This is a genomic window from Streptomyces sp. NPDC022910 (genome assembly GCF_055561075.1).
The window spans coordinates 113,324-170,822 of record NZ_JBVHHL010000007.1 but is presented as its reverse complement, the minus strand read 5'-3'; the positions used below and the strand labels follow the sequence as shown (position 1 = coordinate 170,822).

Sequence of the window (57,499 nt, the reverse complement as noted above, 5' to 3'; positions counted from 1 at the left end):
CGGCCGCGGATGGCAGGCTTGGGGCATGCGTCGATCGCTCGCGTTCCTTGCCGGGGCCCTTCTCATCGGTGCGCTCGCCGCGCCCGCCTCCGCCGTCGGCGGCGGCTTCACCATCAAGGACCCCCGCATCACCGAGTCCAGCGGGCTCGCCGCCTCGCGTCTCCACCCGGGGATCTACTGGACCCACAACGACAGCGACGACGGCCCGTACATCTACGCCGTGGACAGCCGCACGGGGAAGACGGTCGCCACCCTCACCCTCCGCGGCGTCGGCACGCCCCGTGACGTCGAGGCCATCTCCATCGGCCCGGGCAACGAGATCTATGTCGGCGACATCGGCGACAACCTCGGCGGCAGCTGGCCGTACGTGTGGATCTACAAGCTGCCCGAGCCCACGGTGCTGAAGGACCAGACGGTCCGTGCCACCCAGTACGTGGTGAAGTACTCGGACGGTCCCCGTGACGCCGAGTCCCTCGTGGTGCATCCCAAGACGGGTCGCGTCTACATCATCGACAAGAAGGAGGACGGCGGGCATCTGTACCAGGGCCCGGCCCGGCTGTCGGCCACCGGGACGAACGTCTTCCGGCCCATTGCCGCCGTCGACCTGTGGGCCACCGACGCCGCCTTCTCGCCCGACGGTGAGCAGCTCGCCGTTCGCGGCTACTTCGGCGGTATCGCGTATGACTGGAACGGCGGGCGGATCAAGCGGCAGGGCCGCCTCAACGTGCCGCTGCAGGGGCAGGGCGAGTCGGTCACCTACACCGTCGACGGGTCGAAGCTCATGTACGGCAGCGAAGGTACCGACAGCCCGGTGCAGGCCGAGAGCGTGCCCGGCTACAAGGGGGGCAGCAGCTCCAAGTCGCCCTCCGGGAAGGAGAGTGCACAGGCGGGGTCGGGCAACGGCTCGGCTCTGAAGGACGACTACAAGGTCGGCGCCCTGGCCCTCGCCGTCGGCCTGGCCCTCGTGTTCGGCGTCAAGCGCCTGCTGCGCCGCGGTCCGCGCTGACCGTCACGCACGCAAGAGGGGCGTCCGGGTGGGTACCGGAGCGCCCCTCAGTGACTCGGCAAGAAGGTCAGAGCTTCTCGATCACGTAGTCGATGCACTTCGTCAGCGCCTCGATGTCCGCCGGGTCGATCGCCGGGAACATCGCGACGCGCAGCTGGTTGCGGCCGAGCTTGCGGTACGGCTCGGTGTCGACGATGCCGTTGGCGCGCAGGACCTTGGCGACCGCCGACGCGTCGACCTCGTCGGAGAAGTCGATCGTGCCGATGACCTGGGAGCGCTTGGCCGGGTCCGCGACGAACGGGGTCGCGAACTTCACGTCCTCGGCCCAGCCGTAGAGCGTGCGCGACGAGGTGGCCGTGCGGCGCACCGACCAGTCCAGGCCGCCCTGCCCGTTGAGCCACTCCAGCTGCTCGTTGAGCAGGAACAGGGTGGCGAGGGCAGGGGTGTTGTAGGTCTGGTTCTTGCGGGAGTTGTCGATCGCCGTCGGGAGGCTGAAGAACTCCGGGACGTGGCGGCCGGAGGCGTGGATGCGCTCGGCGCGCTCGATCGCGGCCGGCGAGAAGACGCCGATCCACAGGCCGCCGTCGGAGGCGAAGGACTTCTGCGGGGCGAAGTAGTAGACGTCGGTCTCGGCGATGTCGACCGGGAGACCGCCGGCACCGGAGGTGGCGTCCACCAGGACCAGGGCACCCTCGTCGGCGCCCGCGACGCGCTTGATCGGCATCGCGACGCCCGTCGACGTCTCGTTGTGCGTGAAGGCGTAGACGTCGACGCCCGCCTCGGCCGCGGGCTCGGGGTGCGTGCCGGGGTCGGCGGCGATGACCGTCGGCTCGGCGAGCCACGGGGCGAGCTTCGCGGCCTTGGCGAACTTCGAGGAGAACTCGCCGAAGCTGAGGTGCTGCGACTTGTTCTCGATCAGCCCGTGGGTCGCGATGTCCCAGAACGCGGTGGAGCCGCCGTTGCCGAGGATGACCTCGTAGCCGTCGGGGAGCTGGAAGAGCTCGCGGATACCCTCGCGCACCTTGCCGACCAGGTTCTTGACCGGGGCCTGGCGGTGGGACGTGCCGAGCAGGGAGCTACCCGTGGCGGCGAGGGCGTCCAGCGCCTCCACCCGTACCTTGGAGGGACCCGCGCCGAAACGACCATCCGCGGGCTTGATGTCAGCAGGAATCTGGATATCAGCCACGAGCCGGAGGGTATCCCCTCGGTGAAACCGGACGGAAACGTGTCCGTTCGATGAGACGACGCCCTACGGCCCGTGGACTTGTGCGCAAATACGAGGGTCGGCCGGGGTCCGCGAAGGTCCGCGACCGGGGTCCGGGAAGAACCGCGGTGTCCTACGAGGTCAGCCGCACCGGCAGCGCGAAGAGGTCGTTCTGCGTCACCACCGGCTTGTTGCGCAGCTCGCTCGCTGGGACGGTCAGGTCCAGGGCCGGGAAACGGGCGTAGAGGGCCGGGAGCGCCACCGCCGCCTCCAGGCGGGACAGGGCCGCCCCCGGGCACACGTGCGGGCCGTGCCCGAAGGAGATGTGCCGGTTCTTTGTTTCCCGGGTGATGTCGAAGACGCCCGCCGACGGGCCGTGCGCCTTGTCGTCCCGGCCGATCGCCCCGTACGACACGATCAGCGCGTCACCCGTCGGGATCACCCGGTCGCCTACCGGGACGTCCTGGGTGGCGAACCGGATCAGGACGTGCGAGGTCGGGGTGGAGTAGCGCAGGGTCTCCTCGATCACCGCCGACCACGGTGCCTCCCCGTTCAGTACCAGCGCCCGCTGGTCGGGGTGCGTCGACAGATTGACCACCGCGTTGACGATCAGTGAGATCGTCGTCTCGTGGCCCGCCGCCACCATCAGCTGGAGCGTGGAGACGATCTCCTCGTCGGTGAGGTGGTCGCCGTCCTCGGAGGCCTGGATGAGGGCGGAGGTGAGGTCGTCGCCCGGGGCGGCGCGTTTCGCCGCGACCGTGTCGGCCATGATGCCGGCGAGCTCGGTGAGCGTCGCGATGACCTCCTCGGGCGGGGTCTGCGTCGAGAAGAACTTCTCGAACAGCTCCTTCAGACGTGGCAGACGGGACTCCTCGATGCCCATCAGGTCGGCGACGACGTACATCGGCAGCGGATACGCGAACTCCGCCTTGAGGTCGACCACGCCGCCGTCCGTGGGCAGCCGGTCCAGCAGCCCCTCCGTCAGCTTCGTGATCCTCTCCCGCATCTCCTCCACCCGCCGCGGCGTCAACGCCTGGGCGACGAGGGTCCGCAGCCGCCGGTGGTCGGCCCCGTCCACCGTGAGCATGGAACGGCCCGGGTTGGCGAGACCGATCAGCGGCCAGTCGGGCGCGATCTCGCCGCGCTGCCAGGCGCCCCACACGTTGATGTCCTTGACCAGGCGGGGATCCGTCAGCAACTGCTTGGCCTCGGCGTGGTGCGTGACCGCCCACACGGGAACGCCGCCGGGCAGTACCACGGCGGCGAGTGGTCCGGCCTCCCGCAACCGGGCGCTCTCGGCGTCCAGATCGGAGACGAAGGGGTCCAGTGCTATGGGACATCTCTCGGTAGAGGTCATGCGGAAGGGCTTCCAAGGGAGGGGGTGGGGGTAAACCTCACCGGCAGTGCCGTCAGCCCCCGCAGCCACGGGGAGGGACGGCGCGTCAACTCACCGGCCGGTACGGCCAGATCGATGTCCGGCAGCCGGTCGAGGACCACCTCGATGCCCGTCCGCGCGATCACCTCCGCCACCTCCTGCGCGGGGAACGGGCAGCGGTGCTCGCCGTGCCCGAAGGAGAAGTGCGCGTTGTTTCCGCCGGTCAGCGCGGAGCCGTCGGTGCGCACCTGGGGGTCGCTGTTGGCGCCTTGGAGGCCGAGCAGCAGCAAGTCCCCGGCGCGGATGTGACGACCGCCCAGGCGAGTGTCGCGGGAGGCCCAGCGGCCCGCGACGTTCTGCGTGGGCGTGTCCTCCCACAGCACCTCGTTCATGGCCTCGGCGACGCTGTTGCGGCCGCCGAAGAGGGAGGCGGCGAAACGGTCGTCGGTCAGCATCAGCCGCAGCGAGTTGCCGATCCAGTCCGCGGTCGGCTGGTGACCGGCGGCCATCATCACCATCAGGTCCTGGACGATCTCCTCGTCGGTGAATCCGCTCTTGTCGGCGAGCATCCGCGAGACCACGTCGTCGGCCGGGCCCGCCTTCCGGGCGGCCAGCAGCTCGGTCATGGAAGTGGCCAGATGGGTCTGGCCTGCGATCGCCCGTTCCCGGCCGTCGATCATGTCGTTGAGGGCGGTGACCAGAGCCGGGCCCTGCTCCTCCGCGAAGCCGTAGAGGATCGCGAGGACGCGCACGGGCAGCAGCATCGCGTAGTCCGCGACGAGGTCCGCCTCGCCCTTGCCGCACACGGTGTCGATCAGCTCGTCCGCGAACCGCTCGGCGTGGCCGCGCAGTTCGAACGGGTCGACGGCCTCCAGTGCCTCGCTGATCATCCCGGCGCGCTCGCGGTGGCGTTCGCCGACGGTGTAGAGGATCGACGGCTGCTTGCGGCCGATCATCGGCAGCAGCGGCCAGTCGTCGGGGATGTTCTCCCACTGGTTCCACAGGTCGGAGTCCCGGCTGAACAGCACCGGATCGCCGGTCACCTGGTGCAGCTCGCGGTAGCCGAGCACGAGCCACGCCGGTACGTCGCCGTCGAGCACGACGGGTGTCACGGCACCGTGGTCGCGCCGCATCTCCCGGTACAGCGCGGCGGGTTCGGTCTGGAACCGGGGCCCGCTCAGGGGCACGGGGGCGGGGGTCACACCAGCTCCTGTTGGGATATGGGGGCGTGGGCGGCGTGGTGGTGCCGCACGTGCTCGATCAGCGTGATCAAGACCTGCCTGCCGGACTCGCGGGAGCGTGCGTCGCAGTCGATCAGCGGGATGTGCGGGTCGAGGTCGAGGGCCGCGCGGACCTCGGTGGACGTGTGCCGGGGGCCGCCGAAGTCGTTGCAGGCGACGATGAAGGGCATGCCGTGGTGTTCCAGGCGGTCGATGGCGTACCACGAGTCGTCGATGCGCCGGGTGTCGACGAGGACGACCGCGCCCAGCGTGCCGGAGAAGAGCCGGTCCCACAGGAACCAGAACCGCTCCTGACCCGGCGCGCCGAACAGGTACAGCACGTTGCGGGCGTCGAGTGTGATGCGGCCGAAGTCGAAGGCGACGGTCGTCTCGGACTTCTCCCGGACCCCGCTCACGTCGTCGACCGCCTCGCCGGCCTCGGTCATCGTCTCCTCGGTGCTGAGCGGGCGGATCTCGCTCACCGAGCGGACCAGGGTCGTCTTGCCGACGCCGAGGCCGCCGACGACCACGATCTTCAGGCCGTTGTCGGCCCGGTCACCCAGCGGAGTGCGGGTGTCAGAGGTTGCGGAGTCCAACGAGCACCTGTTCCAGGACGTCGGGATCGGGAAGCGCGGTGGTACGGGGGTGGCGGGCGCTGACACGGCCCGCCGCGAGGAGATCGCAGAGCAGGATCCTCGTGATGCTCACCGGCAGCCGCAGTTCGGCGGCGATCTCCACGACCGCCGTCGGCCGTTCGCACATCCGCAGGATCGCGGCGTGCTCCGACTGCATGCCCGGTACCGGGTCGCATTCGGCGACCACGAGCGTCACCAGGTCGAACCGGGCCGCCGAGTGGGACCGGCTGCGCCCTCCCGTGAGGGTGTACAGCCGGTCGGGCGCGTCGTCCCTGCCGGGCCGGCTCATGACGTGCGCGGCTGCGCGGTCAGGTATTCGCCGAGCTGTTCCACGAGTTCGCTCATGTTGTGGCCGACGAGTCCCGCGTCCGCGTCCTCGGCGGTGAGCAGGGCGAGGTGGGCGCCCTCGCCCGCCTCCACGATGAACAGGACGCCGCCGTAGAACTCGGCCATCGCCGAGCGCACGCCGCCGCTGCCGTCGCCGAACTCCACGGACGCTCCGTGGGACAGCGACTGGATGCCGGCGGCGATCGCGGCCAGCTGGTCGGCCTGGTCGACGGACAGCTCCGGAGTGCGGCACAGCTTCAGCCCGTCCCGGGACAGCACGAGCGCGTGCCGGGCACCCGGGGTGCGCTCCAGCAGGCCCTCGATGAGCCAGGTGAGCTTCTCGTCGGCGGTCGTGGTGCCGGTCATGAAGTGGCGTTGCCTTCCGGGTGCGAGGGGGTGACGGCCGGTTCGAGTGCGGTGGCGGCCGGTGCGGGCTCGGATGCGGGTGTCTCTCGGACGAGAAGCTCGTGCGTGCTGTCGCGAGCCGGGGTGTCCCGTACCGGGCTGTCGGGCCCCGTCCGTGCCGCGCTCTCTCGTACGGTTTCGGGTTCCGCCGTCGTGCCCTGGACCTCGGCCTGGTCCGGCATCGTGCCCCGGACCGCCTGGCGGAAGCTGCTGAAGCGGGCGGCGCGGGCCTTGGCGTCGTCGGGGGTGCGCGGCTCGGGTTCGGCGCGGGCGGCGGCGTGGCCCCGGTCCCGCTCGGCCGCGGCGAGCGCGTGCCCCCGGCGGCGTCGGGGCAGGCCGCCGGTGCCGGTGTCGTCCGACCTCGGCGAGCGGTGCGTGGGCACCGGGTCGGGGTCGAGGTCCTCGGCGGCGCGGGCGGCGGCGTAGGACGGCCGGTGCTCGGGGGCGGCCGGCGCGGGAGCGGCCTCGGCGAGGGGGGCCGGGGCGGGCTCGGCGGGGAGCGGCGGCGCCGGCTGGGACAGGATGTCCTGAGGGATCAGCAGCAGAACGCCGGTGCCGCCGCGCGCCGACGGCCGGAAGGACACCTTCAGTCCGTGCTTGCGGGCGAGCCGGCCGACGACCGCGAGGCCGAGCCGGGTGCCGGTGAGCCCGCCCAGCTCGGCGTTGTCGCCCGATACCGCGCGCTCGGCGCGGCGCAGCTGCACGTCGCCCATGACCAGGCCGGCGTCCTCCACGGAGACGATGACCCCGGAGGGCACCTCTTCGACGTAGACGTGGACCTCGGCGGTCGGCGGCGAGAAGTTCGCGGCGTTGTCGAGGAGTTCGGCGAGCGCGTGCATCACGCCCTCGGCGGCGTGTCCGGCGACCGCGGCCTCGCTGGAGGAGTGGATGCGGACACGCTGGTAGCCGCTGATGCGGCCCATCGCGCCGCGCAGGATCGACTCCATGACGATGGGGCGCGCCCAGCGGCGGCCGGAGCGAGCGCCCGCGAGGACGGCGACGGAGTCGGCGAGCCGGCCCGTCTGTGCGGTGCGGTGGTCGAGGTGGAGGAGGTCGGCGAGGACGTCCTCGTCCGTGTGCCTGTCCTCCATCGCGCGCAGGTCGGCGAGCGTGCCGGTGGCCAGCGCCTGCATACGGCCGGCCACGTTGGCGGTGACGGAGACGGCGGCGTCCCGCGCGTTCGCGGCCTGGCGGAGGCGCCGGGCGAAGCGGGATTTCTCCTCCGTGAGCCGACTGAGGTCGGCCGTGAGCCGGTCGCGTTCACGGGCGAACTCGTCGGCGAGCGTGGCGCGTTCCCGGTCGAACTCCTCGGTGAGGCGGACGCGCTCTTGGGCGAACTCGTCGGTGAGCCGGGACCGCTCGCGCTCGAACTCATCGGTCAGCCGGACCCGTTCCTCGATGAAGCCGTCCGTCAGCCGCCCCCGCTCCTGGCTGAACTCCTCGGCGAGCCGGGCGCGTTCCTGGAGCAGTCGGCCCGCGTCCTGCGTCGCGGAGTCCAGGCGACGACGCGCCAGCGCCGCCGACCGGGTGCTGTGGGCGGCGAGAGCGACCGCCGCGCACAACAGCAGGGCCGCGGCGGCGCCGCCCCAGGCGAGCGGGACACGGACCGTCTGCGGCGCCGCCAGGACCGCCGCGGCGACGGCGAGGCCCGCCGCCAGGGCGGTGACCAGCGTGGCGGGTGCGACGGCGCGGAGGGTGGGTCGTTCGCCTGACGGTGTGGGGGCGGTCATGAATGGTGTCCTCGGTGGGCCTCGGTCATGTCCAGGGCGTGGGGGCGCGCGGGCCGGAGAGCGAGCAGCGACCCTTGATGCCAACTGGGCGTCACTATAGGAGAGTTCGTGATCGGAAAGGGCGGATTCTGGTCTGAGTTTCATCAGACGACCGTCATGGGGACGCTTTCGGCGCGCCTGGGACGGTCACTGTCAGTGGCCGGAGGCATCCTGGGGAGCATGAGGGAACCAGGTGAGCGGCGGCACGGGGCTGCGGGTGTGGACACCGCCGCGCTCGGTGCCGAGCTGCGCGCGGCGGTGCGCGGATCGGTCGGGTTCGATGCGACGGCGCGGGCGCTGCACACCATGGACGCGTCCAACTACCGACGGGTCCCGCTCGGGGTGGTGGCCCCCCGGGACGCGGACGACGTGGCCGCGGCGCTGAGCGTGTGCCGTGCGCACGGTGTGCCGGTGGTGGCCCGCGGCGGCGGCACGTCGATCGCCGGACAGGCGACGGGCACAGGCGTGGTGCTCGACTTCACCCGGCACATGAACAGGATCGTGTCGCTGGATCCGGACGCACGCACGGCGGTGGTGCAACCCGGGCTTGTCCTGGACCGACTTCAGGAGGCCGCCGCCCCGCACGGCCTGCGCTTCGGCCCGGACCCCTCCACGCACAGCCGCTGCACGCTGGGCGGAATGATCGGCAACAACGCGTGCGGCTCCCACTCGGTGGCCTGGGGCACCACGGCCGACAGCGTGCGCGAGCTGTCGGTGCTCACGGCGCGGGGCGACGCGCTGACGCTCGGCCGGGACTGGCGGGGCGCTCCCGAGGGTCTGCGCCTCCTCGTGGAAAGCGAGTTGGCGCTGCTGCGCACGGGATACCCGGTCCTCCCACGCCGCATCTCCGGGTATGCGCTGGACGCGCTGCTCCCGGAGAGGGGCGCGGACGTGGCGCGCTCCTTCTGCGGATCCGAGGGCACACTGGGCGTGCTGACCGAGGCGGTAGTGGACCTCGTGGAGGCACCCCGCGCGCGTGCGCTCGCCGTGCTGGCCTATCCGGACGAGAGCGCGGCGGCCCAGGCGGCGGCCGGAGTGCTGCCGCTCGAACCGCTGACGGTGGAGGGCATGGCCGCCGACCTCGTACCGCCGTCGGCGGGACTGCCGCGCGGCGGCGCCTGGCTGTTCGTGGAGGCGGGCGGTGCGAGCCCGGCGGAGGCACGCGCGCATGCCGAGGCGATCGTCCGGGCGGCGGATGTGACGGACGCCGTGGTGGTGACGGACCCGGGCGGACAGCGTGCGCTGTGGCGCCTGCGCGAGGACGCGAGCGGTGCGGCGACCCGGATGCCCGGGGGCACCTCCCGGACGGAGTCCGGGGGAGGAACCGAAGCATGGCCGGGCTGGGAGGACTGCGCGGTTCCGCCGGCCCGGCTCGGTGACTACCTCCGGGACTTCAGACGCCTGCTGGCCGACCACGGCCTGCACGGCACGCCGTACGGCCACTTCGGGGACGGCTGCATCCATGTGCGCATCGACTTCGACCTGCTGACACCGGCGGGCATCGCCCGTTTCCGCCGCTTCTCCGGGGAACTCGCGGAGCTGGTCGTCTCCCACGGCGGCTCGCTCTCCGGGGAGCACGGCGACGGCCAGGCGCGGGCGGAGCTGCTGCCGAAGATGTATGGACCGGACCTGGTCGCGGTTTTCGAGCGGGCCAAGGACGTATGGGACCCGGACGACCTGCTCAACCCGGGCATGCTGGTCCGGCCGGCCCGGCTGGACGAGAACCTCAGGTTCGCGGTGCTGCCCCGCAAGCCCGTCGAGGTCGCCTTCGGCTATCCGGCGGACGGCGGTGACTTCTCGGCGGCGGTGCGCCGCTGCGTGGGCGTCGCCAAGTGCCGCACCACGACGGTGTCCGGCGCGGGCGTGATGTGCCCCTCGTTCCGGGCGACCGGCGAGGAGGAGCACTCCACGCGCGGGCGGGCCCGGCTGCTGCACGAGATGCTGGCGGGTGAGGTGATCACCGACGGCTGGCGGTCGACGGAGGTCCGGGACGCCCTGGACCTGTGCCTGTCCTGCAAGGGCTGCCGCACGGACTGCCCCGTCGGCGTCGACATGGCCACGTACAAGGCCGAGTTTCTGCACCACCACTACGCGGGGCGGCGCAGACCGGCCGCGCACTACGCGATGGGCCTGCTGCCGGTGTGGCTGCGGGTGGTCGCCCGCACGCGCACCGCGCCGGTGGTCAACGCTCTGGCGTCCGTGCGGCCGTTGGCGGCGCTGGGCAAGCGGCTGGGCGGAATCGCGCCCGAGCGGGAGATTCCGCGCCTGGCGACGGAGACGTTCAGCCGGTGGTGGGGCAGACGGGCGCGGCGGAACGCCGAGGCGCGTGGCGGCCCACGCGTCGTCCTCTGGCCCGACACCTTCACGGAGCATCTGTCGCCGTCCGTGGGCAGGGCGGCCGTACGAGTGCTGGAGGCGGCGGGACTGAGGGTGGTCCTGCCGCCGACGGTGCGCAGGAAGACGGGGCCGGACGGCGACGCGCGGCAGACGGCGCGCCACGGCCGGGTCTGCTGCGGCCTGACCTACGTCTCCACGGGGTGGCTGGACCGCGCCCGCACCGTCATGCGCCGCACGCTCGATCTGATGGAACCGGTGCTGGCGGCCGGTTCCCCGGTGGTCGTCCTCGAGCCGAGCTGCGCGGCGGCGCTCCGCACCGACCTGCCGGAGCTGCTCCACGACGATCCGCGGGCGGCCCGCCTCGCCTCCGCGGTGATCACGTTCGCGGAGGCCCTGGAGCGCCTGGCCCCCGACTGGACTCCCCCCGTGGTGAACCGCCCGGCGGTGGGCCAGACCCACTGCCACCAGCACGCGGTCCTCGGCGACGCGGCCGACCGGCGGCTGCGCGCGGAGGCGGGCCTGCTGGGCGAGCCGGCCGGAGGCTGCTGCGGACTCGCGGGCGACTTCGGATTCACGAAGGGGCACTTCGAGGTGTCGAAGGCGTGCGCGGAGGACCGGCTGCTTCCGGCGGTGCGTTCGGCGCCGGACGGTGCGGTCGTCCTGGCGGACGGCTTCTCCTGCCGCATCCAGCTGGAACAGCTCGCGGGCCGCAGGGCTCGGCATCTGGCGGAGGTACTGGCGGAAGGGCTGGATGGGACCAAGAGGTGACGACCAACGCGGTGAACTCCGCGCAGACGACGTGGCGGCACCGGAGGTACTCGGAAGGATGGAGGGGCGGGGCCGAGCGGGCCCCTCGCCCCGGCCGGTGCCCGCGACCCCCGGTGCCCGGAGCCGACTCCGTTCCGGTCGCGTCCGTCTCGGCGTCAAAGTGTCACCCACCATCCCCAGGAGACCGCATGACCCTCCGCATCCGACCGATCTCCCGGGAAGAGCACTTGGCGTTCATCGCCTCGCGCCCGTCTGCCAGCCATATGCAGGTGCCTTCGTGGGGCGATGTGAAGCCGGACTGGCGGGCGGAGAGCCTGGGCTGGTTCGAGGAGGGCGGTCGGCGACCGGTCGGCGTGGGCCTGGCCCTGCTGCGCCCGCTGCCGATGCTCAAGCGGTATCTGGCGTATCTGCCCGAGGGCCCGGTGATCGACTGGTACGCGCCGGACCTCGACCGGTGGCTGGAGCCGCTGGTCGCGCATCTGAGGGGCATCGGCGCCTTCTCGGTGAAGGTGGGCCCGCCCGTGGCCGTACGCCGTTGGAGCGCGGAGGCCGTCAAGGCGGCGATCGCGGACCCGGACGCACGACGGCTGCGGGACGTGCCGGCCACCGAGCACGAGCCGCGCGCGCTCGACGTCGCGGACCGGCTGCGCCGCATGGGCTGGCGGCAGACGGAGCCGGGCGGCGAGGGCGGCTTCGCGGCCGGCCAGCCCCGGTACGTCTTCCAGGTACCGCTCGCGGGACGGACGCCGGCCGACATCCAACGCGGTCTCAACCAGCAGTGGCGCCGCAACGTGAAGAAGGCCGAGAAGGCGGGCGTGAAGGTGGTCCGGGGCGGCTACGACGACCTGCCGGCCTTCCACACCCTCTACCTGGAGACCGCCGAGCGCGACCGCTTCGTCCCGCGTCCGCTGCCGTACTTCCAGCGGATGTGGACCGCGCTGACGGCGGAGGACCCGGACCGTATGCGGCTCTACCTGGCCCATCACGAGGGCGAGGTCCTGGCCGCCGCGACGATGCTGACCGTCGGCACGCACGTCTGGTACTCCTACGGTGCCTCCACCAGCCGCAGGCGTGAGGTCCAGCCGAACAACGCGATCCAGTGGCGCATGCTGACCGACGCCCACGAAAGCGGCGCCGCCGTCTACGACCTGCGTGGTATCACCGACACCCTGGAGGAGACCAACCACCTGCTGGGCCTGCTTCGCTTCAAGGTCGGCACGGGCGGACACGCAGTGGAGTACCTGGGGGAGTGGGACCTCCCGCTCAACCGCCTGCTGCACAAGGCGCTGGACCTCTACCTGTCGCGCCGTTGAGCAGCCCGCGCCCTTGAACAGTCCGCGTCGGCGAGTGTCGCCTACGCCTCCGGCCGGGCCACCGCCCTGCGCCGTCCGACCTGTGTCCGTACCGCCCCCATGCTCGCCGCGATGACCAGCACGATGGCCACCGCCTGGCTCGCGTTCAGGGACTGACCGAGGATCAGGAAGCCCGCACTCGCCGCGAGCGCCGGTTCCAGGCTCATCATGATCGCGAAGGTGGAGGCGGGCAGTCGGCGAAGGGCCAGGAGTTCCAGGGTGTAGGGGAGGACCGAGGAGAGCACCGCCACGGCCGCGCCCAGCCCGATCGTCGTCGGCACGAGCAGTTTCGTGCCGGACTCGGCGATTCCCAGCGGCACGAACAGCACCGCCGCGACCGCCATTGCGAGCGCGAGCCCGTCGGCCTGCGGGAACCTCCGTCCCGTACGGGCGCTGAAGACGATGTACGCCGCCCACATGGCGCCCGCGGAGAGCGCGAAGGCGGCGCCCGCCGGGTCCAGGTTCCCGAAGCCTCCGCCGCCCAGCAGGAAGACGCCGGTCAGTGCGAGGCCCGCCCAGACCAGGTTCACCGCACGCCGGGAGGCGAGCACGGAGAGGGCCAGCGGGCCGAGGACTTCCAGGGTGACCGCGGGGCCCAGCGGAATGCGGTCCACGGACTGGTAGAAGAGGCCGTTCATCGCCGCCATGGTGATGCCGAAGACGACGACCGTGCCCCAGTCGGCGCGGGAGTGCCCGCGCAGCCTTGGCCGGCAGACGAGCAGCAGGACGACGGCGGCCACGACGAGCCGCAGGGTGACGACCCCGAGCGCGCCGGCCCGCGGCATCAGGGTCACCGCGAGCGCCCCGCCGAACTGCACGGAGACGCCCGCGGCCAGCACCAGCCCCACGGGACCGAGGGAACCCCGCAGGCGCGGCCCGCCGGACGCCGAGTGAGCGGGATCCGGCCCGGTCGCGACCGTGGCCGGGGTGGAGGGGGCGGCGCTGGGCGTGTTCACGGGGCCTTCCAGAGGAGTCGATTCAGGGTTCGTTCATCGCCATGTACCTGGTGGTCCAGAGTAATGGACTGGGTCAGGTGCGTGAATCCTTTATACGCCTATACTGGGCGGCCGAGCGGGGATCAGGCGCCGTGCCAGGGCGTCTCGTCGCGGAACAGGGGGCGGCCGTCCGGGAGTTGCTCGGGGACGGTGCCGGACGCGCCGCCGGTGAACTCGAACGGGAAGTCGGGAGACCGGGGCCCCGCGTACGGGTCGGCCGCCCAGGTGCCCTGGTACCCGGCGGGAACACCGCCGGAAGCGGCCGCGTGGTCCATGGGAGCGCCGCCGACGGCCTGGTGGCCCGCCGGAACCCCGCCCGCGTACTCCATGGGGACTCCCATGACCACGGCATTCGCGGCCTCCGCCGTCCGGGTCAACAGCGGCAGCCGCAGCTCCCCCGTGTCCGTCAGCGCGTTGTTCTGCGACCGGTGCAGACGGGCGTACGCCCCGCCCCGGGCCATCAGTTCCTCGTGGCGGCCCGTCTCGACGATGCGGCCCTGGTCGACGACGAGGATGCGGTCGGCGTCGGGCGCCAGATTCAGATCGTGCGTGATCATGATCGTCGTGCGGCCGGTCATCAGGCGCCGCAGCGGTTTGACGACCCTGCGCGCGGCCATCGCGTCCAGGCCGGTCGTCGGCTCGTCCAGGACGAGGACGGGCGCGTCGCGCAGGATGGCGCGCGCGATCGCCAGGCGCTGGAGCTGACCGCCGGACAGCCGCGCAGAGTTGGGGTCGACTCTGGTGTCGTAGCCCTCCGGCAGTTTCATGACGAAGTCGTGCGCGTCCGCCGCCCGCGCGGCCTCGATGATCGCCTGGTCGCTCGCGCCGGGCCGCCCGCATGCGATGTTCGCGCGGACGGTGTCGTGCAGGACGAGGGTCTCCTGGGGCAGGAGTGTGACGTACTCGCGCAGCCGGGCCAGCGGGAAGTCGCCGATCGGGGTCCCGTCGAGGAGGACCGAGCCGGAGTCGGGGTCGTAGAAACGCAGCAGCATCTTGGAGACCGTGGACTTGCCCGCGCCGCTCGGCCCGGTGATGATCACCAGTTCGCCCGGCCGGACCGAGAAGGACAGAGCCTCCAGGGCCGCCTTGTCCGCACCGGGGTAGCGGAAGGAGACGTCCCGCACCTCCACGGCGCCGTCGGGCCGGCCGACCGCCGCGCCGGAGGAACGGGCCGGGTCGTTCACCGAGGGCCGCACGTCCAGGATCTCGATCAGCCGCTCGGCGCCGGCCGTCGCCGCCGTGACGGTGAGTCCGAGCTGGGCGAGGCCGCGGACGGGCGGGTAGAGGTAGCCGAGGAAGGCGGCGAAGGCGAGCAGCTGGCCGAGGGTCATGCGGCCGCTGGAGATCTCCCAGGCGCCGATGCCGATCACCGCGAGCACGCACACCGTCTCGATGACCTGGACGAGCTGCTCGTACGCCTCGTTGAGGCGCGTCGAGCGGACCGAGGCGCGGAACCAGGCGTTCGCCTCCGCGTTCAGCCGCCTGCGCTCGGCGTCCCGGCGGTCGTACGCCTGGGTCAGGACGATGTTGCCGAGCGACTCCTCCACCACGGAGGTGATCGCTCCGTCGGCGACCCGGCCCGCACGCGAGACGTCCTTGATGGAGCCGGAGAAGCGGCGGGCCGCCAGCCAGAACAGGGGTGCGAGGACGAAGGTGGTCGCGGCCAGGTCCCAGCGCAGCCAGAACGCGGCGGCCGCGTAGAAGAGTGCGCTGAAGGCCGCCGACGCCGCGCCGACCAAGCCGGACACGACCATCGTCTCGATCGCCTCGACGTCGCCGGTCAGCCGGGACAGCAGGTCGCCCTGCCGGTGCCGTTGGAAGAAGTGCGGCGGCAACTGCTGTACATGGTCGAAGACGTGCTCACGCAGCCGCATCACGAAGCGTTCGGTCACCCACGCGGCGAGCGAGTTGCCCGCATAGGCCACGACCGCGCCGATCACCGCGATGGCCAGCCACTTGGCGGCCGGATCCCAGAACGCGCTCAACGAGCCCTTCTCCAGGGCGCGGTCGGTGAGCTCGCCGAACAGCAGGATGGCCTCGGTCTCGGCGAGCGCGGCCAGCACCGTGCACACCCAGACCGCCACCAGACGGCCCCGCAGTCCCTTGGTCAGGGGCCAAAAACGCCGGAAGGCGGTACGGGCGGGGATGGTGGGGGTCTCGTAGTCGGAGTCGTCGTCCTCGAACTCGTCGTGGTCCGCGCGCTCGTACCCGCCGTGCTCCGCCTCCTCGCGCTCGTAGGTGTACCGGTCCGTGCTCCTGTGCCGGGCCATGCCCCTCCTCAAACCGTGACCTGGGGCACGGTGAATTCATGGAACCGGGTGCCCGTAACCAGCTTCTGTCATCCGGATTGGCCGCCGCTTTGAAGAGGATCGGCGCTGGCTGTGAACTGCGCGGAAAAGGCGGGAAAATGCAGAAGAGGACCGACGGTGCACCGTCGGTCCTCTTTATCGTCGCCGAATCAGCTGTCCCGGCCGGGCAGCGGCTTGGGCAGCGGCTTCGGCGCGTGCTTCTTCTTGGGCTTCGGCTTCGGCGGCGGCGGGAGCTGCTTCGACTTGGGCTTCGGGGGCAGCGGGGCAAGCTTCTTGAAGCTCATTACGACTCCTTGAGAGTTTTGCTGTGCAGTGGTACGAGAATTCTCTACGGACATGGAGGGAATTCCTGGTTGTCACTGGAGAATTTCCCTCGCCGCCCGATATGGAAGAAACTACACGGCCCTGACTCGCGCTACGGCAAGGAAGAGCAAACAGGGGCTGTGAAAACCTTGGAAACGTCTGAGTTCTACCTTGAAACCTGAGTGTTGGTTGTCCGCCGTGGCCGAGGCTGTGAGATCCCTGGCGAACGCGCGGGGCGGGTGCCTCCGGCCCCTCGATGCCTCCCTCTGCGGCCGAAATCAATGCAAGCACGCTTGCTTGTTTCTGTGCCCGCTGCCATGCTCCCCACGCACACCGTCGTGCCCCGAGGGGAGCGCATCGTGTCCGACGCGTCGTCCGTGATCGACGATCTGGGCCGGGAGAGCGAGGAACTCGACCGGCTGGTGGCCGAATTGGAGGAGGACGCGTGGGCGCTCGCCACACCCGCACCCGGCTGGACCATCGCCCACCAGATCGCGCACCTTGCCTGGACGGACCGGGCCGCCCTGCTGGCCGTCACCGACGCGGAGGCGTTCGCGACGGAGGTGGAGAAGGCGCTCGCGTCCCCCGAGACCTGGGTCGACGAGGCCGCGCGGGACGGGGCCGCACTGCCGCCCGCCCGGCTGCTCGCCGCCTGGCGCGCGGGCCGCGCAGCCCTGGACGGCGCCCTGCGCGCCGCGCCCTCCGGCACCCGGTTCCCCTGGTACGGGCCGCCCATGTCGGCCGCGTCCACGGCCACCGGCCGGCTGATGGAGACCTGGGCGCACGGGCAGGACGTAGCCGATACGCTCGGTGTGGTGCGCAGCCCCACGGACCGGCTGCGGCATGTGGTCCGCATCGGCGTACGAGCACGTGACTTCGCCTTCGGAGTACGGGGGGTGAGCGCGCCACGCGAGGAGTTCCGGGTGGAGTTGGTCGCGCCATCGGGCAACGACGTCTGGGCCTACGGGCCCGAGGACGCCGACCAGCGGGTGACCGGCCCCGCGCTCGACTTCTGCCTGCTGGTCACCCAGCGCGCCAACCGGGCCGATCTCGCAGTACGGGCCGAGGGACCGGACGCCGACCGGTGGCTCGACATCGCGCAGGCGTTCGCGGGGCCGCCGGGAGCGGGGCGTGCACCGAAGGGAGAGGCCCGGTGAACCGGCCCCCGCTGAACCTCGCCGAAAGGGAGGCCAGGGGGACCGGGATCCCCGACGGGTCCCGCCCCCTCCGCATAGGCAACGCCTCCGGCTTCTACGGCGACCGCTTCGACGCCCTGCGCGAGATGCTCACCGGCGGCCCCCTGGACGTCGTCACCGGCGACTACCTCGCCGAGCTGACGATGCTGATCCTCGGCCGCGACCGACTCAAGAACCCGGCCGGAGGCTACGCGCGCACGTTCCTGGGCCAGTTGGAGGAGTGCCTCGGCCTGGCCCACGAGCGGGGTGTGCGGGTCGTGGCCAACGCGGGCGGCCTCAACCCGTCCGGACTCGCGGCCGCGGTCAGGGAGTTGGCCGACCGCCTCGGCATTCCCGTACGCGTGGCCCATGTCGAGGGTGACGACCTCACCGCATCCCTCCCCGAAGGTCTCGACCGCGCAGGGGGGAGCGGGAGCCCCATGGGCGTCCTCGCCGCCCACGCCTACCTGGGCGGCCACGGGATCGCCGCGTGCCTGCACGAGGGGGCCGACGTGGTGGTCACCGGGCGTGTGACGGACGCCGCGCTCGTCTCCGGGCCTGCCGTCGCCCACTTCGGCTGGGGGACCGAGGAGTACGACCGACTGGCGGGCGCGGTGGCCGCCGGGCACGTCCTGGAGTGCGGGGCGCAGGCCACCGGCGGCAACTACGCCTTCTTCAGCGAGCACCCGCCCGAGGTGCTGCTCCGGCCCGGTTTCCCGGTCGCGGAACTCCACGAGGACGGCAGCAGCGTCATCACCAAGCACGACGGCACCGGAGGCGTCGTCGACGTGGGCACGGTCACCGCGCAGCTGCTGTACGAGACGGCCGGCGCCCGGTACGCGGGCCCTGATGTCACCGCCCGCCTAGACACGGTCCGTCTCACCCAGGAGGGGCCCGACCGGGTGCGCATCGAGGGCGTGCGCGGGGAGGCGCCGCCCCCGACGCTCAAGGTCGGTCTCAACCGCTTGGGCGGTTTCCGTAACGAGGTCACCTTCGTGCTGACGGGTCTCGACATCGAGGCCAAGGCGGGGCTTGTCAGGGCCCAGATGGAGGCGGCGCTGGAGGCGGCCGAGTCCCTCCCGGCCGATGTGCGCTGGGACCTCGCCCGTACCGATCACCCGGACGCGCCGACCGAGGAGACAGCGAGCGCCCTGCTCCGGCTGGTCGTGCGTGACCGGGACGAGAAGGTGGTGGGCCGGGCGCTCAGCGGCGCCGCGGTCGAGCTGGCGCTTGCGAGCTATCCAGGCTTCCATGTGGTCGCGCCACCAGGACAGGGCTCCCCCTATGGGGTCTTCGAGGCGGCCCACGTCGACCGCAGCGCCGTCCACCATATGGCGGTCCTCCACGACGGGCGACGGATTCCCGTGGCTCCGGCCCACGACACCCTCGTACTCGACGATGTGCCCGAGCCGCCCCTGCCCGAGCCGCCGCCCCCGGGACCGACGCGGCGCGCGCCCCTCGGTCTCGTCGCCGGGGCCCGCAGCGGGGACAAGGGCGGGAACGCCAACGTCGGGGTGTGGGTGCGCACGGACGAGGCCTGGCGCTGGCTCGCCCACACCCTCACCGTCGACCGCTTCCGTGAACTTCTGCCGGAGACGGCCGACGTGACCGTCGTACGCCATGTCCTGCCGAACCTGCGCGCCCTCAACTTCGTCGTCGAGGGGCTTCTCGGCGAGGGCGTCGCCGCGCAGCACCGCTTCGACCCGCAGGCCAAGGGCCTCGGCGAATGGCTGCGCGCCCGCCACCTCGACCTGCCGGAGGCCCTGCTGTGACCGCCGCCCGCCCGTCCCACTCCCCGGAGGCCCGCCCGTGACGGTCCTTGCCACGGCCGTGGACGTCAACGACCCCGACCACCGGGCGAACCGTGACGCCATGCTCGCCAAACTCGCCGAACTGGACGCCGAGCACGCCAAGGCACTGGCGGGCGGCGGCCAGAAGTACGTCGAACGGCACCGCGGGCGCGGCAAGCTGCTCGCCCGCGAGCGCATCGAACTGCTCCTCGACCCCGACACGCCCTTCCTGGAGCTGTCCCCGCTCGCCGCCTGGGGCAGCGCCTCCCCCGAGTACACCGTCGGCGCCTCCCTCGTCACCGGCATCGGCGTCGTCGAAGGCGTCGAGTGCCTGATCACCGCGAACGACCCCACCGTGCGGGGCGGCGCCAGCAACCCGTGGAGCCTGAAGAAGGCCCTGCGCGCCAACGACATCGCGTTCGCCAACCGACTGCCGTGCATCAGCCTCGTCGAGTCGGGCGGCGCCGACCTGCCGTCCCAGAAGGAGATCTTCATCCCGGGCGGGGCCGTCTTCCGCGACCTCACGCGGCTGTCCGCCGCCGGGATCCCCACCGTCGCCGTCGTCTTCGGGAACTCGACGGCGGGCGGCGCGTACATCCCGGGCATGTGCGACCACGTGATCATGGTCAAGGAGCGCGCCAAGGTCTTCCTCGGCGGGCCGCCGCTCGTGAAGATGGCCACCGGCGAGGAGAGCGACGACGAGTCCCTCGGCGGCGCCGAGATGCACGCGCGCGTGTCGGGCCTCGCCGACTACTTCGCCGTCGACGAGCGGGACGCCCTGCGGCAGGCGCGGCGCGTGGTCGCCCGACTCAACCACCGCAAGGCGTACGCCGATCCGGCCCCGGCGACCCCTCCCGAGTACGACGAGGAAGAGCTCCTCGGGATCGTGCCGGGCGACCTGAAGGTGCCCTTCGACCCGCGCGAGGTCATCGCCCGCATCGTCGACGGCTCCGACTTCGACGAGTTCAAGCCGCTGTACGGGGCCAGCCTGTGCACCGGCTGGGCCACCTTGCACGGCTATCCGGTCGGAGTGCTGGCGAACGCCCAGGGCGTCCTGTTCAGCGAGGAGTCCCAGAAGGCGGCGCAGTTCATCCAGCTGGCCAACCAGCGCGACATCCCGCTGCTGTTCCTGCACAACACCACCGGCTACATGGTCGGCAGGGAGTACGAGCAGGGCGGCATCATCAAGCACGGCGCCATGATGATCAACGCGGTGTCCAACAGCCGGGTCCCGCATCTGTCCGTGCTCATGGGCGCCTCGTACGGAGCGGGCCATTACGGCATGTGCGGGCGGGCGTACGACCCGCGCTTCCTGTTCGCCTGGCCCAGCGCCAAGTCGGCCGTCATGGGTCCGCAGCAGCTCGCCGGTGTCCTCTCGATCGTCGCCCGGCAGTCCGCGGCCGCCAAGGGGCAGCCGTACGACGAGGAGGCGGACGCCGCGCTGCGCGCCATGGTGGAGCAGCAGATCGAGACCGAGTCGCTGCCGATGTTCCTGTCCGGGCGGCTGTACGACGACGGGGTCATCGACCCGCGCGACACCCGTACCGTCCTCGGCCTGTGCCTGTCCGCGATCCACACGGCGCCCTACGAGGGTGCGCGTGGTGGGTTCGGCGTCTTCCGGATGTGAGGCCCGTGATTACTTCCGTTCTGGTGGCGAACCGCGGCGAGATCGCCTGCCGTATCGTCCGTACCTGCCGTGAGCTGGGCATCGCGACCGTCGCCGTGCACTCCGACGCCGACGCGAACGCGCTTCACGCGCGCGTGGCGGACGCGGCGGTCCGGCTGCCGGGGGCGGTGCCCGCGGACACGTATCTGCGCGGCGACCTGATCGTGAAGGCGGCCCTCGCGGCCGGCGCCGACGCCGTGCACCCCGGGTACGGCTTTCTGTCCGAGAACGCCGACTTCGCGCGCGCGGTGCTGGATGCGGGCCTGGTGTGGATCGGCCCGCCGCCGGAGGCGATCGAGGCGATGGCCTCCAAGACCCGGGCGAAGAAGCTGATGGGCCTGGAACCGCTGGCCACGGTCACCGCCGACGACCTCCCCGTCCTGGTCAAGGCGGCGGCCGGCGGCGGCGGACGCGGCATGCGGGTCGTAAGGGACCTGGACGCCCTGGACGCCGAGCTGACCGCCGCGCGCGCCGAGGCGATGAGCGCCTTCGGCGACGACGAGGTCTTCGTCGAGCCGTACGTGGAGGGTGGACGCCACGTGGAGGTGCAGGTCCTCGCCGACACGCACGGCACGGTGTGGGCGCTCGGCACCCGCGACTGCTCCCTGCAGCGCCGCCACCAGAAGGTGATCGAGGAGGCCCCCGCACCGGGCCTGACGCCCGAACTCGCCGACGCCTTGTGCGCGATGGCCGTAAGAGCCGCCCGTGCCGTCGACTACGTCGGCGCGGGCACGGTGGAGTTCCTGGTCGCGGACGGCAAGGCGCACTTCCTGGAGATGAACACACGCCTCCAGGTCGAACACCCCGTCACCGAGGCGGTGTTCGGTATCGACCTGGTGGCCCTGCAGATCCGGGTGGCGGAGGGCGCGGTCCTCGAAAGCGAGCCGCCGCACCCGCGTGGCCATGCGATCGAGGCGCGCCTCTACGCAGAGGACCCGGCGCGGGACTGGGCCCCGCAGACCGGCACGCTGCACCGCCTCGCCGTACCGGACGTGCGCCTGGACGCGGGATATGCGGACGGCGACGCGATCGGGGTCCACTACGACCCCATGCTCGCCAAGGCCGTCGCCCACGCCCCCACACGCGCCGAGGCGATCCGCAAGCTGGCGGGCGCGCTGGAGCGGGCGGAGGTCCACGGCCCGGCGACCAACAGGGGCCTGCTCGTACGGTCCCTGCGCCACGAGGAGTTCACGGCGGCCCGTATGGACACCGGCTTCTACGACCGCCACCTGACCGAACTGACCGAGCCCGTCGGCGACCCCTGCGCCCCCCTGGCGGCCGCCCTGGCCGACGCCCACGGCCGCTCGCGGTTCGGCGGCTGGCGCAACGTGTCGTCGGGGCCGCAGGTCAAGCGGTACCTGATGAACGGAAGCGAGCTGGAGGTCCGCTACCACCACACCCGCGAGGGCCTGACGGCGGACGGGGTGCGCGTGGTGCACGCGGACGCCCGCTTGGTCGTCCTCGAAGTGAACGGTGTGCGGCGCAGGTTCCAGGTGTCGCGATACGGCGACCAGGTGTACGTCGGACCGACCGCGCTCACGGCTCTGCCCCGCTTCCGGGAGCCCACCGCCGACCACGCCCCGGGCTCTCTGCTCGCGCCGATGCCGGGCACGGTCGTCCGGATCACCGAGGGCCTGGCGGTCGGTGCCGCCGTGCGGGCCGGCGAGCCCCTGCTCTGGCTGGAGGCGATGAAGATGGAGCACAAGATCACGGCACCGGTCACCGGAACGCTGACGGCCCTGCACGCGAGTCCCGGCCGGCAGGTGGAGGTGGGCACGCTGCTGGCAGTCGTAGAAAGCGCTTCTTAACCGTCCTGCGAGGAGCCCTCATGACCTCTGTCACGGAAACCGAAGAACAGAAAGCCCTCCGCTCGGCCGTCGCCGCCCTCGGTAAACGCTACGGCCGTGACTACCTGACCACCGTGATCAAAGAAGGCCGCCATCCCGAGGAACTCTGGGCGGAAGCCGCCAAGCTCGGCTACCTCGGCGTGAACCTCCCGGAGGAGCACGGGGGCGGAGGGGGCGGCATCTCCGAACTCTCCATAGTGCTCGAGGAATTGGGGGCGGCCGGGTGCCCCCTGCTCATGCTCGTCGTCTCGCCCGCGATCTGCGGCACGGTCATCGCGCGCTTCGGCACCACCGCCCAGAAGGAACAGTGGCTGCCAGGTCTGGCAGACGGCACCCGCACCATGGCCTTCGGGATCACCGAACCCGACGCGGGATCCAACTCCCACCGCATCACCACCACCGCGCGCCGCGACGGCGAGAACTGGATCCTCAGCGGCCGCAAGGTGTTCATCTCCGGCGTGGACATCGCCGACGCGACCCTGATCGTCGGCCGCACCGAGGACGCCCGCACCGGAAAGCTCAAGCCCTGTCTGTTCGTCGTCCCGCGGGACGCGGCCGGATTCGGCCGGCGGCAGATCGACATGGAACTCAGCAGCGCGGAGAAGCAGTTCGAGCTCACCCTCGACGACGTACGGCTGCCCGCCGACGCGCTCGTCGGCGACGAGGACGCGGGGCTGCTCCAGCTGTTCGCCGGTCTCAACCCCGAGCGCGTGATGACCGCCGCCTTCGCGATCGGCATGGGCCGCTACGCGATCTCCCGGGCCGTCGAGTACGCGCGCGACCGTACCGTCTGGAAGCAGCCGATCGGTGCCCACCAGGCGATCGCCCACCCCCTCGCGCAGGCGCACATCGAACTCGAACTGGCCCGCCTGATGATGCAGAAGGCGGCATTCCTGTACGACTCCGGGGACGACGTCGGCGCCGGAGAGGCCGCCAACATGGCCAAGTACGCCGCCGGAGAGGCCTGTGTGAAGGCCGTCGACCAGGCCGTGCACACCCTCGGCGGCAACGGCCTCACGCGCGAGTTCGGGCTCGCCTCGCTCATCACGGCCGCGCGCGTGTCTCGTATCGCACCGGTGAGCCGGGAGATGATTCTCAACTACGTCTCCCATCAGACCCTGGGTCTGCCCAAGTCGTACTAGGCGCACAACGTCGTGCTAGGAGGAACCGTGTTCCGCAGCGAGTACGCAGACGTCCCGGCCGTCGAACTTCCCATCCACGACGCGGTGCTGGGCCGTGCCGCCGAGTTCGGCGAGCTGCCCGCCCTGATCGACGGCACGGACGGCACCACCCTCACGTACGAACAACTGGACCGGTTCCACCGGCGCACGGCGGCCGCGCTCGCGGAGGCGGGCGTGCGCAAGGGCGACGTGCTCGCGCTGCACAGCCCGAACACCATCGCCTTCCCGGTGGCGTTCTACGCGGCCACGCGCGCGGGTGCGTCGGTCACGACCGTGCACCCGCTGGCCACGGCGGAGGAGTTCGCCAAGCAGCTGCGGGACTCGGCCGCGCGCTGGATCGTCACCGTCTCACCGCTTCTGGAGACGGCCCGTCGCGCCGCCGAACTCGCGGGCGGCGTCCGGGAGATCTTCGTCTGCGACAGCGCGCCCGGCCACCGGTCCCTGATCGACATGCTGGCCTCCACCGCTCCGGAACCGGTGATCGGCATCGACCCCGTGGAGGACGTCGCGGCGCTCCCTTACTCGTCCGGCACCACGGGCATTCCCAAGGGCGTGATGCTCACGCACCGCCAGATCGGTACCAACCTCGCGCAGATACGGCCGCTCATGGGGACGGGCCCGGGCGAGCGCATCCTCGCCGTACTGCCCTTCTTCCACATCTACGGCATGACAGCGCTCATGAACGCACCCCTGCGGCAGGGGGCCACCGTCGTCGTGCTGCCGCGCTTCGACCTCGACACCTTCCTGGCGGCCATCCAGAACCACCGCATCACCGGCCTGTACGTGGCCCCACCGATCGTGCTGGCCCTCGCCAAGCACCCGGCCGTCGCGCAGTACGACCTGTCGTCCCTGAAGTACATCATCAGCGCCGCGGCACCCCTGGACGCCAGGCTGGCGGTGGCCTGCGCCGAGCGCCTCGGTCTGCCGCCCATCGGCCAGGGGTACGGCATGACGGAACTGTCCCCGTGCACGCACGTCGTGCCCCTGGACGCCCGCGACGCGCCCCCCGGCACGGTCGGCAAGCTGGTCGCCGGCACCGAAATGCGCATCATCTCCCTCGACGACCCCGACAAGGACCTCGGCGTCGGCCAGAGCGGAGAGATAGCCATCCGCGGCCCCCAGGTGATGAAGGGCTACCTGGGCCGCCCCGCCGCCACCGATGCCATGATCGACCGGGACGGCTGGCTGCACACCGGGGACATCGGCCACGTCGACGCCGACGGCTGGCTGTTCGTCGTCGACCGCGTCAAGGAACTCATCAAGTACAAGGGCTTCCAGGTCGCCCCCGCCGAACTGGAGGCGCTCCTGCTGACCCACCCGAAGATCGCGGACGCCGCTGTCATCGGGGTCTACAACGACGACAACAACGAGGTCCCGCACGCCTTCGTGGTACGCCAGCCGGGTGCGGACGACCTCACCGCGGGGGAGATCATGATGCACGTCGCCGAACGCGTCGCCCCCTACAAACGGGTTCGCAACGTCACCTTCATCGATGGGGTCCCGCGGGCCGCCTCCGGGAAGATCCTCCGCCGGCAGCTCAGGGAGCGCTCGTGACCGAACCCGCACGCGCCGTGAAGGACCGCGGCATCACCACGCTCACCCTCGACTCGCCCGGCAACCGCAACGCCCTGTCGTCCGCCCTCGTCGGCGCACTGGCGGAGGCGCTCACCCGCTGCGGCAAGGACCGCGACGTACGCGCCGTCGTCCTCACCCACACCGGGAACACCTTCTGCGCGGGCGCCGACATGCGCGACCCACCGCACCCCGAGGCACTGGTCGGGCTGCTGCGGCAGATCGTCGAGCTGCGCAAACCCGTCGTCGCCCGGGTGACCGGACACGTACGCGCGGGCGGCCTCGGCCTGCTGGGCGCCTGCGACATCGCGGCCGCCTCAGCCGCGGCCACCTTCGCCTTCACCGAAGTACGCATCGGCGTCGCGCCCGCCGTCATCTCCCTGCCCCTGCTGCCCCGCGCGGACCCCCGCGCACTCGCCCGTTACTACCTCACCGGCGAACGCTTCGACGCCGGCGAGGCCGTACGCACCGGTCTGCTCACCGCGGCCGGCGACGACGTCGACGAGGTGCTCGCACCCGTGCTCGACGGAATGCGCCGGGCCTCGCCCCAGGGCCTGGCAGAGACCAAACAACTGCTCACGGCTACTGTGCTGGAAACCTTCGACCGGGACGCGGCCGACCTGACCGCGCTCTCGGCCCGGCTGTTCTCCTCCCCGCAGGCCCGCGAGGGGATGACGGCCTTCCTCGAACGACGGGATCCCGCATGGGTGGTGTGAACGCGGCATGGTGGTGAGCACGGTCGAACGCGTCCCCAAGCAGGACCGCAGCCGGGCCACCCGGCAGCGGCTCCTCGAGGCCGCCGTGGCCTGCCTCGCCGCACACGGCTGGGCCGGCTCCACGGTCTCGGTCGTCGCCGAACGGGCCGGCGTCTCCCGGGGCGCCGCCCAGCACCACTTCCCGACCCGGGAGGACCTGTTCACGGCCGCCGTCGAGTACGTCGCCGAAGAGCGGTCCACCGCGATACGGGCCCTGTTCCCGCAGGGCGCCGCCGACCGGCGCGCGGTGGTTGCCGCCCTCGTCGACCTGTACACCGGGCCGCTGTTCCGCGCCGCCCTGCACCTGTGGGTCGCCGCGTCCAACGAGGACCAGCTGCGCCCGCGTGTGACGGAACTGGAAGCCCGCGTCGGCCGCGAGACCCACCGCATCGCCGTCGACCTGCTCGACGCCGACGAATCCCGCCCCGGCGTCCGCGAAACCGTCCAGGGCCTGCTCGACATGGCCCGTGGCCTCGGCCTCGCGAACCTGCTCACCGACGACGCGGTACGCCGGGAGCGGGTGGTGGCCCAGTGGGCGGCGCTGCTGGAGGAGACGCTGGGCTGAGGGCGTACCGTCACACGACCGGGAACGACGCCGCACACGCATCGCAGGCCCCGCAGTACCCTTGCCCCATGCTTCCGATGCTTGTCCGACGCCGGCACGTGGACTACGTGCGCGTCACGAGCATGGGCTGTCGGCGTTCTGCCTGATCCAGCCCCCTTTCTCCTCCCTCCTGTGGCACCCGGGGCTCCGCCCTACCCTCGGCGGGCCCGTGCCCCGTACACCTTGCGGACGCATTCCATGACGAACCCGTCGTACGACCAGCTCCCGATCATCGACCTCTCCGCGGCCGACCGTGGCCCCCAGGCGCGGGCGCTGCTTCGCGCACAGCTCCACAGCGCCGCCCACGACGTGGGCTTCTTCCAGCTCGTCGGCCACGGCATCACCAGAGCCGAGACCGACGCCCTGCTCGGTGCCATGCACGCCTTCTTCGCCCTCCCCGAAGCCGACCGCCTCGCCCTCGACAACGTCAACTCGCCCCACTTCCGCGGCTACACCCGGACCGGCGACGAACGCACCGGCGGCACCCGAGACTGGCGCGACCAGCTCGACATAGGCGCGGAACGTCCCGCCCGCACCCCGGGCCCGGGCGAGCCCGCCTACTGGTGGCTCCAGGGCCCGAACCAGTGGCCCGCATCCCTCCCCGAGCTGCGCACCGCCGCCCTCGCCTGGATCGAGCGGCTCAGCGGGGTCGCTCGGCGGCTGCTGCACGAACTGCTCGCCGCGATCGGCGCACCCCCCGGCTTCTACGACCCGGTCTTCGGCGACCGCGCCCACCCCCACCTCAAGCTCGTGCGCTATCCCGGCAGCGCCGGAGACGGCGCGGACCAGGGCGTCGGCGCGCACAAGGACTACGGCTTCCTCACCCTGCTGCTCCAGGACCGGATCGGTGGACTCCAGGTGCAGCGCGAGGACGGACGGTTCCACGATGTGCCACCACTCGACGGGGCGTTCGTCGTCAACCTGGGCGAACTGCTGGAAGTGGCGACCGACGGCTACCTGATCGCGACCAACCACCGGGTCGTCAGCCCGCCCGGTGCCACCGAGCGGTTCTCCGTGCCGTTCTTCTACAACCCGCGCCTGGACGCCCGCGTCGAACCGCTGCCCTTCCCGCACGCCTCCACCGCGCCTGGCATCACCGACGACCCGGCCAACCCGCTGTTCGCCGAGTACGGCTTCAACGAGCTCAAGGGCAAACTCCGGGCACACCCGCTGGCAGCGGAACGGCATCACGCGGACCTGCTCAGCCCCGCGTGACGCCGGACGGCCCCGCGCCCCTTCAGGGGCGCGGGGCCGTATCGACATGCGACTTCGCCGCATGGGCGCGGCCGGCCGGAACCGGCCCGCAGCCGGCCCCGGTCCTCCCGCGGAGCGACTAATGCGCGATGTCCGCGTACCCCTCGATCTCCTGAGGGCCGCGCGGACCGGGTCCGACATAGCGCGCGGACGGGCGTACCAGGCGGCCCGTGCGCTTCTGCTCCAGGATGTGTGCCGACCATCCCGCCGTACGGGCACAGGTGAACATCGACGTGAACATGTGCGCCGGGACGTCCGCGAAGTCCAGGACGATCGCCGCCCAGAACTCCACGTTCGTCGCCAGAACACGGTCCGGGCGACGGTTGTGCAGCTCCTCCAGGGCCGCCTTCTCCAGCGCCTCCGCGATCTCGAAGCGCGGGGCACCCAGTTCCTGGGCCGTACGGCGCAGCACGCGCGCCCGCGGATCCTCCGCCCGGTACACCCGGTGACCGAATCCCATCAGCCGCTCGCCCTGGTCGAGTGCCTGCTTCACATACGCCTCCGCGTCACCGGTGCGCTCGATCTCCTCGATCATGCCGAGCACACGGGAGGGCGCACCGCCGTGCAGCGGCCCTGACATGGCACCCACCGCACCGGAGAGCGCCGCGGCCACGTCCGCACCCGTGGACGCGATGACCCGCGCCGTGAAGGTGGACGCGTTCATGCCGTGCTCGGCGGCCGACGTCCAGTAGGCGTCCACGGCCGCGACGTGCTTCGGGTCCGGCTCCCCCCGCCAGCGGATCATGAACCGCTCCACGACGGAGTGCGCCTTGTCGATCTCGCGCTGCGGCACCATCGGCAGACCCTGGCCGCGGGCCGACTGGGCGACATACGACAGTGCCATGACGGCAGCGCGCGCCAGGTCCTCACGGGCCTGCTCGGCATCGATGTCCAGGAGCGGTTTCAGGCCCCACACCGGGGCCAGCATGGCGAGCGCCGACTGCACGTCCACGCGGATGTCACCGGAGTGCACCGGAATCGGGAACGGCTCGGCGGGCGGCAGCCCGGGGTTGAAGGCGCCGTCGACGAGCAGCCCCCAGACGTTGCCGAACGAGACATGGCCCACCAGGTCCTCGATGTCGACGCCCCGGTACCTCAGGGCCCCGCCCTCCTTGTCCGGTTCGGCGATCTCCGTCTCGAACGCGACGACTCCTTCGAGTCCGGGTACGAAGTCGGACATCAGGCGGCTCCTCGTGATGTGTGCGGCGGATGTGGTCTGTGGGGATCCCGTCGGCCCCGTCCATGGGCCACGGGGCGGACCGTGCGGTGGACGTCAGCTGCCGGGAAGGCTTGCCGCCCCGGCTCCGCGGTCACTGACGAAAGACTCGCGGTCCGAAACGGTCACCCGGGTGATGCCCCGATCGGTCGGCGGTCACCCGCCCCGACCGGCATCTGCACGATATCCCCGAGTGCCACCTTTGGGGAGAGCTTGCGGCACTCAGTGCCACGCAGTGATGAACCACACCCCCATCCGAAGTGCCAGGGCCGTGCGGCAAGATGACCGCGTGACCGACCGCTTCCCCGACGAACCCGCACCCGAACCCTCGTCCGAACCTCCCGTCCACCCCTCCGCCAAATCCACCGCGGAGCCGGTCCTCGAATCCATCGTCGAACGCGCGGCCGCGGGCCCTGCCGAAGACCTGGCCACCGACCCCGCCGCGATGCGCGCGCACTACCGCGCCGAGGGACTCGACGAGCCGTCGCTCGCCCCCCACCCCATGGACCAGTTCGCCCGCTGGTTCAAACAGGCCGCCCAGGCATCCGTGGCGGGAATGATCTACGAACCGAACGCCATGGTCGTCTCCACGGCGGACGCGGACGGTCGCCCCAGCTCACGCACGGTCCTGATGAAGCAGTACGACGAACAGGGCTTCGTCTTCTACACCAACTACGACTCCGGCAAGGCCCGCGACCTGGCGGCCAACCCCCACGTCTCGCTGCTCTTCCCCTGGCACCCGATGGCCCGCCAGGTGATCGTCACCGGCACCGCCCGCCGCACCGGCCGCGACGAGACCGCCGCCTACTTCCGCACCCGGCCACACGGCTCCCAGCTCGGGGCCTGGGCCAGCGCCCAGTCCTCGGTCATCCCCTCGCGAGCCGAACTCGACACCGCATACGAGGAGCTGAGCGCCCGCTACCCCGAGGGCTCCCAGGTCCCGGTCCCGCCGAACTGGGGCGGCTTCCGCATCACCCCCCGGACGGTCGAGTTCTGGCAGGGCCGCGAAAACCGTCTCCACGACCGCCTCCGCTACGTTGCGCAACCGGACGGCTCGTGGCAGGTGGAACGGTTGAGCCCCTGAGAGTGCCCACACACGCAGACGACCCGCGAGCTCAGGTCCCCCGCCTGACGGCGGAGGAGCCGGCCGGACGTACCGGCGAGCTCGCGGGTCGGGTGACTGCGTTGGATTAGGCCGGCTGCGCGTATCTCGCACGCGCTGGTCCGGCGCCGAACCGAGTACGACGGCGGGCCACTAGCCCGCAGTCACCTCTTCCGTCCGGTATTCATACATCTGCCGAACCACCTCCTTTCCGAAGTAACAGCCACCCTAAGAACCGGTCGGGCCAGGAGCAACCGTTTTTCCCGGAAGTTGGTGGACCGAATTCCGGACGGCCGCCATATCCGCCGTTCACACCGTGAGCACCCGGTCCAGAAACGGTTCGACAGCCGCCCGCCACGCCTCCGGCTGGTCGTAGTGGACGAGGTGGCCGGCGTCGGCGACCTCCGCGTACTGGCCGTGGGGCAGGACGCGCACCATTTCCTGGGCCTCGGCACGGCCCAGCTCGCCGTCCAGGCCGCGGACGACGAGGGCCGGGCACTGCACCTGGGCCAGCTCCTCCCAGTGCGCGTCGTACACCCAGGTCTGGCGTGACTTCAGCATCTGCTCCGGTTCGAAGACGGGTCGCCAGCCGTCCTCGGACTCGGTCATCACCTCGGCGTAGAACTCGCCGCGGGCCGGGTTCGGACGCTCCACCCAGGGGTCGTCCTCGCCGAACCACTTCCGTACGTCGGCGAGCGTGGCGAAGGGGAGGGGCCAGGACTTGAACCACTTCTCCCACTCGCGCTGCGTGGCGGCGCCGAGCGCGGAGGCCCGCATGTCGGAGATGATCAGGCCACGTACCAGCTCGGGGCGCTTGGCGGCGAGCTGCCAGGCGGTCAGCGCGCCCATGGCGTGGCCGATGAGGACGGCCGGGGCGAGGTCGAGCTGTTCGAGGGCGGCCTCGGCGTCGTCGATGTAGGCCTCGCGGGTGTACTCGCCTTCGGGAGGCTTGTCGCTCTGGCCGTGGCCGCGCTGGTCGAGTGCGATGCCGCGGTGGCGTTCGGAGAGCCAGCGGGCTGTGGGCGCCCAGTGCGAGGCGCGTCCCATGAGCCCGTGCAATAACAGCACACCGGGCGCCCGCTCACTCTCCCCGGTCTTGGGAGGGTCGGCGAACTCCCACGCGGCGAGGCGTACGCCGCCCGCTCCGGTCACATCGATGCGCCGCACCATCCTCTTGGCACCCCCCTGCTTTTGCCCGGACCGCTTGCTCGTGCTCCGAGCGACTGGGTCCACGCGCTCGTCGTACTGCCGCTGTCGTACTGCTGGTCCTGCTGGTTCGCTGATCACCGCTGCCGCCCGGTGTCGCGCTTGCGGTGGTGTCTGCTGCTCGTTCTGTCACGGGACGCGCTCGTTGGTACAGCGCACGGTCCGGTGGGACCGTCACCCCCACGCTATCGAATGACTATTCGAAAATGCCGATTCTGGAGGCAACACCCCTCCTTCGAGTGACCTCCCTCGAGGATTGGCAGCCGCATCCGCGGGGAGATCTTCAGCGGGAGGCGGACCGCTCGGGGAAAAACGGTCCGAGGGGGACGACCCTGAGAGCTCGGGGCTCCGGGTCGAAACAGGGGAGGACAGGCCCCGGCGCCTCAGGGCGCCGGGGCCCTTCCCATGACTACGGCACATCCTCCCGCCCCCTCCCTGATCAGGCGACAGCGCTGTCACCCTCCGCCCAGGCGCCCACCGGTCATATGCCTCATGCGACAGCCTCGCATGCGAACGGCCCGAACGCTGCGATTCCGCACACTGAATCTTGAATTCAGCCGGAACGCGGAAGCGTCACAACAGCCTCTGGGATCACGTGAGTTGACGGGCACCGGAGTGTCCCGACGGTGCCTTGTGGATCTTCGGGGGCCTAGCGCTTGGCTACGAAGACGTGGGACGCGACGTCCGACTCCAGCTCGGCCGCCTCGCCGCCGCTGCCGACCAGGACCCCGCCCGCGGACTCCGTCACGCTGACCACCGAGCCGGGCTGCACGCCCGCCCGCCGCAGCGTGTACATCAGCTGCGCATCCGTCTGGATGGGCTCGCCGATGCGTCGCACGACGACGGTCTTGCCGTCCGAGCCCGGGTCCAGGTCGGCCAGCGACACCATGCCCTCGTCCAGGAACGGGTCGGCGCCGTCCTTCTCGCCCAGCTCTTCAAGGCCCGGGATCGGGTTTCCGTACGGAGACTCGGTGGGGTGACGCAGCAACTCCAGGACGCGGCGCTCGACCGCCTCACTCATCACGTGCTCCCAGCGACACGCCTCGGCGTGCACCTGCTCCCACTCGAGGCCGATCACGTCGACCAGCAGACATTCGGCGAGACGGTGCTTGCGCATCACGCGGGTGGCGAGGCGGCGGCCCTCGCCCGTGAGCTCGAGGTGACGGTCCGCGGCGACCGACACCAGCCCGTCGCGCTCCATGCGCGCCACCGTCTGGCTGACCGTCGGGCCGCTCTGGTCGAGCCGCTCGGCGATCCGGGCGCGCATGGGGACCACGCCTTCCTCTTCCAGCTCGAGGATGGTGCGGAGATACATCTCCGTGGTGTCGATCAGTCCGGACATTCGTGCCCCTTGATGAGATCTGCCGGAGGCTCACCGGCGTGTGCGCTGGCCCTGGACTCAATTCTGACGCATGCCACTGACAACCGTGGAGCGGCGACGAAACCGGGGGCCACGGATGCCGGCCCGTCCCCGGGGGCGGCCGCTCGGCCCGCAACGGCCTGGCCGTATTGACATCCCACTGGTCCAGACCGCAACGTGATCCGCGACACGGGCCGTCACGGGCGCCGGTGCGTGGTCGGTGGGCTGTGGTCGCCGTCCGCGGGGAACGACACCGAGACTTCGAAGGGGCGTCGCCGATGAGCGGGGAGCCGAGTGGGGGGAAGCCGCGGGGCGGGAGTGAGCTGGCCGGGCGGTTCTTCGACGCGGCGATCGGGCTGCTGCAGCGGGTGCGGGACGAGGACGCGGAGCCGATCGCTGCCGCGGGCACCCTGATCGCGGACACCGTCGCGTCCGGCGGCCGGCTGTTCGCGTTCGGCGCCGGGCACTCCTCGCTGGCCGCGCAGGACCTGGTGTACCGCGCGGGCGGCCTCGCCCTGATGAATCTGCTCGCGGTTCCCGGCGTGGTCGGCGTCGACGTCATGCCGGCGACCCTGGGCTCCGCGTTGGAGCGGGTCGAGGGGCTGGCGGGCGCGGTCCTCGACTCCAGCCCCCTCCGGGCCGGCGACCTGCTGGTGATCGTCTCCCTGTCGGGCCGCAACGCGCTCCCCGTCGAGATGGCGATGAACGCCCGTGCGCTCGGCGTCAAGGTCATCGGGGTGACCTCGGTGGCATACGCCTCGGAGACGAAGTCGCGGCACGCCTCCGGCACGTACCTCAAGGACCACTGCGACATCGTCCTCGACTCGAAGATCGCGGTGGGCGACGCGGTGCTCAGCGTCGACACCGTCCCCGCCCCGTTCGCCCCGGCCTCGACGGTCGTCACCGCGGCGCTGCTCCAGGCGGTCATGGCGACGGCCGCGGGCGCCCTCGCGGACCGCGGCATCGAACCGCCCCTGCTGAGGTCGGGGAATGTCGACGGCGGCCACGAGTGGAACGGCCGGGTGATGCGGGAGTACGGCGACCGGATCTTCTACCGACAGGCGTAGTCGCCCACGGAGGCGGCAGTCGCGCCGCTGTCGTACCCGGTCATATCGTCCATACCGGTCATGCGCGTCGTGTCGCTCGGGCCCACGCCCGGCGCCTACACCTCCGCAGCCGCCCCCGACATGTCGGCCAGGTCGAGCGCGGCGGCGATCCGTGCGGCGACGTCCTCGCCGTACTGCGCGTCGGAGCGTTCGAACCGGCTGCGCCCCGCCCCGCGCAGGAACGTCACCACGCCCAGGGTCCGGCCGCGGCTGCGCAGCACCGTACACAGTGCGTGCACCGCGTCCGCGGGCCACTGCCGGGCGAGCGCCCACTCGCGTGCCTGTTCCGGGTCGACATTCCCCGCGCCGGCCCGTACGGATCCGGCGCGCGCCACGCACTGCAGGGCCGGATGCCTCTCGCCGTACCGCACGGGCAGCCCCGCCTTCCCGGTGAGCACGCTCGGCCCGGGCGTGCCGGACGGCGTCTCGACGGCCCGTACCAGCCGTACCGGGCCCTCCCCGTCCGCCACCACCGAACCGCCCATCACCCGGTCGATCAGCGCGTGATCGGCGAATCCGGCGAGCGCGAAGTCCAGATGGACGGTGGCCGCCTCCCCGGGGTCCTCGCATTCGGCCGCGGCCCGTGCGGCGCGGTGCAGTTGGTTGGAGCGGAAGCGCAGCAGTGCCGCCTCCTGTTCGGTCTGCTTGGTCTCGGTGACGTCCTGGAACAGCCACCCCACGCCCAGCGGAACCGGTTCTTCCGCAAGGGGTGAGGACAGTCGCAGGAACCCGCTGCGCCAGCACCGCCGCTTCTCGCCCTCGGCCGTCCGTACGCTCACCCACATCTCGGCGGGAGCGGGCGGGGCGCCCTCGGCGAGCACATGGGTCAGCGCGCTCTCCAGCTCCTCGACACCTTGGGAGAGCAGGTCTCCGAGGGGCCGCCCGAGCACGGCCGTGCGCCCGATGCCCAGGGCACGGGCCGCGTGGGCGTTGACGACGGCGGGCCGCAGGTCCGCGTCCACGAGCACGACACCCCAGCTCGCGTCCTCGAACAGGGCCTCGCTCAGCGCGATGGACCGCTCCAGATCGATCTGCGCGTGGACCTCGCTGAAGGCGCAGTAGACCCCGGCGGGCTTCCCGTCGGGTCCCCGCACCGCCGCGGACTGGGTCCGGACGAGCACCCGCCCGCCCTCCTTGGTGAGAAGCGCGAACTCGTGCACCTGACGGCCGAGGGCGTCCATCGCGGACATCAGCCGCCCCTGGACCTCGGCGGCGTCGGCGGTCCGCACGGCCCACCCGGCGAATCCGCGGCGGCCCACCGCTTCGGCCGCGGACCACCCGAGAATCCGCTCGGCCTCCCTGTTCCAGTGGGTCACGACTCCGGAGGCGTCGAAGGCGCACAGGGCCGCGTCCATGCCGTCGAGGAGCGCGGCGAGAAGATCAGAACCGTCCCGTTCGGGCTCGCCCGGCCCCAGTTCGTCCGTGGTCCCACTACGCCGGGAAGCACTCACCTGAACCCCCTGCAGGCTGCTCCGTCGCACGTACGGCGCGTTCGTCCGCTCACTCGCAATCATTCAACTCGAACGTGACGCAGCGCACGTCTGCTTCCCAAAAGATTGGAGGAATCGTTGCACCCCGGATGTGCGCCCCATCCGGCTCTCTAGCCCTTGCTGACCGCCGCCAGGATCTCCGGCAGCCGTCCGGCCGTGCGCGGTGCGGCGAGGCGCAGGCCGAGCAGCGTGATCAGCGCGCCGTAGGCGGCGCCCGCCGGCAGCAGCAGCCAGGTCCACTCGTCGCCGCCCGAGGCGACGTTCAGCCAGATGGTCGCCGCGATCACGGGAGCGGTCAGCAGGGCGGCCGAGACCATGCCGCCGAGGATGGAGATCCAGGCGAGCCCGGCCTGCCCGGGGACCACGTTCTTGTAGCCCTCCTGCGGGATGGAGTAGGGGAAGCGGGCCGAGGACCAGGCGCCGGTGGCCAGCATCGCGCCGAGCAGCGCGAAGGACAGCCCGAGCACCTCGGGCAGCTTCGGCCAGGCGCCGAGGAGCGCGGTCGTCACGACCGTGACGACGGTGGCGTACGGCAGCGTGATCAGCAACAGTGCCAGTGCCCGGCCGCGCAGTTCGGCGTAGGCGTCCCGGGGGGAGGAGATCGTCATCGCGACCATCCAGAACGCGGACGTGTCCTGTCCGAACTGGTTGTACATCTGGATGCCGAGCATCCCGGCCGCGAAGCAGGCGAAATAGATGGAGCCGGTGCCCTGGAGGGCGTTGAAGGCCGGGACGATCAGACCGATCGCGAGCGAGGTCACCCATGCCGCCTTGGTCTTGGGATCACGCCAGACATAGCGCAGACTGCGCTCCATCACGGTGCCGGTGCGACCCGCGGGCAGCAGCCGGGACAGGCCCGTCGAGGTGCGCTCCCGGGGACCCGGTTCGGCGGCCTGGAGCGTGGACTGGTCCGGCGAGGTCATCAGTTTCGTCAGGCTGCGCGACCACAGGGTCAGCAGTCCCGCCGACGCGGCTGCGCTCAGCGCGAGTTGGGCGACGGCGGCACCGTACGAACCGCGGCTGACGGAGTCCACGGCCCCGATCGCGGAGGCGGGCGGGACCCAGCGCAGCACGTCCCCCGCCGGGTCGAGCGGGGACAGTCCGGCCGACCCCAGGCGCTGCGCACCGAAGTTGACGAGCTGCGCCCCGACGGCCACGACGAGTCCGCTCAGGACGGCCAGGTCCCGGCCCTTGCGGCTGGTCAGCAGCCGGATGTTGGCGACGGCGACGGCCCGTGCGAGCGCCACGCAGACCAGCAGCGTGAGGACGACGGCGACGACGGCGGTGCCGTACGCGGCCGCCCCGTGCGCCAGGGAGATCACCGAACCGGTCAACAGGCAGAGCGTGAAGAGGGGGCCGATGCCGACCATGGATGCCGCCAGCAGGGCCCGGACCAGGGGCCCCGGGCGCAGCGGCAGCATCACCAGGCGGCTCGGGTCGAGCGTCTCGTCGCCGCTGGGGAAGAACAGCGGCATCACCGCCCAGCCGAGCGCCAGGATCTCGACGAGCAGAACCGCGATGGTGGCGGCGTGCGCGGTGCCGCGCAGGGCGATCAGGCCGAGCAGTTGCAGGGCGGCGATCAGGAGGACGAAGACGACGGACGTGAGGTACGCGGCCCGTCGGCCGGCGGACTGCCGCAGCCCGTTGCGCAGCAGGGACAGCTTGAGCCGTACGACGGTGGGGGTGAGGCCCACGGCGTTCATCGGGCGCCGCCGCCGAGCCAGTTGAGGTCGGTGCCCGCGGTGCGGGCGCGCGCGCCGACCAGTTCCAGGAACGCCTGCTGCAGGGTGGGCGCGGCGCCGCGTACCTCGGCGAGCGGCCCGTGCGCGCGGATGCGTCCCGCGGCCATGACCGCCACCCAGTCGCACAGCGACTCGACCAGCTCCATGACGTGGGAGGAGAAGACGACGGTGGCGCCGGAGGCGGTGTACCGCTCCAGGACGCCGCGGATGGTCTGCGCGGAGACCGGGTCGACGCCCTCGAACGGCTCGTCGAGAAAGAGGATTTCGGGGTTGTGGAGAAGGGCGGCGGCCAGCCCGATCTTCTTGCGCATGCCGGTCGAGTAGTCGACGACGAGCTTGTGCTGGGCCCCGGCCAGATCGAGGACGTCGAGGAGCTGGGTGGCCCGCTTGTCGACCTCGGCGCCGGGGAGCCCGCGCAATCTGCCCGTGTAGGCGAGGAGTTCGCGCCCGGAGAGGCGTTCGAAGAGCCGTAGTCCTTCGGGCAGGACGCCGATGCGGCCCTTCACCTCGACCGGGTCGCGCCACACGTCGTGCCCGACGACCTCGACGGTGCCCTGGTCGGGCCTCAGCAGCCCGGTGACCATGGACAGGGTGGTGGTCTTTCCGGCCCCGTTCGGTCCGACGAGCCCGATGAACCGCCCGGCAGGCAGATCGAGGTCGATCCCGGCGACGGCGACCTGCTCCCCGAACCGCTTCCAGAGCCCCTGCACCCGTACGGCGGCCACACCCGCCCGTGCTCCCTCGGTCATAGGAGCACCCTACGGGGGAGGAGCGCCCCTTCAAGGAGCACTGGGCGGCGGCATCGTGCGGCTTCGCCGCGCGGGCGCGGGCAATCAGGAACGCACCGCAGCCGCCGCACATCGGCTAACGGGCAGGACGGACCGCGAGGGCTTACCGATCCCGCCCGCACGCGTACGCCAACGGCGAGATCAGCTCCTCCGCATCCGGCAGCCATCGGTTCGCGGGCGTCGGCCGGCAGACCCACTGCACGGCCCCCCGCGTCACGTACCGCGTGGGCGGCGCGGCCACATACGCACCCTCGCCCAGAGTGACCAGGTCGAGGGAGGAGGGAGTCCAACCCAGATTCCGCATCAGGTCGGGGGCCTTCGCCGACGCGCCCGGAAGCACGAAGAACTGCATGCGCCGGTCCGGCGTCAGGGTCACGGGACCGAGCGTCAGCTCCATGCGCTCCATGCGCGCGAGCGCGAGGAAGCCGGCGGTCTCCGGCACGTCGATCGCATCGAAGGTGCGCCCGGTGGGCAACAGGATCGAGGCGGTCGGCTGCTTGGACCACAGGCGGCGCACGACGGTCGCACTGCCGGTCGCCTGCGTCGCCCAGTCCTCACGCGCCGGGTGCGCACCCGGCGCGGAGCAGGCGGGCTGACCGCAGGAGCAGCGGCGCATCCCGTCCACGGCTTCCAGCCAGGTCCCGGGAAACACGTCCCAGTGACGTTCCTCGGCGTAACGTACGGCGGCTTCCAGGAGCGAATCGCCGCGCGGCTTCGGGATGGGGGCAGCTTCAGGGCCCGCGATGGTCTCTTCCACGATGAGCTCAACTCCAGCGGTCACGGGGGGTTACGCCCCCTCTCCCGGTGCCATCACCCGGGCTGGTAACGCCTTTTGGGCATGCCCTTTTTGTCCCACATGCGCGGGGGAGGAGCATCGCCTGTGCGGGTGGGGCGCACGGGTGCACGAGCGGGGGCGCGCAAGAGGAACGGCAGCGGGGGCTGGGTAACCACGTGGGGGACACGGCATCAGTCTTTACCCCGGCAATCCGTGCATGTCTCGCATTAGAGATATGTCTGCTGGGCATCGATCTTCAAGGCCGGATCCCTTCGGTGCACAGAAGAAGTGTTCCCGGAGCCCGGCCGCTGAAGACACGTCAACTCGGTGCGTGAGCAGGCACCGCAGCCACCAGGCGAACCGAACCATGGATATGGGGGTGCGCATGGCCGCAAGGCCTCTCGTCGCGCGGCAGCCGAACGAACGGCTGCAGGCGCTCATTCAGGAAGCGGGCTGCTCGAACGCGGGGCTCGCCCGCCGGGTCAACATGTGCGGAGCGGAACACGGCCTCGATCTGCGCTACGACAAGACGTCGGTGGCCCGCTGGCTGCGTGGACAGCAGCCGAGGGGCCGAGCGCCGGCGATCATCGCCGAGGCGCTCGGCCGCAAGCTGGGGCGTACGGTCACGATCGACGAGATCGGCATGGCCAACGGCAAGAACCTCGCCTCGGGCGTGGGCCTGCAGTTCTCGCCGACGGTGCTCGGCGCCATCGAGCAGGTCTGCGAGCTGTGGCGCAGCGACGTCGGCCGCCGTGACTTCCTCTCCGGTTCCTCGGTCGCCGCGTCGGCGCTCGTCGAGCCGAGCCGTGACTGGCTGATCTCTGCGCCGGATTCGCAGGTCGCGCGCTCGGCGGGGCCGCGGGTGGGGCGGTCGGACGTGGCCGCGGTGCGCGCGATGACCCAGGCGCTGGTCGAACTGGACCACCAGTTCGGCAGCGGGCATGTGCGGCCGGTGGTCGTGCACTACCTCAACAGCGTCGTGTCGGGCCTGCTCGCGGGCTCGTACCGGGACGCCGTGGGGCGCGAACTCTTTGCTGCCGTCGCACGCTTGACGGAGCTGGCCGGGTACATGGCCATCGACACCGGGCAGCCCGGACTCGCCCAGCGGTACTACATCCAGGCACTGCGGCTCGCTCAGGCGGCGGGCGACCGTGGGTACGGCGGCTATGTCCTCGCCGCCTCCATGAGCCACCTCGCGGCGCAGCTCGGAAACCCGCGTGAGATCGCGCAGTTGGCGCGCGCGGCCCAGGAAGGGGCGCGGGGGCGGGTGACACCGCGTGCGGAGGCGATGTTCTACGCCGCCGAGGCACGGGGACACGCTCTGATGGGCGACGCGCGGGCCGCTCAGATCGCGTCGGGGCGCGCGGTCACGGCGCTGGAGGGGGCCGACGCGGCGTCCGGGGACGACCCGGCGTGGATCGCTCACTTCGACCAGGCGTACCTGGCGGACGAGCTGGCGCACTGCCACCGCGACCTGGGGCAGGCCGAGGCGGCGGCGCGCTGCGCGGAGGAGTCCCTTGCCGGGCACCCAGAGTCGCGGGCCCGGCGCCGGGCGATCGGTTATGTGCTGCTCGCCACGGCGCAGGTGCAGCAGCGCGAGGTGGAACAGGCCTGTCACACGGGTCTGAAGGCCGTGCAACTGCTCGGCACGCTGCGGTCCGATCGCGGCGCCGAATATCTGGAGGACTTCCAGCAGCGGTTGGAGCCGTATCGGGAAGAGGCGGTGGTACGGGAGTTCGGGGCGCGGCTGGATCTGGCGGCAGCGGCGTAGGGCTCCGGCGGAGGCCACGCAGTGCTCCGCCCCTTCGGGGGGACCCCCTTACGAGGTGCCGCCTTCGGCGTGAAGCCCCGGAAAACGTGGGGTGTTCGGCGGGCGAAGGGGTCGGGAAGGGCATCAGCAGCGTCCCGCGCGACGGTTTTGTTACCGCGGTCACATGGGTACGAGGTCACGCCCTGTGCTGCGTGGCACCGGGTTGCGGGGACCCGGTAGCGTGAGCCGACGATTCCCAAGGTCCCCCATTCGTAGGAGTCCCGGTGACGCAGAGTGGACAGGGCGAGGAGCCCTCGGCGCGGCCCGCGCGCGAAGGCATCGTGCTGCCCTCCGACGGCGGCGAGCCCCTGCTGCCGGGCCAGACGGGTGGCGCGAACGGTTCCGCGGTTCCGGCAGGCGGCGGTGGTGCGGCTCCCTTGGGCGGTTCCGGCGGTCATGGCGCCCCGGCGGGCGGTCAGACCTGGGGCCAGCCGTGGGGGCCGGGGCAGGCGGCCCGGACACCTCCGCCCGGCCAGGGCTGGGGCGGCGACGCGGCACAGCACTGGGACGCGCCCCAGCAGCCCGGGTCGGCGCCCGCACCGGAGTGGGGTGCTCCGGCCTGGGGCGGGGCTCCCGCCTCCCAGCAGCCGGGGCAGCCGCTGCCGCCGCAGGCACCCATATCCGCCGGGCCGCTGCCGCCCGAGGGCGCGCAGGCGCCGTCGTACGGCATGGACGGACAGGTCGCGCCCCAGGGCGTGCAGCACTTTCAGCAGGGCGCACACTCCCTGCCGCATGCCACGCACTCCGCGCCCCTGCCCCCCGCGGCGGGCCCCGCGCCCCTCCCGTCCGCCGCGGACGAGGGCGCGACGCAGTACATCCCGCCGGTGACCGCTGCGGCCGGCGGAGACCCGACGCAGTATCTCCCGCCCGTCGCCGCCGCTGCCGACGAGGCGGCGACCCAGTACATCCCGCCCGTCGGGCCGGGGGCGCTGCCGCCGGAGACGCCCACGGACGACGCGACGCGGTTCCTCGGCCGTGGCGGGGGCTCCCCTGCCGCCGGTCCGCTGCCGCCCGCCGGCCCCGACGCACAAGCCACGCAGTACATCCCGCCCGTGCCCGGACAGCCGGGCCCGGCGCCGTACGGGATGGGCCCGGGCACGCCCGGCGGCGACCGGCACACCCCGGCCGAGTTCGACAACCTCTTCCGCAACGACGCGGGCGGCCCCGATGCCACCCAACATCTGCCGCGGTTCGACGCGCCGGGCGCGCCGGGCGCTCCCGTGGGTCGGTCGGCCGGACGGCGCGCCGGCGACGGGGGCGGCCGAAGCCGCTCGCGTGTGCCGCTCATCGCGGCCGTCGGAGTGGGCATCGCCGTCCTCGGCATCGGAGCCGGCGCCCTGCTCAGCAGTGGTGGCGGCACCGACGGCAAGAACGACAACAGCAAGAACGTCTCGGCGACCGGCCCGGCCGCGGACGCCTCGGCGTCGGGCTCCACCGACTCCGCCAAGGAGCAGGCCGTCGCGCTCGACAAGCTCCTCGCCGACAGCGGCAACAGCCGCGACTCGGTGATCAAGGCGGTCGCCGAGGTCAAGGCCTGCCAGAACCTCGGTCAGGCGGCCACCGACCTGCGGAACGCGGCCAAGCAGCGCAGCGACCTGGTCACGCGGCTGTCCGGGCTCGCGGTCGACCAGCTCCCCGGCCACGGTGAGCTGACCACCGCGCTCACCAACGCGTGGAAGGCGTCCGCGTCCGCCGACACCCACTACGCCGCCTGGGCCGACCAGGTCTCGGGCAACAAGAAGGGGTGCAGGAAGGGCCAGGCCCGCACCACCGGACAGACCGCGGCGGGCAACCAGGCCAGCGGCACGGCAAGCGGCCAGAAGGTGAAGGCCGCCCGGCTGTGGAACACCATCGCCCAGAAGTACGGTCTGACCCAGCGCCAGCCGACCCAGCTGTGAGCACGGCGGGGTGTGCCGCTCCGGAACCGTTCGACGCGGGAGCGGCACACCCCGTGTGCCGCCTTGTCCGGCCGTCCTACTGCGTCGTCGAGCTCTCCAGCGTCTTCGACACGTTCACGAAGCCTTTGCGCGCGGCCACCAGCTGCCCCCCGCGCACCACCTGGAGGGTCACGTCCGAGTTGATCAGGCGCGGGTAGTCGACGACCGCGGTCAGGTCCTGGAAGCGCCAGCGCAGGGGCGGGGTGAGGCCGCCCGTGTCGACCTTGAGGCCGTCGTCGAGGGCCGAGCGGATGGTGCTCGCGGACACCTCGCCGCCGCCGAGCGACTCGATGACCTTCTTCAGGACCATGTACGCGATCCATGTGGTCTGCACGCCCGCGTCCGCCGGATCGATCCGGTTGTCGCCGAAGGCCTCCTCGCGGATGACCTTCTTCATCGGATCCCAGCGGGGGTCGGTCGCCTCCGGATACCAGCTGGTGACGTACGCCCCTTCGTAGGGGCTCGAGCCGCCGCCCGACTGGTTGATGACCGACTGGTCGACACTGCCGAGCACGGAACCGGTGCGCACCGACGGGTATTCGCTGCTCAGGCGGCGGAAGGAGTCCATGAAGGTGCCGGTGCGCTGGTCGAGCGAGGGCACCACGCACCCCTTGTTCTGCGGGTCCGCGGTCGCCTTCTGCAGCGCCTGCTGGGCCTGGGGGTCGAACGCGGTGGCGTCCTCGGCGGCGCGCACGTCGGCGGCCGGCGCGTGGTCGGCCGCCTTCAGCCCGGAGTCGAGCAGCACGGGCAGCTGGTCGCCGGCGACGGTGTCCGGACGTACCAGCGCGACGGCCCCGCAGTTCTTGCCGAGTTCCTCACCGAGTCCGGCCAGCAGCGCGGGCTGGCCGCCGTTGACGGGGTAGGAGAGCACGCTCTTGAACTCGTCGTCGGTCAGGCCGTAGCCGCCGATGTAGGGGATGCCCGCCGACTCCAGCGGGGAGAGGAAGGAGGACGCGAACTGGCTGTAGGAGCCGACGACCGCGACGGCTTTCTTCTTGACGGCGAGCCTCGCGCACTGTGCGGCGCTCACATAGTCGTTGTGGTCGTTGCAGGTGAGTACGTTGAGCTTGCGTCCGTTGAGACCGCCGTGGGCGTTGACCCAGCGTGCGTAGGCCCGCGCCAACGCCGGCATGCCCGGCTTGTTGGTGGCCGACGTGTTCTGGGGCGCCCACGTCATGACGGTCACGGTGTCGTCCCCGGAACCCCCCGTGATACCGGGGACGACACCGCAGGCCACGGCAATCGACGCACAGGCCACCAGCGCGGCCGCGGACAACAGGGCCGTCCTGACGCGGGGAGTCGCTGTTCTGCGGACGGAGCCCGGAATGCGGGGGCGGGTAGGGGAAGAACTGGTGCGTCGCCTGCCGGTCATAGACCCGCACGATTCCCTCACACCACTAACCTGCGTGTGACCAGTGGTCAACAGAGGGTGTCCCCGTGGTGAATTGCGGGGGCCGATGATCCGGATTTCACGGGGAACGTACGATCGATGACCGTGCAAGGTTCGGAGAACTCTTCCCGTCGCGGCCGTCGCTCATCCACCATGGGCGGCATGCCACTGAACGACATGCCTTGGTGGCGCTGGCGCAGCAATGTGCGCTCCGCGCTGCACATGCTCTCCGATCCGGTGTTCCAGCGGGATGTCTGGCTGGCCGGCGTCGAGGGCTACGGCGACGTCACCGACGCTGTGTACCGCCTGGTCGAGGACACCTGGCTGGACAACTGGTCCGCCGAGAAGTACGTCGGCACGATCTTCCGCGACTCGCAGGAGGCGGCGCTCGTCGACACCGCCGTGCTGCGCGTGCTGCGGATCATGCACCAGGTCGGGCCGGACGCGCCGGTGGACGCGTACCTCAACCACCACGGGTGGCCGGAGGCGGTGCGGGCGGCGCGCGACGCCCATGTGCGGCTCTCGATGAGCGACGGCGAGGACCCGGACGCGCCGCCGCGGACGCTCGAGGTGCTGCGGATACTCACCCGGACCGCCTAGTCGGTCCGGGTCGCGCCGTCCGGGTGGCGGAACGACGGTCCGTGCGGGCGCGCGGCCATGAGACCCTGGCGTGCATGAGTGAGCAGTCCACCCGAGCCGCGGCTCCTGCCGAACAGTACGTCCTCACGCTCTCCTGCCCGGACAAGCAGGGCATCGTGCACGCCGTGTCCAGCTACCTCTTCATGACCGGCTGCAACATCGAGGACAGCCAGCAGTTCGGCGACCGCGACACGGGTCTGTTCTTCATGCGGGTCCACTTCTCGGCTCAGGCGCCGGTGACCGTGGACAAGCTGCGGGCGAGCTTCGCGGCGATCGGTGACTCCTTCCACATGGAGTGGCAGATCCACCGGGCCGACGAGAAGATGCGTGTCATCCTCATGGTCAGCAGGTTCGGGCACTGCCTGAACGACCTGCTCTTCCGCGCCCGGATCGGCGCGCTGCCCGTGGAGATCGCAGCCGTGGTGTCCAACCACACGGACTTCGCCGAGCTGGTGGGCTCGTACAACGTTCCCTTCCACCACATCGCGGTGACGAAGGACACCAAGCCCGAGGCCGAGGAGCGGCTGCTGGAGCTGGTGCGCGAGCGGGACGTCGAGCTGGTGGTCCTGGCCCGCTATATGCAGGTGATCTCGGACGACCTGTGCAAGCAGCTGAGCGGCCGGATCATCAACATCCACCACTCGTTCCTGCCGAGCTTCAAGGGCGCCAAGCCCTACCACCAGGCGCACGCGCGCGGTGTGAAGCTGATCGGAGCCACCGCGCACTACGTCACGGCCGACCTCGACGAGGGCCCGATCATCGAGCAGGAGGTCGAGCGCGTGGGCCACGACGTGACCCCCGACCAACTGGTCGCGATCGGCCGCGACGTGGAGTGCCAGGCGCTGGCGCGCGCGGTCAAGTGGCACGCCGAGCGCCGGATCCTGCTCAACGGTCGGCGGACCGTGGTCTTCGCCTGAGAACCCCGGCCTACATCCGGCTCAGCGACGCGGCCGCGAACAGCACGTCCCTGATCGCCTCCCGGTCGCCGACCTGCCCCGCGGCCGCCTCCTGAGGCGGCACACGGCCCGCGGCCAGCCGGCAGAACTCCACCCCGTCGAGCGCCACGTGTGCCACCTCGTGCTCGGCGGAGGCGACCGCGCCGGGCGAGTCGAGGGCGATCAGCCACTGGCCGCCGCCCGACCCCTCGATCTCCAGGCGGAGGGTGCGTCCGGGCTCGCCCGCCGGTACGAGGTGCCGCGTGCGGCCGGGCGCGGCCAGCCCGGCCTGCCGCCGCGCCGCCAGCACCGCGGGGAGCATCCGCGCCCCCAGGTCGATCATGCCGTTCAGATGACGCGGGGCCGGCGGCTCGTACGGATAGTCGATGGCGTTCGCGATGTCCTCCGCGTGCACCCAGCACTCGAAGGCCCGGTCCAGCATCGCGTCGTGCAGCGGCAGTCCGAACGTGCCGTACGACACCGCGAGCCTCTCGGAGTCCACGCCGGTGAAGGACAGCGTGCGCACCAGGTTGTGGCTCTGCTCCCGCCACCGCATGCGTACGGAACGGGTGGGCGGGAAGTGCGACGTGCGCCAGTACTCCTCCGTGCGGCCCTCGGGCGTGCCGTCCTCGTCGGCCATGTCCCCGAGCGGGTCGTCGAGCCCCAGAGCGACCGCCACCAGCCCGTCGACGGAGAGCAGATGGGCGATCACCCCGGCGACGGTGGTACGGCGGCTCGCAGTCCCCGTCCCGTCGAACCAGCGCAGGCGCACCGGGGTGTGCCACTCGGCGTCCCCGATGTCCTGCAGCAGGGCGTCGAGGCGCGCGGCCTCCGCGTCGTACGGCGCCACCCACTCGGGCACCGGGATGCGCGGCGGGCGCCGGTCGAGGCAGCTCTCCAGGACGCGGGTGCGCAGGGTCGGGTCGAGATCGAGGCTCTCGGGGCGCTGCAGCAGCTCAACGGCCTCGCGCAGCCGCCGTGCCTCGTCCGCACACGGGCCGCAGCCACCGAGGTGCGCCTCGACGGCGGCCGTCTCGTCCGGCGGGCAGGCGGCGAGCGCCCACGCCCCGAGCAGTGACTTCAGCACTCGGTGTCCGAGCACGAGCGAGGGGGACGCCTGTTCGGGCAGGGGTGCCGGATCGGGCAACGACAGCCCGGTGTCCTCGACGGAACTGCGCGGCAGCGGTATCCGAGGCTCCCACCCCCCCTCACCGGCCCGGTCGGCCCCGGGGCCACCGGGCTCCTGCGGCCCGTCGGCAGCACGTCCGGAGCCACCGGTTCCGGACGTGCTGGGGTCGTGCGGTCCGCTTTCGTCCCCGGTTTCAGAAGTACCGGGATCGCGCGGTCGCCCGTCGTCACTCCCGGGCGTGCCAGGGTCGTCAGGTCCGTCTGCGCTGCCGTTACCGCCGTTGCCGGGGCCGGCAGATTTCCCCGTGCTGCCGTGCCGGCCGTGGCCGCCGTCGCCAGGTCCGCCGCTGCCTTCCTTCCCGCCTGCGCTTGGGTCGCCGGGTTCGCTGGCGGTGTCCTTTCCGCGTGTGCCCGGGGCGCCCGCTCCGCTCACGGCGCCGTTCCCGCCCGCGCCGGAACCGTGCGGTCCGGCCGCGCCGCCGTTCTGTGGCACCTCCGCCTCCCGCGGTCCACGCGCGTCACGGTTTACGGCTGCTCCCGGCTCTCGCGGTCCTGGCTTCCTCGGTCCGAGTGTGTCCCCGCCCCTGGGCACCCCCGGCTCCTTCGGTTCCCGCGCGTCCCCGCTCCCCGGCACCCCGTGCTCCCGCGCCGCGCCCGCGCCCTTCGCCGAGCCGTCCCAGGCATCCGCCCCGGCGGCGTCCCGTTGCGTCGGGCCGCCGGCTCCTGGGGCATCACCGCCGGTACGCGCCTCCACGCCGCGGCTCTCGTACGTGCCGTGCCCCTCGTGCTTCCCGAACCTCTCGAAGTGTTCCGCCCCGGTCACCACGCCGCCCCCGGCCCGGGAGGGGTGTCCGAAGGGCCCGTCTCGTGGGCCGTGGACAGCAGCTGGAGGCCGAGGCGGAGCCTGCGGCGGGCCTCGTCCTCCGCGATGCCGAGGTCGACGGCGGTCTGGCGGTAGTCCCGGCGCTGGAAGTAGGCCCGCTCGAGTGCGGCGCGCAGCGGCGCCGGCATCGAGGTGACGATGTAGTCCGCGCGGGCCGCGACCGAGGCGTGCCGCACCCTCCGCTCCAGGTCCTCGGGGGTGCCCCGGTCGCCCCTGGCGAGCGCGGCGGTCTCGGTGGCGCGCAGCCGCTGCACAGCGAGCCGGTGGGTCAGCATGGCGACCCAGGACCGCAGGGGTCCCTGCTTCGGGTCGTACGACTCGGGGTTCTCCCAGACGTGGACGAACACCTCACGGGTGATGCCGTCGGCCGCCTCTTCGTCTCCGAGTACGCGGTGGGCGAGGCCGTGCACGAGCGAGGCGTACCGGTCGTAGCACTCACCGAGCGCGGCCGCCTCACCCCGGGCGAGCCGCTGCTGCATCCTGCGGTCCCACCGGGGTGGTGCGTCCTTCTTCGCCATGCGGCCCCCTCACCCCTGGTCGTGCCCGGCGCTGTTCCGGTCCAGCCTCCGTCCCCTGCCTCCTCGAATGTAGTCGGCACGTCGGACAACGCACGCCCCTTTGCGGCAATGTGCGCCCCCCTGACGAGCGGCAGGTGGTAGAGGCGCGCTCGGGCGGTCCGGTGGTTCGGATGGGCACCTACCCCGAGGGTCGACGATCAGACCTGAACGAATGCGACCGTTACCGATTGAATTGGCTCATCTACCACGCGCTTTCGATCGGAAGTTCGGTGTTTCATGGAGGGGCATCGGGGCAGCCGCGCCTGAAGGAAGCGTAGGGACCGCTTCCGTTTCTGGTCGGGTTGCGGGAGAGCGGGAGGCGTGGCGGTGACACTCGAAGTGACCTTCGCGGAGTGCGGCGAGTGGGCCGTGCTCCAAGTGGCAGGTGAGCTGGACCTGGTGACGTCGCCGCTGCTGCGCCAGCGGGTGCACGACGCGGTGGCGGACGGCCGTCACCAGCTCGTCCTCGACCTCTCCGAGGTCGTCTTCTGCGACTCCAGCGGCGTCGGCGTACTGATCGCCACCCGTCGGCTGATCCGCTCGTGCCAGGGCCGGCTCAGACTGATCCTGCCCGGGCAGACCGGCGTGGAGGGCTCCCATGTCAACCGGGTCCTCGCCGCCCTCGGCGTGCGCCGCCTTTTCGACGTATACCCTGACGTCACCTCGGCCGTCGACGAGGAGTCCAGGCCCCTGTCCGCGTAGTCGCGCGGACCGCTACGCACCGACGACTTCCCGCCGTCCAGGACATGTGGCCCCGGCCACAGTCGAAGCACGGTGTGATCCATGGAAAGTCGCAGGACAGCCACACTCTTGTCCCAGAATTCCTGCGGTCTTGGTACAAGCGTCGTTTTCCGTCTCCTTGGAGCCCTCCGGCGTCGTACGCTCCCTGCGAGATACACCCCGACGTCACGTAAGGCGGCCCGAGAACACATGGTCAGCACCGAATACGAGCGCAGGATCGCCGCCCGGTTCGCCACCTTCGACCAGGACGGCAACGGCTACATCGACCGCGAGGACTTCAGTGCCGCGGCCAAGGCGGTCCTCATCGAGTTCGGCACCACGGCCCGTTCCGAGCAGGGGCAGGCCCTGTACGCCGGCGGCGAGGCGTTCTGGCAGGGCATGGCCGGGATAGCGGACCGCGACGGCGATCAGCGCATCACGCGCGAGGAGTTCGTGGGCGGCGCGGTCAAGCGGCTGCGCGACAACCCCGACCGGTTCGCCGAGATCGCCCGCCCCTTCCTGCACGCGGCGCTCGCCGTGGCCGACGGCGACCGCGACGGCGCAGCCACGGTCGAGGAGGCAGGCCGCGTCCTGAAGGCCCTCGGCGTGGCCGAGGACATCGCCCGGGCTGCCGCCGTGGCGCTGGACTCGGACGGCGACGGCAAGGTCGGCGAGACGGAGATCGTGGCCGCGTTCGCGCGCTACTTCACCGTTCCGGAGTAGCGCTCGCGCAGCTTGTACTTGAGGACCTTCCGCAAGGTGTCGCCCCGCGGAAGGGCGTCCACCACCTCCAGCTGCTCCGGCAGCTTGTGCACGGACAGCCCTTCCGCGCGCAGATACGAGGTGACCGCGGGCAGGGTCAACTCCTCGGCTCCTCGAGCTCGTTCGACCACGGCGCAGACCCGCTCGCCGCGCTCCTCGTCGGGCAGCCCGATCACCGCGGCCTCCTGGACCGCGGGATGCCTTTGCAGCAGGTCCTCGATCTCCCGCGCGGAGATGTTCTCGCCCTTGCGGATGATGACGTCCTTGAGGCGTCCGGTCAGCACCAGGTGACCGCTGGCGGTGAGACGGCCGAGGTCGCCCGTGCGGAGGAAACCGTCCTCGTCGAACGCCTCCGCCGTCTGGGCCGGGTCCAGGTATCCCCGGCAGACCGCCTCTCCCCGTAGCCGCACCTCGCCGTCCACGATCCGTATCTCCATCCCCTCGGGCGGCCGCCCCTCAGTCGTCGCCAGGTTCTCCGCGGAGTCGTCCGGCGAGCCCATCGTGATCATCGGCACCTCCGTCATGCCGTAGCCGTGGGTGAGCTGCACGCCCATCTCGCGGACGACGGAGTGATGGACCCCGGGAGGCTTGGGCGCCCCGCCTCCCGCCAGCAACCGAAGGGTCGGAATCACCTTCACGCCCGGCTGTTTGCGCTGTTCCGACAGGAACATCGAGTAGAAGGCGGTCGACCTGCCGGCCACCGTCACCCCGTGCTTGCGGTAGCCCTCCAGTGCGTCCGGCAGGGCGAACTGCTCGAACATCACCGCCGGGAAGCCGTACAGCAGAAGCATCACCGTGTAGTCGGGCCCGGCGATATGGGCGTAGGGGAAGGCCATCGAGCCCACGTCGTCCTGCGTGAGGCGCAGCGCGTGTGCGAGGCAGGAGCCAGGACGGAGGGGTCGCCGTCGGGGAGCCCGGCACCGTCGTACGCCTCGAAGACCCCTTTGGCGCCGAGCCGCCGCGCCATCGCAGCGTGGTCGAAGCCTCGCCACGTGCCCGGCACCGCGAAGAACTCCGCCTTCGACTCGCGCAGCGCGAAGCCCACCTCGCGATCGCGGTAGAAGGGGATGATCGGCGTCTGCACGGCGCCCAGGCGCGTCAGCGCGAAGGACAGCAGGGCCGTCTCGATACGGGTGGGCAGTTGCCAGGCGACGACCGTGCCGGGGCGTACGCCCATGCCGTACAGCCCGGCGGCCACCCGCTCGGCCCTCTCGCGCAGCTCGCCGAAGCTCAGAAAACGGTCGTCCTGGAGCAGGACGGGCCGGTCGGGGGTGAGGGCGGCTCGCCGGGCGAGAAGCTCCCAGAGCGTCCGGGACGTGCTGAGCGCGTGCGCGGTGTCGTTCATGGCGGGCCCCTTAACTGACAGTCAGTCAGATAGTGGCAGAGCGTAGGGCTCGCCGCCTTGTCGGTCCAGGGGTGCGGGACTAACCTGCTGGACAAGCAAAAATCTGACGGTCCATCAGCTAAGTGCCGCCAGACGGAGGGGACTCATGACGGAACTGCCCCGCATCATCAGCGTCGACGACCACGTGATCGAACCCGCGCATCTCTTCGAGACCTGGCTGCCGAAGAAGTACCAGGACCGCGGCCCCAAGCCGCTCACCGCCGGGATCGGCGACCTCGCCTACGTCGGCGGCAAGTACCGGATCACGATGGATCCGGAGGGGCCGCCGACCGACTGGTGGATCTACGAGGACCTGAAGTTCCCGTACAAGCGCAACATCGCCGCCGTCGGCTTCGACCGCGACGAGATGACGCTGGAGGGCATCACCCGCGAGGAGATGCGGCGCGGCTGCTGGGACCCGGCCTGGCGGCTCAAGGACATGGACCTCAACCACGTCGAGGGCAGCCTCTGCTTCCCGACCTTTCCGCGCTTTTGCGGTCAGACCTTCGCCGAGGCGAACGACAAGGAGGTCGCCCTGGCCTGCGTGCGCGCGTACAACGACTGGATGGTCGAGGAGTGGTGCGGTGACAGCGGCGGCCGGCTGATCCCGCTGTGCCTGATCCCGCTGTGGGACGTCGATCTCGCCGTCGCCGAGATCAGGCGCAATGCCGCCCGCGGTGTGAAGGCGGTGACCTTCTCCGAGATCCCCACCCACCTCGGGCTGCCGTCCATCCACTCCGGCTACTGGGACCCGTTCTTCGCGGTCTGCGAGGAGACCGGCACCGTCGTGAACATGCACATCGGCTCTTCGTCCCAGATGCCGGCCGCCTCCCCGGACGCCCCGCCCGCCGTGCAGGCATCGCTCTCCTTCAACAACGCGATGGCGTCGATGATGGACTTCCTCTTCAGCGGGGTGCTGGTGAAGTTCCCGCGGCTCAAACTCGCCTACTCCGAGGGACAGATGGGCTGGATCCCGTACGCCCTGGAGCGCGCCGACGACGTCTGGGAGGAGCACCGCGCCTGGGGCGGCGTCCGGGATCTGATCCCCGAGCCGCCGTCGACGTACTACTACCGGCAGATCTTCTGCTGCTTCTTCCGTGACAAGCACGGGGTCGCGTCCCTCGACGTGGTCGGCCGCGACAACGCCACCTTCGAGACCGACTACCCGCACGTCGACTCGACCTTCCCGCACACCAAGGAGGTCGCCCTCGACCATGTGCAGGGCCTCGACGACGAGACCGTCCACAAGCTGATGCGCGGCAACGCGATCCGCATGCTCGGCCTGGACCTCGACAGGTGATGGACCTCTCCTGCACGCCCGAGGAGGAGGACTTCCGGGCGCGCCTGCGGGCGTGGCTGGCGAAGGCGCTGCCGTCCCTCCCGCCCAAGCCGTCCCCGGACGACTGGCCGGGGCGCCGCGCCTACGACCTCGGCTGGCAGCGGATGCTGTACGACGCCGGGTACGCCGACGTCCACTGGGACGCCTCGCCGACCGTACGGCTTATCTTCCTGGAGGAGACGGAGAGGGCGGGCGCGCCCTATGTGGGCGCCAACTTCGTCGGGCTGTTGCACGCGGGGCCCACGATCGCCGCCGAGGGGACGGCCGGGCAGCGGGCACGCTGGCTGCCGCCGATCCTGCGTGGCGACGAGGTGTGGTGCCAGGGCTTCAGCGAACCGGAGGCCGGCTCCGACCTCGCGGCGCTGCGCACGCGCGCGTGGCGGGACGGCGCCGACTACGTGGTGAGCGGGTCCAAGATCTGGACCTCGCACGCAGAAGTCGCCGACTGGTGCGAGATGTTGGTCCGCACCGACCCCGCGGCGCCCAAGCACCGGGGCATCACCTGGCTGGCCATGCCCATGAACGCCCCGGGCGTCACCGTACGTCCGCTGCGCACGCTCGCCGGGTCGGCGGAGTTCGCCGAGGTGTTCCTCGACGAGGTGCGGGTGCCGGTGGAAAACCGGGTCGGTGCCGAGAACGACGGCTGGCGCGTGACCATGGTGACGCTGTCCTTCGAACGCGGCACGGCCTTCGTCGGCGAGGTCGTGGCCTGCCGTCGCGTCCTGGGTGAACTTGCCCGCGAGGCACGCAAGAACGGTTCCTGGGACGACCCCGTGCTCCGGCGCCGACTCGGGCGGCTGAGCGCCGAGTTCCGCGCGCTGTGGCGGCTGACGCAGTGGAACGTCAGCGAGGCGGAGGCGAGCGGTGCGGTGCCGGGCGTCGGCGGTTCGGTTTTCAAACTGAGGTATTCACACGCGCGTCAAGAGCTGTACGCCACCGCCGCCGAGGTGCTGGGCCCGGACTCCCTCGACCTCGGCCGTCCATGGACGCTCGACCGGCTGTCGTCGCTGTCGTACACGATCGCGGCCGGCACCTCGCAGATCCAGCAGAACATCGTGGCCGAACGCATCCTCGGGCTGCCGAAGGGGCGGTGACCGATCCGTGCACTTCCAACTGACCGACGACCAGCGGGCGCTGAAAGCGGGAGTGCGCGACCTGCTCGCGGGCCGCTTCGGCCGGGACGCGCTGCGGGCCGCCGTCGAGCGGCCCGGCGTACTGGACCGCACGCTGTGGCGGGAGCTGGGCGAGGCGGGTCTCTTCGCGCTGCGGCTGCCGGAGGCGGACGGCGGAGTCGGACTCGGGCTGCCCGAGGCGGTGCTCGTCTTCGAGGAGGCCGGACGGGCGCTGCTGCCCGGACCGCTGGTGGCCACGCATCTCGCGGCCGGACAGGTGCCGGGCGCGGCGTCCGGTGAGACGGTGGTCACGGCCGCCTCCGGCGGGCTCGTGGAGTGGCTGGCGGAGGCGGACGTCGTACGGGGGGACGCCACCGGCGCGGTGCCGGTCGCGTCGGTGGACCCGCTGACGCCCCTGCACCGGCTGCCGCAGTCCCCGGCGGCTTCCACGGGCGACGCGCCGGATCCCGTCGCCGTCCTCCTCACCGCCGCCGAACAGCTCGGCGGCGCGGCCCGGACCTGCGAGCTGGCCGTGGAGCACGCGCGGACCCGGGAGCAGTTCGGACAGCCGATCGGAGCCTTTCAAGCGGTCAAACACCTGTGCGCACAGAGTCTGGTGCGCGTGGAGACGGCGCGCGCCATGGTGTACGCGGCGGCCGTCACCGTCGATCCCCTCGACATCGCGGCCGCCCGTCTGCTCGCCGACGAGGCGGCCGTCCGCGGCGCCCGCGACTGCCTCCAGGTGCACGGCGGCATGGGCTTCACATGGGAGGCCGATGTGCACCTGTTCCTGAAGCGCGCGTGGGTACGGACCCAGCGCACAGGTTCGACCGCAGAGAGTGACGAGATGCTTGCCGCTGACCTACTGTCGGAAGCGGTGTAGGGGCCTGTGTGCAGGCATTCCTCCGAGTGGCCACCATGGATGTCACGGATTGTGGCAATCCGGAATCACGGAGCGTTGATATCGGGTTGTGTCCTACGCGTGACTTGTCACGGACTGGAGTCGGCGGGGGGCTCCGGTACCTTGTGTGGGATGCGAGCGGTTCCGAGCCTGAGCCATCCCGGTGCGGCCCCTGTGGCGGCGCCGGATCCGGCGATGCGTGTCGCTCGCAGGGCAGGGCGGACCGTCGTACCTGCCTGTTCGACTCATCACGGCAAGCGTCGCACAGTATGCCGCACGCGTACTCCTTCGCGCTGGAATATGCCCGAAGCGCTTGTTGGGGTGACTGTACGTCAACCATGCTGTCGTGCAAGGGAATCACGGTCCGTGATCCTGGTTCCTGCCATGCAGACGATGACCACGATCGTGGCCCTTGCGAGGCGCGAGGCGATGTGTCCGCCGGTTCGGATGGTGTGAGCGGTGCAGGTGCTTCAAGTGCAGCTGGAGATCCGGCCCGACCCCGCGGAGGTGGGGCGGGCCCGTCGATGGGCCCGCTCCCGGCTCGCCGGGTCGGGGATAGAGGCGGACGAGCCGCTGGCCGAGACTCTGGTCCTGCTCGTCTCCGAGCTGGTCACCAATGCGGTGGTGCACACCGGCTGTCCCGCCGTGCTGCGGCTGCTGCTGACGGGTGCGCGGGACGACCCATCGGGCCATCCGGGCGGCACCGTCCGGCTCGAGGTGGCCGATGCCAGCGCCCGGCCGCCGTCGCCCCGGCACGCGGCGGGTGACGAGACGGGCGGCCGCGGGCTCGAACTCGTCGACGGCCTCGCGGACCGCTGGGGCTGGGACCCGGAGGGTGTGGGCAAGCGCATCTGGTGCGAGGTGGACCGCTGCGCGGCGGGGGCCCCGGGCAGGGCCGCGGTGTACGGGGTGGACGCGGCGTCCTTGGAGTTCGCGTACGGCGTGCTGTAGCCGGGTCTGCACCGGCGTCCGGGACGCGGGTGCATGCTCCTGCGTGTGCGGCCGCACGTGCTTCGGTCTTCCGGAGTGGGTCATGGCCGAGTGCGCCCGGCTGTGCTTCCGTACGCGCCGTCAGAAAAAGGGCGTAAGTGAGGAATCTCCTAGCGGCTGTTGACGCCTGGTATTCGTTTGATCACGCTTGTGTTCGGTGATTCGCCGTGAGGGGACGCCGAGGGCTGCGGTGACGGGGGCCCTCGACGAGTGTGGATCGTGATTCGGCGTCGGCCCCGTACGGGGCGGACGGTCCACGGGCCGTCCGAGGGGAAGGGCGGATACGCCGAGCCGGATGGCGGCGCGCGGTGCCGTGCTCGGGGCGAGGTGGGGCACCTCCCTCTGGAGCGTGGTCGAGCGCGGGGGAGGCGCGCCGCCACCCGACCCTCCTCCGCGCGGACCTCCCTACAGGACCGCCACGGGCGCCAGGGGGGTTCCCGTGCCGCCGACGAAGGGTTCGGGCATCGCCGACAGCAGGAAGCTGTAGCGCCCCTCTTGTCCACAGGCTGTGGACAACTCTTCGAGATTCCAGTTCTGGCCCTGCAGCATCCCCATCTCCACGAGGTCGAGGGCGTGGACGGGCAGCCACAGATCCTCGATCTCGGGAGGAAAGATCTCAAAGGTGAGCGTGTCGTTCGCGACGGCCGCCACATCGCGCGCATGGAACCACTCCGGGGTGCGTAAGGACAGCCCCGGGGACGGGTAGCCGTACGCCTGTTTGTCGCCCGCGAGATAGGTCTGGATCTGCCCGGTCCGCACGAGAACGATGTCGCCGGCCCGTACGCGCGTGCCTGCGAGCTCCTCGGCCGCGTCGAGGTCTTCCGGGGTCACGGCATGCGAGCCGTCGAGCCGCTCCCGGCCCAGCGTGCGCGCCACGTCGAGCAGCACTCCCCGAGAGACGAGGTGCCGCGGCTTGTCGATCCCGCCGAACGCCGCGCCGCCATGGGGGGTGATCGTGTCGGCGGGACGGCCGTTGTAGAGCTTCCCCGAGTGCGAGACATGGGTGAGCGCGTCCCAGTGGGTGGCAGCCTGGAGTCCCATGGTGACGGCGTCGTCGCTGCACGCGACGGTGCCGGGCCCGAAGATCTCCTGGTTGATCTGCACCATCACATGCAGCGGATTGACCCGCCCGGGGATGACGCCGGTCTGCACGCCGTCCTGCTGCAGGGGCAGGGCGAGCGGAACGCGCCGGCCGCTGCGTACGCAGGGCGCGGCCTCCCTCACCACCTCGTCGGTGATGAGGTTCAGGGTTCCGACCTCGTCGTCGCCGCCCCAACGCTCCCAGTTGTTCACGCGATTGGCGATCTCATGGAACTCGGCAGGCAGTGACATGAGTCCTCCCCGGGGCTTGTCTCCGAGTGTCTGACGGGACATAAAATCTAACGGTCCGTCAGAAATTGCGGGAAGGGGCCGGGCGTGGGGAACTTCTTGGCAGGCAAGGTCGTCGCCGTCACGGGCGGGTGCCGCGGGATCGGACGGGCGGTGGCGCTGGCCGCGGCGGCGGAGGGCGCGCGGGTCGTCGTCAACGACCACGGGGTGTCCGTCGAGGGTGCCTCCCCGACGAGCGAGGTCGCCGAGGCCGTGGTCAAGGAGATCGAGGCGGGGGGCGGAGAGGCCGTCGCCGTGGCCGACGACATCTCGACGATGGCGGGCGGACAGCGGGTGGTGGACGAGGCGCTCGCGTCGTACGGCCGCCTGGACGGTGTGGTGTGCGTGGCGGGCATCCTGCGCGAACGGATGCTCTTCAACATGACCGAGGAGGAGTGGGACCCGGTGGTCGCCACCCACCTCAAGGGCACGTTCACGGTGTTCCGCGCGGCGTCGGCGGTGATGCGCGGACAGCGCTCGGGCACGCTGATCGGTTTCACCAGCGGCAACCACCAGGGCTCGGTCGCACAGGCCAACTACAGCGCGGCGAAGGGCGGCATCATCTCCCTCGTCCGCAGCGCCGCGCTCGGACTGCACAAGTACGGCGTGACGGCGAACGCGGTGGCGCCGGTGGCCCGGACACGCATGTCGGCGAACGTTCCCATGGAGCTGAAGGAGATCGGCGAACCGGAGGACGTGGCGGCACTGGTGGTGTACCTCCTGTCCGACCGCGCGAGGCAGGAACACATCACGGGCCAGGTGTACACGATCGCCGGCCCGAAGCTGGCGGTCTGGGCCCAGCCGAGGGAACTGAGGGCGGCGTACACGGAGGGCTCCTGGACCCCGGAGAGGATCGCCGACTTCCTGCCCGCGACGGTGGGGACGGACCCGATGCCGCTGCTCCAGCAACTGGAGGCGATGGAGCGGGCGGCACGGGACGGGGCACGTCCCAACGCGTAGGAGCGAACGAAACCCACCCCCGCCCAGCCGGGGGTGACCAGCCGCGAGAG

Annotated in this window: 46 protein-coding genes and 1 pseudogene; 25 read left to right on the top strand and 22 right to left on the bottom strand. The window is 71.5% G+C overall.

Annotated features, from left to right (window positions below):
• Positions 1-25: 25 nt before the first annotated feature.
• A complete protein-coding gene (locus ACZ3TS_RS09760; RefSeq protein WP_467615522.1) occupies positions 26-1,006 on the top strand; it encodes a WD40 repeat domain-containing protein in 981 nt (326 codons plus the stop codon).
• A gap of 67 nt (positions 1,007-1,073) precedes the next feature.
• Here ACZ3TS_RS09760 and serC read toward each other — a convergent pair whose 3' ends face one another.
• From serC to ACZ3TS_RS09725, 7 genes are all read right to left on the bottom strand, one after another.
• The gene (gene serC, locus ACZ3TS_RS09755; protein ID WP_467615519.1) at positions 1,074-2,192 is read right to left on the bottom strand and encodes a phosphoserine transaminase; all 1,119 of its coding nucleotides are present in this window, start codon (positions 2,190-2,192) and stop codon (positions 1,074-1,076) included.
• Positions 2,193-2,343: 151 nt separating this feature from the next.
• A complete protein-coding gene (locus ACZ3TS_RS09750) occupies positions 2,344-3,567 on the bottom strand; it encodes a cytochrome P450 family protein (RefSeq protein ID WP_467615516.1) in 1,224 nt (407 codons plus the stop codon).
• On the bottom strand, positions 3,564-4,787 hold the full coding sequence (locus ACZ3TS_RS09745; protein ID WP_467615514.1) for a cytochrome P450: 1,224 nt from the start codon (positions 4,785-4,787) through the stop codon (positions 3,564-3,566). The genes ACZ3TS_RS09750 and ACZ3TS_RS09745 overlap by 4 nt, the downstream gene beginning before the upstream one ends.
• Positions 4,784-5,401, bottom strand: a complete 618-nt coding sequence (locus ACZ3TS_RS09740; RefSeq protein ID WP_467615512.1) for a GTP-binding protein — start codon at positions 5,399-5,401, stop codon at positions 4,784-4,786. The genes ACZ3TS_RS09745 and ACZ3TS_RS09740 overlap by 4 nt, the downstream gene beginning before the upstream one ends.
• Positions 5,382-5,729 carry a DUF742 domain-containing protein gene (locus ACZ3TS_RS09735; RefSeq protein WP_467615510.1) on the bottom strand — a complete coding sequence of 116 codons (348 nt, stop codon included), beginning with the start codon at positions 5,727-5,729 and terminating at the stop codon, positions 5,382-5,384. Before ACZ3TS_RS09735 ends, ACZ3TS_RS09740 begins: the two co-directional genes overlap by 20 nt.
• The gene (locus ACZ3TS_RS09730) at positions 5,726-6,133 is read right to left on the bottom strand and encodes a roadblock/LC7 domain-containing protein (RefSeq protein WP_467615507.1); all 408 of its coding nucleotides are present in this window, start codon (positions 6,131-6,133) and stop codon (positions 5,726-5,728) included. The genes ACZ3TS_RS09735 and ACZ3TS_RS09730 overlap by 4 nt, the downstream gene beginning before the upstream one ends.
• Positions 6,130-7,902, bottom strand: a complete 1,773-nt coding sequence (locus tag ACZ3TS_RS09725) for a sensor histidine kinase (protein ID WP_467615505.1) — start codon at positions 7,900-7,902, stop codon at positions 6,130-6,132. The genes ACZ3TS_RS09730 and ACZ3TS_RS09725 overlap by 4 nt, the downstream gene beginning before the upstream one ends.
• 219 nt (positions 7,903-8,121) lie before the next feature.
• On the opposite strand from ACZ3TS_RS09725, the gene ACZ3TS_RS09720 reads away from it, so the two are divergent.
• Positions 8,122-11,046 carry an FAD-binding and (Fe-S)-binding domain-containing protein gene (locus ACZ3TS_RS09720; RefSeq protein WP_467615502.1) on the top strand — a complete coding sequence of 975 codons (2,925 nt, stop codon included), beginning with the start codon at positions 8,122-8,124 and terminating at the stop codon, positions 11,044-11,046.
• Between the two features lie 188 nt (positions 11,047-11,234).
• Positions 11,235-12,359, top strand: coding sequence for a lipid II:glycine glycyltransferase FemX (locus tag ACZ3TS_RS09715; RefSeq protein WP_467615499.1), 1,125 nt, complete (start codon positions 11,235-11,237; stop codon positions 12,357-12,359).
• Between the two features lie 41 nt (positions 12,360-12,400).
• Here the strand turns inward: ACZ3TS_RS09715 and ACZ3TS_RS09710 are convergent, their stop codons facing one another.
• The 3 genes from ACZ3TS_RS09710 to ACZ3TS_RS09700 form a co-directional block, all read right to left on the bottom strand.
• Complete coding sequence (locus ACZ3TS_RS09710; protein ID WP_467615496.1) at positions 12,401-13,354, bottom strand: EamA family transporter; 954 nt, start codon at positions 13,352-13,354, stop codon at positions 12,401-12,403.
• A 122-nt stretch (positions 13,355-13,476) separates the two neighbouring features.
• A complete protein-coding gene (locus ACZ3TS_RS09705; protein ID WP_467615493.1) occupies positions 13,477-15,663 on the bottom strand; it encodes an ABC transporter ATP-binding protein in 2,187 nt (728 codons plus the stop codon).
• Positions 15,664-15,851: 188 nt separating this feature from the next.
• Positions 15,852-15,986, bottom strand: a complete 135-nt coding sequence (locus ACZ3TS_RS09700) for a hypothetical protein (RefSeq protein WP_467615491.1) — start codon at positions 15,984-15,986, stop codon at positions 15,852-15,854.
• A gap of 378 nt (positions 15,987-16,364) precedes the next feature.
• On the opposite strand from ACZ3TS_RS09700, the gene ACZ3TS_RS09695 reads away from it, so the two are divergent.
• The 9 genes from ACZ3TS_RS09695 to ACZ3TS_RS09655 all read left to right on the top strand — a co-directional run bounded on the left by ACZ3TS_RS09695 (position 16,365) and on the right by ACZ3TS_RS09655 (position 27,810).
• Positions 16,365-17,162, top strand: a complete 798-nt coding sequence (locus ACZ3TS_RS09695; RefSeq protein WP_467615488.1) for a TIGR03084 family metal-binding protein — start codon at positions 16,365-16,367, stop codon at positions 17,160-17,162.
• 47 nt (positions 17,163-17,209) lie between these two features.
• A complete protein-coding gene (locus tag ACZ3TS_RS09690) occupies positions 17,210-18,952 on the top strand; it encodes an acyclic terpene utilization AtuA family protein (RefSeq protein WP_467615726.1) in 1,743 nt (580 codons plus the stop codon).
• 37 nt (positions 18,953-18,989) lie between these two features.
• A complete protein-coding gene (locus ACZ3TS_RS09685; protein ID WP_467615485.1) occupies positions 18,990-20,597 on the top strand; it encodes an acyl-CoA carboxylase subunit beta in 1,608 nt (535 codons plus the stop codon).
• A 5-nt stretch (positions 20,598-20,602) separates the two neighbouring features.
• A complete protein-coding gene (locus ACZ3TS_RS09680) occupies positions 20,603-22,444 on the top strand; it encodes an acetyl/propionyl/methylcrotonyl-CoA carboxylase subunit alpha (RefSeq protein ID WP_467615482.1) in 1,842 nt (613 codons plus the stop codon).
• A gap of 20 nt (positions 22,445-22,464) precedes the next feature.
• Entirely contained in the window at positions 22,465-23,625 is a 1,161-nt protein-coding gene (locus tag ACZ3TS_RS09675; RefSeq protein WP_467615480.1) for an acyl-CoA dehydrogenase family protein, read from the top strand.
• A gap of 27 nt (positions 23,626-23,652) precedes the next feature.
• Positions 23,653-25,218 (top strand): 4-coumarate--CoA ligase family protein, encoded by a 1,566-nt coding sequence (locus ACZ3TS_RS09670; RefSeq protein ID WP_467615477.1) that lies wholly within the window; start codon positions 23,653-23,655, stop codon positions 25,216-25,218.
• Complete coding sequence (locus ACZ3TS_RS09665) at positions 25,215-25,952, top strand: enoyl-CoA hydratase family protein (RefSeq protein WP_467615475.1); 738 nt, start codon at positions 25,215-25,217, stop codon at positions 25,950-25,952. Before ACZ3TS_RS09670 ends, ACZ3TS_RS09665 begins: the two co-directional genes overlap by 4 nt.
• 7 nt (positions 25,953-25,959) lie before the next feature.
• Positions 25,960-26,556: a TetR/AcrR family transcriptional regulator gene (locus ACZ3TS_RS09660; protein WP_467615472.1), complete on the top strand. Its 597-nt coding sequence runs from the start codon at positions 25,960-25,962 to the stop codon at positions 26,554-26,556.
• A 237-nt stretch (positions 26,557-26,793) separates the two neighbouring features.
• Positions 26,794-27,810 (top strand): isopenicillin N synthase family dioxygenase, encoded by a 1,017-nt coding sequence (locus ACZ3TS_RS09655; protein WP_467615469.1) that lies wholly within the window; start codon positions 26,794-26,796, stop codon positions 27,808-27,810.
• A 118-nt stretch (positions 27,811-27,928) separates the two neighbouring features.
• Here the strand turns inward: ACZ3TS_RS09655 and ACZ3TS_RS09650 are convergent, their stop codons facing one another.
• A complete protein-coding gene (locus ACZ3TS_RS09650) occupies positions 27,929-29,029 on the bottom strand; it encodes a citrate synthase 2 (RefSeq protein WP_467615466.1) in 1,101 nt (366 codons plus the stop codon).
• Between the two features lie 481 nt (positions 29,030-29,510).
• Between ACZ3TS_RS09650 and pdxH the strand changes: the two genes are divergently transcribed.
• Positions 29,511-30,149, top strand: coding sequence for a pyridoxamine 5'-phosphate oxidase (pdxH, locus tag ACZ3TS_RS09645; protein ID WP_467615723.1), 639 nt, complete (start codon positions 29,511-29,513; stop codon positions 30,147-30,149).
• A 327-nt stretch (positions 30,150-30,476) separates the two neighbouring features.
• On the opposite strand, the gene ACZ3TS_RS09640 is transcribed toward pdxH, so the two are convergent.
• Together ACZ3TS_RS09640 and ACZ3TS_RS09635 are read right to left on the bottom strand one after the other, a co-directional pair.
• Positions 30,477-31,337: an alpha/beta fold hydrolase gene (locus ACZ3TS_RS09640; protein WP_467615463.1), complete on the bottom strand. Its 861-nt coding sequence runs from the start codon at positions 31,335-31,337 to the stop codon at positions 30,477-30,479.
• 685 nt (positions 31,338-32,022) lie between these two features.
• The gene (locus tag ACZ3TS_RS09635) at positions 32,023-32,715 is read right to left on the bottom strand and encodes a metal-dependent transcriptional regulator (protein ID WP_467615461.1); all 693 of its coding nucleotides are present in this window, start codon (positions 32,713-32,715) and stop codon (positions 32,023-32,025) included.
• Between the two features lie 296 nt (positions 32,716-33,011).
• Between ACZ3TS_RS09635 and ACZ3TS_RS09630 the strand changes: the two genes are divergently transcribed.
• Positions 33,012-33,800: an SIS domain-containing protein gene (locus tag ACZ3TS_RS09630; protein ID WP_467615458.1), complete on the top strand. Its 789-nt coding sequence runs from the start codon at positions 33,012-33,014 to the stop codon at positions 33,798-33,800.
• 95 nt (positions 33,801-33,895) lie between these two features.
• Here the strand turns inward: ACZ3TS_RS09630 and ACZ3TS_RS09625 are convergent, their stop codons facing one another.
• From ACZ3TS_RS09625 to ACZ3TS_RS09610, 4 genes are all read right to left on the bottom strand, one after another.
• Positions 33,896-35,290: a PAS domain-containing protein gene (locus ACZ3TS_RS09625; protein WP_467615455.1), complete on the bottom strand. Its 1,395-nt coding sequence runs from the start codon at positions 35,288-35,290 to the stop codon at positions 33,896-33,898.
• Positions 35,291-35,439: 149 nt separating this feature from the next.
• Positions 35,440-37,032 (bottom strand): transporter, encoded by a 1,593-nt coding sequence (locus ACZ3TS_RS09620; protein ID WP_467615453.1) that lies wholly within the window; start codon positions 37,030-37,032, stop codon positions 35,440-35,442.
• A complete protein-coding gene (locus ACZ3TS_RS09615) occupies positions 37,029-37,820 on the bottom strand; it encodes an ABC transporter ATP-binding protein (RefSeq protein ID WP_467615450.1) in 792 nt (263 codons plus the stop codon). Before ACZ3TS_RS09615 ends, ACZ3TS_RS09620 begins: the two co-directional genes overlap by 4 nt.
• 142 nt (positions 37,821-37,962) lie before the next feature.
• Positions 37,963-38,616: a bifunctional DNA primase/polymerase gene (locus tag ACZ3TS_RS09610; RefSeq protein ID WP_467615720.1), complete on the bottom strand. Its 654-nt coding sequence runs from the start codon at positions 38,614-38,616 to the stop codon at positions 37,963-37,965.
• Positions 38,617-39,019: 403 nt separating this feature from the next.
• On the opposite strand from ACZ3TS_RS09610, the gene ACZ3TS_RS09605 reads away from it, so the two are divergent.
• The gene (locus tag ACZ3TS_RS09605; RefSeq protein ID WP_467615448.1) at positions 39,020-40,405 is read left to right on the top strand and encodes a transcriptional regulator; all 1,386 of its coding nucleotides are present in this window, start codon (positions 39,020-39,022) and stop codon (positions 40,403-40,405) included.
• Between the two features lie 263 nt (positions 40,406-40,668).
• Positions 40,669-42,342, top strand: coding sequence for a hypothetical protein (locus ACZ3TS_RS09600; RefSeq protein WP_467615445.1), 1,674 nt, complete (start codon positions 40,669-40,671; stop codon positions 42,340-42,342).
• A 76-nt stretch (positions 42,343-42,418) separates the two neighbouring features.
• Here ACZ3TS_RS09600 and ACZ3TS_RS09595 read toward each other — a convergent pair whose 3' ends face one another.
• Positions 42,419-43,753 (bottom strand): ABC transporter substrate-binding protein, encoded by a 1,335-nt coding sequence (locus ACZ3TS_RS09595; RefSeq protein ID WP_467615442.1) that lies wholly within the window; start codon positions 43,751-43,753, stop codon positions 42,419-42,421.
• A gap of 117 nt (positions 43,754-43,870) precedes the next feature.
• On the opposite strand from ACZ3TS_RS09595, the gene ACZ3TS_RS09590 reads away from it, so the two are divergent.
• Positions 43,871-44,371 carry an SCO4402 family protein gene (locus ACZ3TS_RS09590; protein ID WP_467615439.1) on the top strand — a complete coding sequence of 167 codons (501 nt, stop codon included), beginning with the start codon at positions 43,871-43,873 and terminating at the stop codon, positions 44,369-44,371.
• Positions 44,372-44,445: 74 nt separating this feature from the next.
• Positions 44,446-45,327, top strand: a complete 882-nt coding sequence (gene purU, locus ACZ3TS_RS09585; protein WP_467615436.1) for a formyltetrahydrofolate deformylase — start codon at positions 44,446-44,448, stop codon at positions 45,325-45,327.
• A gap of 10 nt (positions 45,328-45,337) precedes the next feature.
• On the opposite strand, the gene ACZ3TS_RS09580 is transcribed toward purU, so the two are convergent.
• Together ACZ3TS_RS09580 and ACZ3TS_RS09575 are read right to left on the bottom strand one after the other, a co-directional pair.
• Positions 45,338-46,906 (bottom strand): maleylpyruvate isomerase N-terminal domain-containing protein, encoded by a 1,569-nt coding sequence (locus tag ACZ3TS_RS09580; RefSeq protein ID WP_467615718.1) that lies wholly within the window; start codon positions 46,904-46,906, stop codon positions 45,338-45,340.
• Between the two features lie 386 nt (positions 46,907-47,292).
• On the bottom strand, positions 47,293-47,874 hold the full coding sequence (locus ACZ3TS_RS09575) for a sigma-70 family RNA polymerase sigma factor (protein ID WP_467615433.1): 582 nt from the start codon (positions 47,872-47,874) through the stop codon (positions 47,293-47,295).
• Positions 47,875-48,234: 360 nt separating this feature from the next.
• On the opposite strand from ACZ3TS_RS09575, the gene ACZ3TS_RS09570 reads away from it, so the two are divergent.
• A complete protein-coding gene (locus ACZ3TS_RS09570; protein WP_467615431.1) occupies positions 48,235-48,615 on the top strand; it encodes an STAS domain-containing protein in 381 nt (126 codons plus the stop codon).
• Positions 48,616-48,843: 228 nt separating this feature from the next.
• On the top strand, positions 48,844-49,356 hold the full coding sequence (locus ACZ3TS_RS09565; protein WP_467615428.1) for an EF-hand domain-containing protein: 513 nt from the start codon (positions 48,844-48,846) through the stop codon (positions 49,354-49,356).
• Here the strand turns inward: ACZ3TS_RS09565 and ACZ3TS_RS09560 are convergent.
• Positions 49,335-50,740: pseudogene (locus ACZ3TS_RS09560) on the bottom strand (class I adenylate-forming enzyme family protein). The gene ACZ3TS_RS09565 and the pseudogene ACZ3TS_RS09560 sit on opposite strands and share 22 nt — an antisense overlap.
• 145 nt (positions 50,741-50,885) lie before the next feature.
• Here ACZ3TS_RS09560 and ACZ3TS_RS09555 point away from each other — a divergent pair.
• The 4 genes from ACZ3TS_RS09555 to ACZ3TS_RS09540 all read left to right on the top strand — a co-directional run bounded on the left by ACZ3TS_RS09555 (position 50,886) and on the right by ACZ3TS_RS09540 (position 55,082).
• Complete coding sequence (locus tag ACZ3TS_RS09555; protein WP_467615425.1) at positions 50,886-52,079, top strand: amidohydrolase family protein; 1,194 nt, start codon at positions 50,886-50,888, stop codon at positions 52,077-52,079.
• The gene (locus ACZ3TS_RS09550) at positions 52,079-53,212 is read left to right on the top strand and encodes an acyl-CoA dehydrogenase family protein (RefSeq protein ID WP_467615715.1); all 1,134 of its coding nucleotides are present in this window, start codon (positions 52,079-52,081) and stop codon (positions 53,210-53,212) included. Before ACZ3TS_RS09555 ends, ACZ3TS_RS09550 begins: the two co-directional genes overlap by 1 nt.
• Positions 53,213-53,219: 7 nt before the next feature.
• A complete protein-coding gene (locus ACZ3TS_RS09545) occupies positions 53,220-54,113 on the top strand; it encodes an acyl-CoA dehydrogenase family protein (RefSeq protein ID WP_467615422.1) in 894 nt (297 codons plus the stop codon).
• A gap of 477 nt (positions 54,114-54,590) precedes the next feature.
• A complete protein-coding gene (locus ACZ3TS_RS09540; RefSeq protein ID WP_467615419.1) occupies positions 54,591-55,082 on the top strand; it encodes an ATP-binding protein in 492 nt (163 codons plus the stop codon).
• Between the two features lie 444 nt (positions 55,083-55,526).
• Here ACZ3TS_RS09540 and ACZ3TS_RS09535 read toward each other — a convergent pair whose 3' ends face one another.
• Positions 55,527-56,453, bottom strand: a complete 927-nt coding sequence (locus ACZ3TS_RS09535) for a cyclase family protein (protein WP_467615416.1) — start codon at positions 56,451-56,453, stop codon at positions 55,527-55,529.
• A gap of 84 nt (positions 56,454-56,537) precedes the next feature.
• Between ACZ3TS_RS09535 and ACZ3TS_RS09530 the strand changes: the two genes are divergently transcribed.
• On the top strand, positions 56,538-57,449 hold the full coding sequence (locus ACZ3TS_RS09530; protein WP_467615413.1) for an SDR family NAD(P)-dependent oxidoreductase: 912 nt from the start codon (positions 56,538-56,540) through the stop codon (positions 57,447-57,449).
• Positions 57,450-57,499 lie beyond the last annotated feature (50 nt).

What these genes read in the sequence shown, in the direction of transcription:
- ACZ3TS_RS09760 (WP_467615522.1), top strand. Translation starts at nt 26, where the DNA reads ATGCGTCGATCGCTCGCGTTCCTTGCCGGGGCCCTTCTCATCGGTGCG.
- ACZ3TS_RS09750 (WP_467615516.1), bottom strand. Translation starts at nt 3,567, where the DNA reads ATGACCTCTACCGAGAGATGTCCCATAGCACTGGACCCCTTCGTCTCC.
- ACZ3TS_RS09735 (WP_467615510.1), bottom strand. Translation starts at nt 5,729, where the DNA reads ATGAGCCGGCCCGGCAGGGACGACGCGCCCGACCGGCTGTACACCCTC.
- ACZ3TS_RS09730 (WP_467615507.1), bottom strand. Translation starts at nt 6,133, where the DNA reads ATGACCGGCACCACGACCGCCGACGAGAAGCTCACCTGGCTCATCGAG.
- ACZ3TS_RS09725 (WP_467615505.1), bottom strand. Translation starts at nt 7,902, where the DNA reads ATGACCGCCCCCACACCGTCAGGCGAACGACCCACCCTCCGCGCCGTC.
- ACZ3TS_RS09720 (WP_467615502.1), top strand. Translation starts at nt 8,122, where the DNA reads ATGAGGGAACCAGGTGAGCGGCGGCACGGGGCTGCGGGTGTGGACACC.
- ACZ3TS_RS09715 (WP_467615499.1), top strand. Translation starts at nt 11,235, where the DNA reads ATGACCCTCCGCATCCGACCGATCTCCCGGGAAGAGCACTTGGCGTTC.
- ACZ3TS_RS09705 (WP_467615493.1), bottom strand. Translation starts at nt 15,663, where the DNA reads ATGGCCCGGCACAGGAGCACGGACCGGTACACCTACGAGCGCGAGGAG.
- ACZ3TS_RS09700 (WP_467615491.1), bottom strand. Translation starts at nt 15,986, where the DNA reads ATGAGCTTCAAGAAGCTTGCCCCGCTGCCCCCGAAGCCCAAGTCGAAG.
- ACZ3TS_RS09675 (WP_467615480.1), top strand. Translation starts at nt 22,465, where the DNA reads ATGACCTCTGTCACGGAAACCGAAGAACAGAAAGCCCTCCGCTCGGCC.
- ACZ3TS_RS09660 (WP_467615472.1), top strand. Translation starts at nt 25,960, where the DNA reads ATGGTGGTGAGCACGGTCGAACGCGTCCCCAAGCAGGACCGCAGCCGG.
- ACZ3TS_RS09655 (WP_467615469.1), top strand. Translation starts at nt 26,794, where the DNA reads ATGACGAACCCGTCGTACGACCAGCTCCCGATCATCGACCTCTCCGCG.
- ACZ3TS_RS09650 (WP_467615466.1), bottom strand. Translation starts at nt 29,029, where the DNA reads ATGTCCGACTTCGTACCCGGACTCGAAGGAGTCGTCGCGTTCGAGACG.
- pdxH (WP_467615723.1), top strand. Translation starts at nt 29,511, where the DNA reads ATGCGCGCGCACTACCGCGCCGAGGGACTCGACGAGCCGTCGCTCGCC.
- ACZ3TS_RS09640 (WP_467615463.1), bottom strand. Translation starts at nt 31,337, where the DNA reads ATGGTGCGGCGCATCGATGTGACCGGAGCGGGCGGCGTACGCCTCGCC.
- ACZ3TS_RS09635 (WP_467615461.1), bottom strand. Translation starts at nt 32,715, where the DNA reads ATGTCCGGACTGATCGACACCACGGAGATGTATCTCCGCACCATCCTC.
- ACZ3TS_RS09630 (WP_467615458.1), top strand. Translation starts at nt 33,012, where the DNA reads ATGAGCGGGGAGCCGAGTGGGGGGAAGCCGCGGGGCGGGAGTGAGCTG.
- ACZ3TS_RS09620 (WP_467615453.1), bottom strand. Translation starts at nt 37,032, where the DNA reads ATGAACGCCGTGGGCCTCACCCCCACCGTCGTACGGCTCAAGCTGTCC.
- ACZ3TS_RS09615 (WP_467615450.1), bottom strand. Translation starts at nt 37,820, where the DNA reads ATGACCGAGGGAGCACGGGCGGGTGTGGCCGCCGTACGGGTGCAGGGG.
- ACZ3TS_RS09605 (WP_467615448.1), top strand. Translation starts at nt 39,020, where the DNA reads ATGGCCGCAAGGCCTCTCGTCGCGCGGCAGCCGAACGAACGGCTGCAG.
- ACZ3TS_RS09595 (WP_467615442.1), bottom strand. Translation starts at nt 43,753, where the DNA reads ATGACCGGCAGGCGACGCACCAGTTCTTCCCCTACCCGCCCCCGCATT.
- ACZ3TS_RS09590 (WP_467615439.1), top strand. Translation starts at nt 43,871, where the DNA reads ATGACCGTGCAAGGTTCGGAGAACTCTTCCCGTCGCGGCCGTCGCTCA.
- purU (WP_467615436.1), top strand. Translation starts at nt 44,446, where the DNA reads ATGAGTGAGCAGTCCACCCGAGCCGCGGCTCCTGCCGAACAGTACGTC.
- ACZ3TS_RS09575 (WP_467615433.1), bottom strand. Translation starts at nt 47,874, where the DNA reads ATGGCGAAGAAGGACGCACCACCCCGGTGGGACCGCAGGATGCAGCAG.
- ACZ3TS_RS09565 (WP_467615428.1), top strand. Translation starts at nt 48,844, where the DNA reads ATGGTCAGCACCGAATACGAGCGCAGGATCGCCGCCCGGTTCGCCACC.
- ACZ3TS_RS09555 (WP_467615425.1), top strand. Translation starts at nt 50,886, where the DNA reads ATGACGGAACTGCCCCGCATCATCAGCGTCGACGACCACGTGATCGAA.
- ACZ3TS_RS09550 (WP_467615715.1), top strand. Translation starts at nt 52,079, where the DNA reads ATGGACCTCTCCTGCACGCCCGAGGAGGAGGACTTCCGGGCGCGCCTG.
- ACZ3TS_RS09535 (WP_467615416.1), bottom strand. Translation starts at nt 56,453, where the DNA reads ATGTCACTGCCTGCCGAGTTCCATGAGATCGCCAATCGCGTGAACAAC.